A 56,851-nucleotide genomic window follows, 5' to 3' on the forward strand; every position below is an offset into this window, starting at 1 on the left:
GCAGCGCTTTGCCGGTTTCCGGTTCTCGCTGAAGGGTACGCCGGACGGTTTTGCCGACAAGATCCGCTTCTCGTGGAATCTCGGACCTGAGGGGACGCCTTCGGTGATCGAAGGTACCGACATCGGAATCATCGAGAACGGCCGCCTCAAGAGCGTCACCGGTTTTCTCGACAAGGTGCCGGCGCAGTGAGCCGGACAGCCGCGGCGTGGGCGAAAGACCGTTCACGCCGTGGCGACCCTGATTGCCGGGTACAGCGCCCGGTAGCGCTGATAGGCATCGGCATAGGCGCCGCCGAGCGCCGCATCCGGTTCGATAGTTGCGTCCGTCCTCGGGGCCGTACAGATTTCGAGCGGATCGGCACCCGTCGCCGCGATCAGGCCGAGCCGCGCGGCACCAAAGGCGGCGCCGAAGTCGCCGTCGGCAGGAATGTCGACAGGCAGTTGAAGCGCGGTGGCAATCGCCTTCAACCAGTAGCGTGAGCGCGAACCGCCGCCGATCGCCGTCACCCGCGTCAAGGCTGTGCCGGCCGTGGCCAGCGCTTCGAGGCTGTCGCGGAAGGCAAAGGCTACACCCTCCAGCACGGCCTGGGTCAGCACGGCACGGCTCGATTGATGCGCCAGCCCGGTGAACGCGCCGCGAATGGCGGAATCATTGTAGGGCGTGCGCTCACCCGAGAGGTATGGCAGGAAGGACACGCCGCTCGGCGCCTTCAATGTGTCGCCGAGCTCAGTGGTCAACTCGCCGGCGCTCTTCCCGGTGATTTCCGACAGCCAGTTGAGCGAATCGGTTGCCGACAGGATGACCCCCATCTGGTGCCACGTGTTCGGAAGCGCGTGGCAGAAGGTGTGAACCGCGCTAGCCGGGTTGGGCAGGTAGGAAGCGTTGGCGGCAAACAGCACACCCGACGTGCCGAGCGAAACAAAAGCGTGGCCGGCGCCAACCGTGCCCATGCCGCAGGCCGAGGCCGCGTTGTCGCCGGCGCCACCGGCGATCGGAATGCCGGCCTGGACGCCCCACTTCGATGCCAATTCGCTGCGCAATGCTCCTGCCTTCTGCGTACCCTCGACCAGCGACGGCATCTGCTTTTCATCGAGCGATGTCGCCGCGAGCAAATCCGCACTCCAGCGCCGCTTGCCGACATCGAGCCAGGACGTGCCGGCAGAATCCGACATTTCCGAAATGTGCTCGCCCGAAAGCCAGAGCCGCAGGAAATCCTTGGGCAGCAGCACTTTTGCGACCTTGGCGAAGACAGCGGGCTCGTTGTTCTTCACCCAGGCCAGTTTCGGCGCGGTGAACCCGGGAAAGACGATGTTGCCGGTCAGGGCGCGGAAACGCGGATCGGCATCGAGGACGGCGGCCTCGGCATGGCTGCGCGTGTCGTTCCACAGGATGCAGGGGCGCAGCACCTTGTCGGCGGCGTCAAGCAGCGTGGCGCCATGCATCTGGCCGGACAGGCCAATGCCCTTGACTGCCGCGAGTTCATGCGGATGGGAGGATTTGAGCTCGGCGATTGCGTCTTCGCAGGCCCGGATCCAGTGCTCGGGATTCTGTTCCGACCAGCCGGGGTGCGGCCGTGAAACATCAAGCGAACCATGGCCGGAACCGATGACGGTTTGCCCGGCATCGATCAGCAGCGCCTTGACGCCCGACGTCCCGAGATCGAGGCCCAGATACATGTCTTCCTCCCACGCCAGTTAATTTTTTCGGGTCTCGAAAAAATCTGGCTTGGCCAGTTTTTAAAACAAGATCCGCTTCGGGTCAATTCTCCGACAAATCGGCGGCGCGTCGCACAAACAGCGCTGACAGCGGACTGTCGGGCCGCGCCATCGAACGCTCCGCCGTGAGCGCCTTGGCCAGCGCACCCTCACCGGCGCGCAAGGCCGCCTCGATCAGCGTCAGGTCGATGACGTCGCGCTGGGCGTGGCTGCCACCGAAACGATGTGCGATCGCCCGGATCGGCCGGATCAGGCGCGCGGTCTCGGCGTAGCTGCCCTCACCGAATGCCTTGATGGCGAGCGTCAGCGGATGGCCGACATCCCGCGTGAAAGCCGCATTGTCGTCGCTGCCACGCATGGCCTCGCGCTGAGCCTCGAGCAAGGCGAGGGCCGGCGCATCTAACCCGGCACCCACGAAGGCCATCATCGCGTGGGCGTCGTTGAAGGCATAAAGACCCGCTCCCGCCTTGCCCCAGTTGGCGGCGAGCGCCGCCCAGCGGTCGCCGACATCGACGCCGCCGAGGTGGAGCCGCCACAGGATTGCCGAGGCATCGACCATGTTGAGCGCCATCGTCGATTGCACGCTGTAGATAGGGCCGTCATAGAGGGCCAGCACCGCGTCGGTCTCGCCGAGATCATAGTGGAACAGCGCCAGGTGCCACCAATTGTGGACCTGCAGGAAGCTCTCCCGTGTCCACGCTTCCGGATTGGCGCGCATCCAGGCAATGCCATCCCTTTGCCGGCTTTGCATCTCCATGACATGGGCGACGGCGTGCTGCGCCCAGCCGTCGCGCGGCTCGATGTCGACTGCCTCGCGGCCAAGCTGCTCGGCCCTGACATAGTCACCCATTTCCTCCAGCCCGAAAGCCTGCATGCCGAGCATGGCGTGGTAGCCGGGCATGCCGCTTTGCCACGAAGGCAGGGCACGAGCGATGCGGTCGCGCAGCATGCGGGCATTGCCGGTGAAGAAATCGATCTGGTGGCCGACCTGCAGCGCCAGCCCGTCGCGCGGGGTCTCGATGGTGATGTCCTCGAGAACGCGGCTGGCCTCATGCCAGCGCCCGCTGGCGAGATGGCCAAGGGCCGAGACATGCGCCCGCTCGCGCGTGGTCGCGGCAAGCGGCAGTGCGGTCTCATGGCAAGCCTTGGCCACGGCCGTCGCCTCCCGCTCGGTGGCGAGGCCGAACAGATATCCCTTGAAGACATGGGCCATGACGAAGCCGGGATCTTCCGCGATGGCGCGGTCGACGGAGGCTACGGGATCGCCGATGAAGCACTGCAGTTCACGCACTGCCTGGCTGTAAGGCGTGAATCCCGCCTCCGTCGCGCCCGAAAGTGCCAGGCCGAATGCGTCCCTGATTGCCATGCGATGTCCTTTATCGACCCGTGACAGGCCCTTGATCCTTCGGCCCAAAGCGATCCTAAAGCATAGGCCACGGACACGCCAACCGTGCGCTACGCCAGACCTTTCAGTAGTCTTTGCAGTTTAGCAACCATGCGGGGCAGATTAGGCTTTGTAAAATTGAATGAATTGTGTCTTCATTGCGGCGGCTGGCGGGGGCTGGAAATCGCGAATCGAGAGGGGACGCGATGCGGCATGTGAAGAACTCGCTTCCGAACAGTCGTTCGGCAGATGCGCAGGTGACAATTGCTTCGCAACGGCGAAAGCCGCATCCGTTACATCCGTGGCTTATTAGCATCCTCTCAACTACAGCTTTTGCGTTGCTGCCCAACTCCGCCGCGTTTGCCGCATGCGTGCTGGCTCCATCCGCCGGAAACACCGTCTACACCTGTGACAGCGGCGACTCAGGCGGCAGCCTCACCGATCTCGACGGCGACAACACGCTGAATTTTCCCGCCGGCGGCACCGGGCAGATATCAGGCAATGTGACCTTTGGCGTCGGCACGGACCGCATCGACATGCAGTCCGGCACCATCACCGGCGCCGTCGATCAGGGTGGCGGCACGGATTTCTTCACCATTGGCGCGGGCACCGTCGCCGGCAATGTCCAGCAGGGCGCCGGCATCGACGACTTCAACATGAGCGGCGGCCAGATCGGCTCGCTCAACCAGGGCGACGGCCTCGACACCTTCACCATGACCGGCGGACGCATCGTCGATTTCTTCGACGATGGCGACCACGCGGTGATGACCGGTGGCCGCATCGGCCGGGTCAACATGAAGCTCGATCAGAACTATTTCAACATGTCAGGCGGCACCATCGACCGCAACCTCGTCACCGGCTTCGACAAGGACACGATCATCCTGTCGGGCGGCACCATCGGCGGCAACATCAGCGTCAGCGGCGGCAATGACAGCGTCACGGTCACCGGCGGCACGGTCGGTGGCGATATACTGATGAGCTTTGGCGCCGACAATTTCGTCTGGAACGGTGGCGGCATCGTTTATGGTTCCGTCGATCTCGGCGGCGATAACGACACCGCCAGGCTCAGCAACCTCACCAACGCCAATCTCGGTGCCACGGATGCCATATCAGGTGGTGCCGGCACCGATGCGCTGACCCTGGACAACGTCAAACTGGATGGCGTCAGCCGGCTCCAGAACTGGGAAAGCATCGACGCCACCAATGACACCCAGCTGACGATGGACAGCAATCTGGTGCTCGGCGACAGCGGCACCGGCACGGGTTCGCTCAGTGTCGATGCCGCAAGCACGCTCTATGGCGGCGGCTTCAATGCGGCGATCCAGGCGTTTACGGCAGGCCAGCTGGCTCAGGTCACCAATGCCGGCCGCATCGACCTGACCAATGGCAGCACCGGCGCCACCGACAGCCTGACGATTTCGGGCAATTATGTCGGCCTGGGTGGCCTGCTGCTTATCCAGACCGAGCTCGGTGACGATTCCTCCGCATCCGACAAGTTGGTCCTGTCGAGCGGAACGGCTTCCGGTTCGACCGGCATCTCCGTGGTCAATCTCGGCGGCGCGGGGGCTGCGACCACGCAGGACGGCATCATGGTCATCCAGGCAATCAACGGCGCCACCTCGGGCGCCACGACATTCGCGCTCGACGCCCCGGTCGCCGCCGGGGCCTTTGAATATTATCTGTTCAAGGGCGGCGTCAGCGCCGGCAGCGAGGAGAACTGGTACCTGCGCTCGACGCTGAACACGCCGGCCCCGCCGGCCGCAGCCCCGCCGGCGCTGGAGCCTGCTCCGCCGCCGGCACCTGAGCCGCCGGCGGCCGAACCGCCGCCGCCGCCGCCCATCGACCCTGCGCCGCCGCCTCCGCCGGAATCCACCCCCGGCGATCCCGATCCGGTTGATCCGGCGCCGCCGGTCGTGCCGACCGATCCGCCGCCCGCGACACCACCGGCACCACCACCGGCACCAGTGGCGGATCCGCCCCCGCCGCCGCCGGTGGTGCCAACTGAGGTGCCCGACCTGCCGACACCGGCGGCGGGCGAGGAAATCCTGCTCTATCGCATCGAGGTTCCGGTCTATTCGGCCTTGCCGCCGGTCGCCGAACATCTGGCGATGACGACGCTCGGCACATTCCACGAACGGCGCGGCGAGCAGAGCCTGTTGTCGAACACCGAGCTGTCGCCGGTCTGGGGCCGCATCTTCGGTCAGGACAGCAAAATGGCCTATTCAGGAACGGTATCGCCGTCCTTTGACGGCACCCTGTTCGGCCTCCAGGCGGGCTTCGATCTGTTCGGCCGCGAAACCGCGTCGGGCCAGACCGATCGCGCCGGCCTGTTCGTCGCCTATGCCAGCATGAATGGCGACGTGCGCGGCCAGGCGCTGGGCAGGGACAATCTGTCCGTCGGCAGCATGGATATCAACGGCACCAGTGTCGGCGGCTACTGGACCCGGATCGGTCAGGGTGGCTGGTACCTGGACGGCGTCCTCATGGCCACCTTCTTCGGCGGCAACGCAACATCGTCGCGCGACATTGGCATCGACGTCGGCGGGACCGGCGTCACCGCTTCGCTGGAAGGCGGCTATCCCATCGCGCTGGCGCAAGGCTGGACGCTTGAACCGCAGGCGCAACTGGTCTGGCAGCAATTGTCGCTCGACGATGCGTCGGACCGCTTTGCTTCGGTTTCCTTCGATACGGACGGCAGCGTGACCGGCCGGCTCGGCGCACGGCTGCAAGGCGAAACAACGATCAATGGCATGGCGCTGCAGCCGTATCTCAAGGCCAACATCTGGCACGATTTCGGCGGCACCAGCCATGTCAATTTCGACACCACCGACATCTCGACCGAGGGCAGATCGACCTCGTTCGAGTTCGGCGGCGGCGTGATTGCCAAGGTGACGGACAAGGTCAGCATCTTCGCCACCGGCGACTACACCACCAATCTCGGTGGCGACAAGCGTCGGATCCTCGAAGGCAATCTGGGCTTCAGCGTCAAATGGTAAGGCCGGTCATGATCCCGAAAACCAGTTTCGGGATCATGATCAAAAAAACAGCTTAATTGCTGGAACGCATCGCCACCGTGGCGATGCCGGCGCCGACCAGCAGCGTGCCGCCGGTGCGGTTGAAGATGCGGATCGCCTTGGGATTGCGCACCACGTTGCGTGCGCGTGCCGCGATCAGCGCATAGCCGAAGGCATTGGCGAAGGCGAGCGCCAGGAAGGTCGTCTCGAAGATCAGTATCTGCGTCCAGAAATCGGCGTGCCGGTCGAGGAACTGCGGCAGGAAGGCAACGAAGAACGTGATGCTTTTCGGGTTGAGCGCGGTGACGAGCCAGGCGTGCGCCATCATCTTGGCCGAGGAGACCGCGTCGGTGCGCGGTTCGGCCTTCAACGCGCCGCCGGCGCGAAACAGTTTCACGCCAAGATAGATCAGATAACCGGCGCCGATCAGCTTCAGGATGGTGAAGACGGTCGCCGAAGCCGCCAGCAGCGCGCCGATACCCAGCATCGACAACGTCATCGCAGTGAAATCCCCCAACGCCACGCCGACGGCCATCGGCAGAGCGGTACGCCAGCCCTGGCCCAGCGCATAGGACACGACGAGAAGGATGGTCGGTCCCGGAATGATGAGAAGGATCGTCGATGCGGCAGCGAAGGCGGCCCAGTTTTCGAAGGACATGCTCGTCTCCTTTGAGCTTAAAGAAGAGGATAAATCCTTAGGCCCGGAAGAATGTAAAGAGGCGATTTCCCTAACTGCGCCAGCGGCAGATCGGTGTCAGTTCGCGCCGCTCAGCGTGCTCACTATATCGGCCAGGCTGACATTGGCACCGAGAACGGTTGCCGCCGCGACAATGGCAGCGGCAAAAAGCTTGATGTCGGTTTTTAAGGTCTTGCACATGGAGGCCCCTCGCTGATGGTTCGAGGAGTAGGAGACGCCGGCGCCGGGAATATGACTCGACCGAGGTCTTTTTGTGCAGCAGCCTGCGCTCAAGTTCAGGCAAGAAGGTCGAACATCGCCAAGGCCATGCGCAAATGCAGGCTGTGCAAGGTCTTCACGCTTTATCAACCATGAATGAGGAAAATGCCTGCTATCCGGCCGGACCGTGCTTCCCGCCGACAGCGTAGGGTCTGGGTATATGCGTGAGTTGCCGCAAGGTCTGACGCCGCCGCGAAATGGCGACGCAATCGAAACCGATCATCATCTTTCCCGCCGCGCCATCCTGTCCGGGGCAGGGGCGCTTGCGCTGCTGAGCGCCGCCGGTTGCTCGACCTCGGGCGGGGGCCTGCCGGCGCTCGGGCTCGACGACGTCACCACGGGTTCCGTGCGGCCGATCCGGCCAAGCATCAGCGTCGACAAGAACATCACCAGTCCCGGCGTCATGTATGCCGGGCTGACCGACGGCGGCTTCAACGTGCCGGAAGTGCCATATCTGAAGGTCAAGCCGGAATTCCGCCGCCAGATCGTCGTCGACACGACAGGCGAGGCGCCCGGCACCATCGTCGTCCATCTCAAGGAGCGCATGCTCTATCTGGTCCAGCCGGGTGGCGACGCCATTCGCTACGGCGTCGGCATCGGCAAGGACGGTTTCCGCTGGTCCGGCCGCGCCAATATCCAGTACGGCCGGGAATGGCCGACCTGGACGCCGCCGCCGGAGATGATCGCCCGCAAGCCTGAACTGGTGAAATGGCAGGCCGGACAGCCCGGCGGCCTCACCAATCCGCTCGGCGCGCGTGCCCTCTACATCTACCAGGACGGCAAGGACACCGGCTATCGCATCCACGGCTCGCCCGAATGGTGGAGCATCGGGCAAGCGATGTCGTCGGGCTGCGTGCGCCTGATCAACCAGGACATCATCGACCTCTACAGCCGCGTCTCCAAGAAAAATCCGGTCGTCGTCGTCTGACGCTTATGCGGCGTGTTGGCGCCGCTCGAAACTCCCGTTGCGCGATGCGGCAAGACAGGCCAAGGTGCCTTGAAAACCATCGCGCCGGGAGAAATCAAGCATGGCTGGAACGTTTGTCATCGCGCAGGGCGGCGGCCCAACCGCCGTCATCAACCAGACGGTTGTCGGGGCGACGCTGGAGATCCGCAAGCGGCATCCCGGTGCCAAGGTGCTGGGCTCGATCCATGGCGTGCGCGGCATCCGTGACGGCAATTATGTCGACCTTTCCGCCATTCCGGAAGACCGCCTGCGGCTGATTGCCGGCACGCCGAGCGCCGCCCTCGGCTCGACGCGCGACAAGCCCGACGCCGCCTATTGCGATGTCATCCTCGACGGCCTGAAGAAGGCCGGCGGCGACGCCTTCATCTATATCGGCGGCAACGACACGTCGGGTACCCAGCAGATCCTGACCGACGCCGCCGGCGGCTCAATTGCCTTTGTTCATGCGCCAAAAACCATCGACAATGATCTCGAGGAAAACGACCACACGCCGGGCTTTATTTCGGCGGCCGAGTTCGTCGCCGGCGCCTTCCTGTCCGTCGATCTCGATTTTCGCGCGCTGCCCGGCATCTATGTCGGCATCGTCATGGGCCGGCATGCGGGCTTCCTGACCGCGGCTGCCGCTGCCTGGCAGCTCGACCCCGACAGCGGCCCTCATCTCGTCTACGTGCCCGAGCGGCCGTTCTCGGCCGCTGGCTTCATCGACGACGTGCGTGCCACGCTCGATCGCCACAAGCGCTGCATCGTCGCCGTTTCGGAAGGCGTCAGCACCGCCGACGGCAAGGCATTGGTCGAAAGCCTGGTGCCGCCGGACAAGCTTGAGCGCGACGCGCATGGCAACGTCAAGCTGTCGGGCAGCGATCTGCCGGCCGCACTCGAGCGCGCGTTGGCGGAAGGCCTGCCGGGCAAACGTGCCCGCGTCGACGCGCTCGGCTACATGCCGCGCGGCTATATCGGCGCTATCAGCGCGGTCGACGCGCAGGAGGCTTTCGATGCCGGCGCTTTCGCCGTCACCGTCGCCGAACAGGGCGGCGGCTCGGTGGCGCTGCAATATGACGGCACCAGAACGGTGCTGAAGAAAGTGCCGCTCAAGAACGTCGCCGGCAAGACCCGCCACATGCCGGACGATTTCATGAAGCCCGACGTCAATCAGCTGTCGGATGCCGGCATGGCCTATCTCAAGCGGCTGGTGCCGGAAAAGTACAGGGTCGGGAAGCCCTTCGTCTGATGCCGGGCTCACACCTGATGCCCGGCTCACTTCGTATGCCGGACTCACACTTGATGCCGGGCTGGTTCAGCAGGAGCGTGGTCGACGACAAGACGACGATGCTGACCGAGCCCTTCGTGCATGCCTATGTTCGGGCCAATATCTGGCATCTGCACGGTCGCGATGCCGACCTGCTCGTCGACACCGGCATGGGCATCTGTCCGCTGGCGCCGCAGATCGAGACGCCGCAGGGCAAGCCGTTGCTGGTCGTTGCTACCCACGTCCATCTCGACCACGTCGGCTCGCTGCATGAATTCCCGTTGCGGGCCGGGCCAAGAATGAGCGCGGCTCGGTTCGAGACCATGGATGAGGCCGCGACCTACGCCTACATGTTCCACGACCTCGAGGGTGCCGTCTCGAAACTGCCGGCGCCCGGATGGAAGTCGGCCGACTACAGGATCCCGCCCGCGCCGTTGACGCGAACCCTGGACGAGGGCGATGTCGTCGATCTTGGTGACCGGCAATTTCGCGTGCTGCATTTGCCGGGCCATTCACCGGATTCGATCGCGCTGTTCGACGAGGCCGACGGACTGTTCTTCAGCGGCGATGCCATCTACGACGCCATGCTGATAGACGACCTGCCGGATTCCGACCGGGCCGCCTATATCAGTACGATGCGGCGCCTGCTCGACCTGCCGATCCGTATCGGTCATGGAGGACACGGACCGAGCTTCGACGGCAAGCGCATGCGCGAGATTGCTACGGCCTATCTCGGACGAACCGCCGGTGGCTAAGGCTCCAGCGAGGTGACCCGACGACTTTGTGACCCTGCCGCCGTGCGGATATTAAATCTTCGTAAGGTCGCCCGAAAACCCTAAATCGGGCCAATCCGCGCCCTAGATGCAAGGCCGTCGATCCGGTTGGCTGCCATGTAGGCGAGACGGGCAATTGCAACCTCGACACGCCGATGACCGATTTCCCGCATGGGAGGCCACGGCGCTGGATCAACTCTCGCCCGGACAAACGACCATGTCAGATATCCTTCGTAGGCATCGCGTCGCGGCCTTGCTGGGCGCTGCGCTGATCATATCCCCCTTCGTCATGTCTTTCGCCCAAAGCGCGGGCAACACCGTTCCGACCACCCAGACACCTGTTGCCGGCATCACTGCGCCCAATGGCTCGTTCGCACCCATCGTTGCCGCCGACAAGCCGGCGGTGGTGACGGTCACCACCGTCATGAAGGCACAGCCTGAAACGATGAGCGATGCCTCTCCTTTCGACGGCGGCTCGCCTTTCGACGACTATTTCCGCCAGTTCTTCGGTGACCAGGGCATGCCGACGCCCAAGACGCCGCCGCAACAGCAACCGCAGCGCGCCGAGGCGCTGGGTTCCGGCTTCATCGTCGCCTCCGACGGCACCATCGTCACCAACAATCACGTCATCGATGGGGCCTCTTCGATCAAGGTGACGCTCGACGACGGCACCGAACTTCCGGCCAAGCTCATCGGCCGCGATGCCAAGAACGATCTCGCCGTGCTGAAGATCAAGTCGGACAAACCCCTGCCGACCGTCAAATGGGGCGATTCCGACAAGCTTATGCCAGGCGACCAGGTGCTGGCCTTCGGCAACCCGTTCGGCATCGGCACCACCGTCACGGCAGGTATCGTCTCGGCGCGCGGCCGTGACCTGCATAGCGGCCCGTTCGACGATTTCATCCAGATCGACGCGCCGATCAACCACGGCAATTCCGGCGGTCCGCTGGTGGATGTCGCGGGCAATGTCGTCGGCATCAACACGGCGATCTATTCGCCCAATGGCGGCAGCGTCGGCGTCGGCTTTGCCATTCCGTCGGACCAGGCCCAGAAGGTGGTGGCCAAGCTGATGAAGGGCGGCTCCATCCAGTACGGCTATCTCGGCGTTCAGATCCAGGAGGTGACACCGGATGTCGCGAGCGCCATCGGGCTCGACCATCCCGGCGGCGCGCTGGTTTCAGAGGTCAATGACGGCTCGCCGGCGGCCAAGGCCGGCATCGAGACGGGTGACGTCATCACCAGCTTTGCCGGGCAGGAGGTAAAGGACCCCAAGGACCTGTCGCGGGCGGTCGCCGATGTCGCGCCGGGCGCCACGGAAACGGTCGATGTCTGGCGCAAAGGCAAGCCGATGCGGATTTCCGTCGATGTCGGCCAGAACAGCGCCGATGCGAAGACCGCGTCGCTGGATGACGGGTCCGACACGCCCAGTGCCGGGCGCGCTCCGGCGATAGGGCTCGGCTTGATGGATATAACGCCCGACATTCGCCAGCAGATGAACCTAGCCGGCAAGCAGCACGGCGCGGTGGTTGCCAGCGTCAATCCCGACAAAGCCGCCGCCGCTTCCGGAATACAGGCCGGCGACATCATCGTTGCCGTCAATCAGGTGCCGGTTAAGAACGCCAGGCAGGTAACCCAGGCAATCGCGCAAGCCGGCAAGTCTGGCCGCAAGTCGGTGCTGTTGCTGGTCGAGCGTGGCGACGCTCAGATCTACATCGCGGTGCCTTTTGCCAATGGCTGAGTAATGGCCTTGACGTGAACGGGACCGGCAGGGTTCGTCGGCGACGATCCCCTCCGGCCTCCGCCCGTCAAGATTTTGGTTGCCCGCCACGACATCTTCGAGAACATTGCATCAGGCTGATGTCGGCCCGATGCAGGAGATTGCCGCGATGGTCACCCGAGGTTTCTCTTCAGGACGGCGCCCGCCAACCGATGACGATGCCCGCATCCCGCCCGGCCAACATCTTGAACAGGGTTTTCCGGTGCTGTCGGCCGGTCCGACGCCGCGCGTGCGCACCGAGGATTGGTCTTTCACGCTGAAACATGGGCCACGCCCGATCAAGAAATGGAATTGGGCCGAGTTCAACGCGCTGCCGTTGACCAAGATGACGCGCGATATCCATTGCGTGACCGCATGGACCAAGTTCGACACGCCGTGGCAGGGCGTGTTGGTCGACGATATCCTTGCCGACGCGGGTGTGGAGCCGCCGACCGGCTTCACGCTGGCGCACGCGTTCGACGGTTACACCACCAATGTGCCGGTCAAGGATCTCACCGCCGGCAAGGCCATGGTCGCGCTGCTCTACGAAGGCAAGCCGATCACACCGGATCATGGCGGCCCGGCAAGGCTGCTGGTGCCGCATCTCTATTTCTGGAAGTCGGCCAAATGGCTGAACGGCCTGCAATTCACCTCGCGCGACGAGCCCGGTTTCTGGGAATTGCGCGGCTACCATATCTATGGCGACCCATGGCGCGAGCAACGCTACACGAACGATCCATGAGCGATACGGCGGCAGTGCAGTCGCCCTGGCAAACAGCCGGCATCGTCCGCATAGAAAAGCGCACGCCGCGTGTCACCAGCTTCTTTTTTCAGCCGTCTCGGCCCTTCGCCTATCGCGCCGGGCAGCATGTCGACGTCAGGCTGACGGCGCCGGACGGCTATCAGGCGCGCCGCTCCTATTCCATCGCCTCCGCGCCCGAAACGAATGGCGCAATCGAACTGGCGATCGAAAAACTCGACGATGGCGAGGTTTCGCCCTTCTTCCACGAAGTCGCGGCAATTGGCGACGAAATCGAACTGCGCGGGCCGCTTGGCGGGCATTTCGTCTGGCCGAAGGATGAGAGTGGGCCGCTTGTGATGGTCGGCGGCGGTTCGGGCGTCGTGCCCTTGATGTCGATGATCCGCCACCGCGCCGCACGGAATTCAGCGGTGCCCGTCGTCCTGGTCTTTTCGGTCCGGGTTTGGGACGAAGTGATCTTTCGTGACGAGCTGATCGCCCTCGACGAGCGTCAGGACGGCTTCGAGCTGGTGCTGACACTGACCCGCGAAGCCGCACGCCGCCCGGCCGACTATGCGCGGCGGGTGGACGTCGCGATGATGGCGCAAGCCATGGCGCGGCTGCCCGAGCCGCCCGGTCTCGCCTTCGTCTGCGGCTCCAATGCCTTCGTTTCCGCGGCAGCCCAGGCGCTGATCGATGCCGGCGTTGCAGCCGAAATTATCCGCACCGAACGCTACGGAGTTTGAGCGGACGCCGCCTTGCGAGAAAGGTTCGTCGGATTCGCCTTCAGCCGATCGGCAAGAAACCCGCCGACAGCAACTGGAAAGGCAAGGCGCCATAGGCGGCCACCGTGGCCGCGTCGTTCCACTCGCGAAACTGTCGCGATGGTCGCGCCTCGAGCGTCAAGGCAACTCGCGCGCCGTCGAGCGTCACCTTGCCGCGAAAATGCAGCACGCGTTCCCTGCCGGATCGGCTGATAGCCACGGCACGCAGGCGAGCGATATGCTCGCCACCGTCATTGATCTCCATTTCGATGCGGCGCCGGACCGGCGGAACGCCGATCCTGACGGTGATGTCGAGCATCATGTCGCCGGTCGTTTGCGGACAGGCGATGGCCTGCGAAAACACCAGAGGCGCCGATGCGGCTTGCGGCTTGCCCGCGGCCGGTCTCCCGCGCCAGGGTTTGGCGGGCGGCTCCTGCTGCAACCGGCCCTTCTTCCGCTTCAGGCGCAACTGCTTGGCAAGGCCGCGCGACAGCCAGACCAGGCCGCCGAAATCCGTGCGCGGCTTGGCTTGCAGAACCGACGACCAACGCGACAGGCCAGCCCGGTCGGCCATCTCGAAGATTCTGGCCATTGTCCGTTCCGGCACCGGAATGCCGATCTCGAACGCCAGATAGGATAACGCCACCGCCGCTGGAACCGCCAGGCCGCGTCTTCCGACGATGTCGAGGAACATCCCCCAATCGACGTCTTCGGCATGGATGGCGACCGCGCAGTCGACAAGCCAGTCGCTGTGGGTGTGGGCGTCGAGGCCGCCATGGGCGATGGCCAGTGCCATGCGATCGGCCGGCGATGGCACGAAGACCGCGACGCCGCTGAATTGTGCCGGGACCGCCCGTTGCCAGATCGCCAGGTCGTCTTCCGCGCTCGTCTGCGACCCATCATAGCCGAGCTGGTGCAGGTCGATGTCGCCGAAACGGCCCTTGAAGAAGTTCATCGACCGCAGCGACGCCAACCGGGTTCGCAGATATTGCGCGCTGACGCCCGAGGCGATCTGCCAGTCGCGGTCGCGCAAGATGTCGAAGACGGCAGCCATGTCGCGCGGGCGCACCAGTATGTCGATGTCATGCGCCACCCGACCACGCTGCGCCGACGCGTTCAACGCAATGCGGCTGGCGCCCTTGATCAGCATGATGTCGGCGCCGCCGTCGGCCATCGCCTTCAGCGCCGGCTCGGCCTCGCGCATCGCCATGCGCGACTTCGTCCACAGCATCTTCTGCAGGCCGACGAGGCGCGGGTGCGCGGTATGCCCGGCCAGTTTTCTGCCGAACCTGTCGGAGATGGCGGCGAGCAGACGATGTTCTCGAAACGAGACGAGGTCGATGTCGTTCTCGTCGAGCCAGCGCGCGGCGCAGGCAGCGGCTGCGTCCTCATCGGAGAGCAGCGCCGCCTTCAGCAACAGGTCCAACTGACCGGTGGGCCACGACCAGCCATAGTCCGGGAAGCGGCGGCTGATGCGGCGAACAGGCCTGGCGTTCAACTGGAGCCCGCCTTGTTCTGGGCCCGCCGCTGCATGGCGAGCCTTGCGACCTGGATATAGCCCCGGTCGCGTGCCGGATCGCGGCCGTAGGAAAGGCTGCCCGGACGGATGCGGCGCAATGCAAGCACGTCGTCGAGCATGGCAAGTACAAAGCCTGCCTCACGAACCCGGGCGATCCAGTCGATCATCTCGCCGCGACCGCCTGGTGGGTCGATGATGGGACCGACGCTCTGCACCACCTCCTGGCGGATCATCATCGTCGTGCGCGACCAGCCCGCTCCACTGGCCGCATCGGGCAAATCGGGGCTGTCGCCGCGAAACGTCCGCCAGTGCGTAAAGACGCCCGCTGTCCCGGGATGACGGCCGAGATAGGCCAGTTGCTGTTCGATCTTGTCCGGCAGCCACAAATCGTCGGCATCGAGCGTCGCGATGAGCGGCGTCGAGAGTGCCGCAATGCCACGGGTCGTTGCGCTGCCGGGTCCGGCATTGTCCTGTCGCAGCACCGTCACCGGCAGGTTCATCGCATCGATCACCGCGGCCGTATCGTCGGTCGAACCGTCATCGACCACGACGATGGCCTCCGTTTTTGCCGTCTGGGCCAGAACGGAGTTCAGGGCAGCGCCTATGGTGGCGGCCGCGTTGAAAGCCGGAATGACGACGCCGTAGCCTGCCATCAAAGGAACCGCCACTGCGCGAGATCCTTGAAGTCGAAGATCCCCTCCACCCGGCGCAAGCTGGGATCGGCCTTGCGACGCTTCATCGACTTGTGAATGGCGCGCATGAACTCGCGAAAGGGCACATCGGCTTCCTTGGTCATGTTGCCGGGATGACGCCTGTAATAGAGAGCCACCGTATCGGGCATAACGTATTTTGCCTGGCTCTCAAAGATACGCAACAGATAGTCGGTGTCCTCGGCCTGTTTGAAATCCTCGTCGAAACCACCGGTGCGCTCGATGAGGTCTCGCGCGAAGATCCCGGCGGACAGGTGGATTCCTCGCACGGTGATGGAGTGGCTGTCGGCGGCCGGTTCCAGTGTCTCGCCATCTATCTTGTCGACCAGCGTCATGCGCGAATAGGTCAGCTCGAGGCCAGGATCCTCTTCGAAGCAGGCGAGATCCGCCTTGAAGCGGCCTATCGGGGAGATGTCGTCCGAATCGAGAAACGACACCAGACGCGTCTGCGGCAGCAACTGCTTCAGCCCGGCATTGCGCGCCTTGGTGACCCCGCCATTGATCTGCTGGAAAAGACGAATGCATGGGGCCTCGTCGATCAACGACCGTACGACGGCTGCCGAGCCATCGGTCGACCCGTCGTCGATGACGATGATGTCGAGATCGATGTCTTCGCGCTGCCTGAGCAACGAGCGCAGCGCTAGGCCAACGAATTGTTCGCGATTGTAGACCGGCATGATGACGCTCAGCCTCATCGGCGTCTCCAGCAGCGTTGCGGGCTTGGCTGATCCGAGCCGATTGTGTCGAGCATCACGGCATCCGCCAATCGGCGGGACTCTTCAATTCGAAGATGCCCTGGACCTCTCGCCGTGACGGATCGGCCTTGCGCCGCCGCATCGACTTGTGGATTGCACGCAAGTGGTTGCGGACCCTGCCGCTATGTTCCTTGGTGACATTTCCGGCGTGGCGTCGGTAGTAGATCGCGACGGTGTTCGGCAATTCGTAGCGCGGACCGGTTTCGAAGACTCGCAACAGATAATCCGTGTCCTCGGACTGCTCAAAGTCCTCGTCGAAATGGCCGATGCGATCGACAAGCGTTCGACTGAAGAGAGCGGTGCTCAGCGAAATTCCGCGAAGCGTCATGGTACAGCAGTCCGCCTCCGGCTCGAGCTTCTCGTCGTCGATCCGGTCGACCAGCGTCATCAGCGAATAGGTTAGCTCAAGCCCGGAGGTAGCCTCGAAGCGGGCGAGATCGGCCTTGAACCGTCCGGCCAGCGAGATGTCGTCAGAATCCAGGAATGACACGAACTCCGCATCCGGCGGCAGGTGCCGCAGCCCGGCGTTGCGCGCCCTGGCCACGCCCATGTTCGATTGCTGGACCAGTCGGATGCAGGGGTTTTCGCGCATCATCGAGCGTACGGCCTCAGCAGAGCCGTCGGTCGAACCGTCGTCGATGACGATGATGTCGAGATCGGCGGCGTCCCGCTGCCGCACCAGCGAGCGCAATGCCGAAACGACATAGCGTTCACGGTTGTAGACGGGCATTATCACGCTCAGTTTCACGAAGCGCCCCGCACAAGAAAGTCCGCAATCGTGCCGGCTATCTCCTGTGGCTGCGTCCCCAGCGACAGACGATAGCACGGCAGCAGGCGGGTCAGGTCGCTGAAGAAGCGAAAGCCGCTTTCCCGCTCGCCTGGCATCTGCGCTATGCCGGACGGCGCCAAGGCAATCATGGCATCCCTGCGCGACACCGGCACGATCGAACTTGCCCCGCCTCCGCCGATATGTGGCACCACCAGCGCAACGATGTCCAGGGTTTCGGGCACCGGCCGAGGCGCGATGTCGTCAATGTGAAAAGCATGCTTGCCTTGCCAGTTGAGCGGACCGTGCGCCTTCAGCCGGTGCTTCAGCCCAAGTCGCGCGAATCCCTGGGGATCCTGCTTGAGTGTTGAAAACAGCGGGCGGGCAGTCACGCCGTTGGAGAGGTCGACCAGCACATAATCGTCGCCGACGCTGTCCAGCCCGTGGAGGAGGCCGGCGGCGACGGTCCCGGATTTCCCGGCGCCGCCCGCGCCGGCGAGCAGTACGCCCCTGCCTTTGGTGCCGAGCGTCCCCGCATGGGCCAGCCGCATGCCACGTGCCGCATATTCCCAATGGAGGAAGGGGCGCAGCGGCGCTCCCGGCTCCCAGGGTGGAAAGGCATCGGCCGAGGCCATCAATTGCACGCCAACGCGACGTTGCGGATCATAGAACTGCCAGAAATCCAGGTCGTGGAAATGGTTGCCGCGCAATCCGGCTTCCGCCAGCCTGGTGGCGAAGCCATGCTGCGTGAAGGGTCCTTGGCCCCATCTGGCCGGTGCCGCGATGCCGTCAATGCCGGGATGTGCGACGAAGATGCGGCAGATGTCGGCAGGCGCTCGGTTGTCCGGAGCCGTGACAAAGCCATGAGCGAAGGCATCCGCCAACGCGCCGGCACTCACATGAGCGGTCAACTCCAGATGCGGCAAGCCCACCTTGCAGGTCAGTGGATAATGCGCGGCGCTGCTCTGCGCTTGCGCCAGAACATGACGTGCGTAGTCAGTCAGGTTTTCGAGAGTGACGTTCGGCATGGTCTGCCTGTTCCGGAGCTGTCCGGCAACGAGAGCCTGGCGGGCGCCTCAGTTGGCCTGCTTCACTGCGGGCCAGCCGAGGGGCTCCTCGACCTCGTGGATGGGATCGACGACAATGAGGTCGGCAAGGTCGTCATGGATGTCGACCTTGAGGGGCTCGCCGGCAGCGGCGAGCTGAGCCAGCAATTCGCTGGGAACCGGTCTTGCCACGCCATCGGTTGCGGCCGCCAGCAAACCGAATTCGAGCAATTGTGAAACAAAGCCGTCAATCGCGGCGGCATCGAGGGCGCCAATTCCGGTCGCGGCGCCGACCAGTTCGGAGGCAGGCACGCCGGACGACAGTGCATCCCAAAGCCTGCTGCCTGAATCAGAGAAGCCGAAATATCTACCGGTGGTCAGGTCGAGAACGACGGCTTCGCCATCGAAGGATTCAAAGACGATATCCTTGCTGGCAATGGCATATACGCCGGATTGTCGCATGTTTGCTCCCCGCCGAAGCAGGCCGCGGAGATGATCTTCGGGCCCTACGGTCAACCCCACCGTTGCAGGCGTCTAACCATTTGCAGGGTTTTTGGCAAGATGGCGTAGGCCCGGGCGAGCGCAGCTGCAGGCCGCGCGGGCATGGACAGTCTCTGACCGTGCCTGCCGGTCACGCCTCGATTTCAAGCGCCGAAAGCGGCTTCGAGCAACAGGCGAGGATAAAGCCGTCCTCGATTTCGTGATCGAGGATGCCGCCATTGTGGCTCATCTCCACGTCGCCCGCGACCTTCCTCACCTTGCAGGTGCCGCACAGGCCGAACTCGCAGGCGGCGGGAATCCGCACCCCCGAGGCGCGTGCCGTCTGCAGCACGGTCTGGCCGGCGACGCATTCGGCATCGACATCGGAATGCGAGAACCGGATCGGTGTCACGGCCTCCACGGTGGCAGCGGCGCCGTCTTCCGCCGGCGGCGAGAACGGCGCCGGGATCTCCTCCACGGCAGGCGCGGCAAAGCTTTCCTGATGGTATTTCGCCATGTCGAAGCCGGCGGCGTCCAGCATGCCGCGCACGGCGCGCATGAAAGGATCGGGGCCGCAGCAGAAAATCTCGCGCTCACGGAAATCGGGCGCCAGCAATGGCAGCCGGATCGCGTCGATGCGGCCCATATGGCCGAACCAGCCCTCGCGGCTCGACCGCTCCTCGATCATGAAGCCGAGCGACAGCCCAGGCATGCGGCTGCCGAGCAGTTCGAGCTCCTTGCGGAAAATGATCTCTTCCGGGCGGCGCGCGCAGTTGACGAAGCCGACATCGGTCCATGGCGCGCAGTCGTTCAGCCAGCGCAGCATCGACATCATCGGCGTCACGCCGGAACCGGCCGAAATGAACAGGTATTTGGCGGCCGGGTGGCTGTGCAGCGAGAAGTCGCCGGTCGGCCCATAGGCCTTGACGTGCGAACCGGGCGTCAGATGGTCGAACATCCAGCGCGTACCGGTGCTGCCCGCCTGCGCCTTGACCGTCACCGCGATCGAGAACGGCCGCGACGGCGAGGACGACAGCGTGTAGGTGCGCATCAGCGGCCCGTCCGATGTCGGCAGTTCCAGAGTCACGAACTGCCCCGGTTTGTAGCGGAACCAGGTCTGGTTGTCGGAGCGGAAGGTGAAGGTCTTCACGTCAGGCGCTTCGTCGCTGACGCCGATCACTTCCAGCACCTGCAGCCTGTCGTTCCAGGGCGTCATCTGGTCGAGATGGCGATAGAGGCCAAGGTCCGTCATCGCATTCATCCTCTTGTCCCTGGGCTAGGCGACGCTGCGCAGGGCCGGCCGGCCGCCTTCGGCAAGGCGCGGCCCGATGAACGACGCGTACCACTCGACGAACTGGATCACGCCGCCCTCATGCAGCTCCGAATAGGGGCCTGGTTCATAGGCCGGCGACAGGATGCCGAAGGCGTTTTCCTCGACGATGCGGCGGTCCTGGTCGTTGGTCTCGGTCCAGACATGGGTGAGCTCAGCGAGGTCGTAGTCGACGCCTTCGACCGCATCCTTGTGGACGAGCCATTTCGTGGTCACCGCGGTTTCCGTGGCACTGATCGGCAGCACGCGGAAGGTAACGGCGTGGTCGCCGAGGATATGGTTCCAGGTCGTCGGATAGTGATAGAGCAGCAAGGAGCCGATGCGGTCGGTTGAAACGCTGTCGGACAGGTTCTTCTGGACCGCCCGTTTTCCCGTCATGGTGTAGCTGACGGCATCGCGCAGCAGCGGCGCGCGGGTGGCGCGGTACTGCCCTGCCGGATCGATGCGGAATTTGCTCGGCAAGCCTGATGCCTCGCATCTGGCCCAGTGTGCGACCATTTCAGGGTCGCTGTCGGCGCCATGGACGCCGGTTATGGTTGGAGCCTCGGGGAAGGTCTTGCACAACTCGGGATGATTGGCGGCGCAGTGGTAGCACTCGCGGTTGTTTTCCCAGACCAGCTTCCAGTTGCCCTTCTCGACGATCGTGCTCTCGAAGGCGATCTTTGCTTCACGCAGCCGGTGCGGCAAAAGATAGGGTTCGATCATCGCCCGCATCGGCGCGAAATCTGCCGGTTCCTTGGCCAGGCAGATGAAGATGTAGCCGCCGACGCTCTCGCAAGCGACCGGCTTCAGGCCGAAATCACTCTTGTCGAAACCGTCGGCCATCTGGCGGGCAAACAGCAGGCGGCCGTCCAGCTCGTAGGTCCACTGATGATACGGGCAGACGAGCTTTGCCGCGGTACCCTTCTCCGTGTTGCACACGCGGCTGCCGCGATGGCGGCAGGAATTGTGGAAGGCGTTGATCTTGCCGTGCTGGTCGCGGACAAGGACGACCGGATAATCGCCGACCTGCACGGTGATGTAGCTGCCCGGCTTCGGCAGTTCGCAATCATGGCCGATGAACAGCCAGTCGCGATACCAGATCAGCTCCATGTCGAGCTTGAAGTAGTCCGGATCGGTGTAGAAGGGCTGCTCCAGCGAAAAGCCTTGCCGGCGCCCCTTCAGGAGCCTCAGCATGTCGTTGCGGATATCCATGTCCTGTCCTCGTTCCTAAGGACTGAACTGGTGGTGACGGAGGAAGGATTGAAACACAGGCCGGCTGTGTGCCGGACATGCGCTATCCACCTCTTGACCGCCCACCGCGATCAGTCGAGTCTAAAAATCTCGGGCTGGTTTCCGGGCTCTGGAGTTGTCCTTGCGGACCATCGCGACACCTTCCCAGGCGGTTGCCCAGTGGTCTCCCGTTGCGACTTGAACTCCACCACCGTTGCGGGGGCAGCGCCGGATTCTGACCGGCTTCCCAATTCTCCGCCTCGTCGTCACGAAGCGGCACCTGAGATGGTATGATCTAACCACGATCGCGGGCGCGGCGGCGGCATGAAAACGACATCGTATCCATGCGGCGCGACACGGCATGCGAAACGCTACTGCAGATCGTCGCGGGCCAAGATCCCACCTCCCGGGCGGCCATTTGCCGGCTGCGATCTTCCCGAATCCGACCCTTCGCGGGGGTCAAAAAAGGTTAACGGTTTCGAAAAGTGACTATTAGCTTGCCCTAAAATCGAACCGAACGGTTCGTTTCTGTTGACGGTGCGTGCAGGACGGTGTGAACGCTGGGCCTCTGAAACAGTCAGTGATCCATCAAGTGTCTATACCTAACACACTGATATGAAGAAGAAAAATGCATCCCTAGATTCCGTTGGCACAATTTCAAGGTGTGGATTCATGGTCCACACGGAACAACTTCGTGATTGGAAAAGACGACCTTGCCCTCCCACATCGGGGCTGTCCGAACGACGCGATTTCATTTCCAAGACACGCCGCTAGACGGACGGAAAAAAGACGATACTGGAGTACCAAAAATGAAAAAGATCATTCTCACTGCCGCAGCCCTTCTGGCCATTTCCGGCAGCGCCTTCGCTGGTAGCGACCACTACGGTTCCAACGCCGCGGCAGCCACTGCTGTCGACAGCTCGTACACCGCTTCGACCAAGAAGTCGGAACCGGCTGCTCAGGCGCCTGCCCAGGGTGCTGACCGCAACCTCTTCGGCAACAACTAACAGCCGATTCCCAGTTTCCCGGTCGACGGCGGGCTCGCTCGCCGCCCTGGCGAAATTCAGACATTCAGGAGTATTCAAGATGAACAAGATCCTCATTGCTGCCGCCGCCGTTCTGGCCATCACCGGCAGCGCTTTCGCGGGCAGCGACAACTACGGTTCGAACGGCTCCAACCAACCTGCCGCCGCTGTGGACCAGTCGTACACGGCTTCCACCAAGACCTCGGAACCGGCTGCCCAGACGCCCGCTCAGGGCAGCGACCGTAACCTCTTCGGTCGCTAACAACCAATTTCGCAACCGACGGCAGCTGTGTCTGCCGTCCTGGCGAAATCCAGAATTCAGGAGACTAAAATGAACAAGATCCTTATTGCTGCCGCCGCCGTTCTGGCCATCACCGGCAGTGCCTTCGCCGGCAGCGACAACTTTGGCTCCAATGGTGCCAATCAGCCTGCCGCCACGACTTCGGTCGACAGCACGCGCACCTCTTCGGTACGCAACACCGGTTCGCCGGTTTACAAGCTGCTGAACTCGTCGGGTGACACCACCCAGAAGTCTGCTCCGCAAGGTGCCGACCGCAACCTCTTCGGCAACAACTAACAACCGAAGTCGATCTCCAAGTCAAAGAGCGGCGGGCCCGGCCCGCCGCTCTTTTTGTGCCTGACACGGTAATTGCGGTTAAGCCGCCTTTGCTTCCACTTCATGCAACGCGAAAGAACGTCCATCCGCGTCGAAGATATGCAGGTCCTCGCCATTGGCGCTCAGCCGCAATGTCGAGCCGCGCTTGACCTCGACATTGCCGGGCAGCTTGGTCACCAGCGGCAGATCGGCGCGGCCGATGTCGACATAGACAAGCTGCACCTCGCCGAGTTGCTCGACATAGTCGACCGTCCCCTCGAACAGATAGTCCGCGCCGCTGGCGATGATCAGGTCCTCCGGCCGCACGCCAAAGCTCACCGCAGCGCCCTTTGCCGAAGCCGGCGTCGCAATCGGCACGGTCGCCTTGCGTCCGCCGACATGGCTGACGACGGTCGGGTTTCCGGTCTTTTCGATGGTCGCCGGCAGGATGTTCATGGCCGGCGAGCCGATGAACTGGGCAACGAACAGATTGCCGGGCTTCTTGTAGAGGTCCATCGGCGTGCCGACCTGCTCGATATGGCCGTCCTTGAGCACCACGATGCGGTCGGCCAGCGTCATCGCCTCGACCTGGTCGTGGGTAACGTAGATCATGGTCGTGTTGGGCATCGATTCCTTGAGCTTGGCGATCTCAATGCGGGTGGCGACGCGCAGCGCGGCGTCGAGGTTCGAAAGCGGCTCGTCGAACAGGAACACCTTCGGATTGCGCACGATGGCGCGGCCGATGGCGACGCGCTGGCGCTGGCCACCCGACATCGCCTTGGGCAGCCGGTCGAGATATTTGGTCAGCTGCAGGATCTCGGCGGCCTGGCGCACGCGGCGGTCGATCTCGGCCTTGTCCTCTTTGCCGATCTTCATCGAGAACGCCATGTTGTCGTAGACGGTCATGTGCGGGTACAGCGCGTAGGACTGGAACACCATGGCGATGCCCCGCTTCGACGGCGGCACGTCGTTCACCACTTCGCCGGCTATTCTGAGTTCGCCGGAGGTGATTTCCTCGAGCCCGGCGATCGACCTCAGCAATGTCGACTTGCCGCAGCCCGACGGGCCGACGAAGACGATGAACTCGCCCGACTTAATATCGAGGTCGATGCCGTGGAGAATGTTCAGATTGCCGTAGGACTTCTTCACTTGTCTTAGCGTGACATCGGCCATTGGTTTCCTCCAGTGATTGGAAATTCAGTCGAGACGCCCGAACCAGGCGCCGTAGCCACCAAGCTCGATGGAACTGCTGCTCGCCTGCCCCGAAAATCCGTGCCCGGGCAGAGGTTGCAGCGATCGGCCGCCAAGGTCAACCTTGGCCCGCCCGGCTCCCAGATTGAAGACGCAGACGATCTGCTCGTTGCCTGCGCGGCGCGTGAAGGCGACGGTATCTCCCTCACTTTCGATGAAGGTGATGTCGCCCTTGGCCAGCGCCGGATGGGCACGCCGGAAGCTGAGAAAGCGCCGGTAGTGCTCGAGCAGCGAAGCCTCGTCGCCCTGCTGGACATTGACCGCTTGCGCCAAATGCTTGGCCGGCACCGGCAGCCAGGGTTTTGCCTGGGAGAAGCCGCCATTCTTGGCGCCGCCGTCCCACACCATCGGTGTGCGGCAGCCGTCGCGGCCCTTGAATTCAGGCCAGAAGCGGATGCCGTAGGGATCCTGCAAATCCTCGAACCGAAGGTCGGCCTCGCCGAGCCCAAGTTCCTCACCCTGATAGATGCAGACCGAACCGCGCAAGGACATCAGCAGCGCCGAGATGACCTTCAGGTAGGCGGTCGGGTCGGGCTCATTGGCGGCCCAGCGCGAGGCCGGGCGCATTACATCGTGGTTGGAGAAGGCCCAGCACGACCAGCCATCGCTGGCGACCTTGCCGAAGGATTCCAGCACCGAGCGGACCTTGCCCGCGCTGATCTTTTCCGGCGCCAGGAAATCGAAGGAGTAGCACATGTGCACGCGCTTGCCGCCGGCGGTGTAGGCGGCCACCACTTCAAGCCCACGCTGCGAATCGCCGACCTCGCCGACCGCTGCCGTTGCCGGATATTCATCGAGCAGGGCACGGAACCGTTCGAGGAAGCCGAGATTCTCGGGCCGGCTCTTGTCGTAGAGATGGTCCTGGTAGTTGTAGGGGTTGACCGCCGGCGCGGTCTGGTCGTTGCGCTCTTCCGGCGGCAGCGGCGGGTTGTTTTCCAAGCCCTGGCTGTGGAAGTAGAAATTGATGGTGTCGAGCCGGAAACCATCGACGCCGCGCTCCAGCCAGAAGCGGGTGACGTCGAGCAACGCGTCCTGGACTTCGTGGTTGTGGAAGTTGAGGTCGGGCTGCTCGGCCAAGAAATTGTGCATGTAATATTGCTGGCGGCTGGTGTCCCATTGCCAGGCCGAGCCGCCGAAGATCGACAGCCAGTTGTTGGGCGGCGTGCCGTCCGGCCTGGCGTCTGCCCAGACGTACCAGTCGGCTTTCGGGTTGCTGCGGCTCGACCGGCTTTCCTTGAACCAGGGATGATTGTCGGCGGTGTGCGACAGCACCTCGTCGATCATCACCTTCAAGCCCAGCCTGTGTGCCTCGGCGGTCAGCGCGTCGAAGTCGGCCAACGTGCCGAACATCGGATCGACATCGCAGTAATCCGACACGTCATAGCCGAAATCCTTCATCGGCGACTTGAAGAACGGCGAAATCCAGATGGCGTCCGCACCGAGTGCCGCGATGTAGGGTAGCCGCCCGATGATGCCCTTAAGGTCACCGATGCCGTCGCCGTTCGAGTCCTGGTAGCTGCGCGGATAAATCTGGTAGATCACCGCGCCCCGCCACCAGTCGCGATCGATAGCGAGGTCAGGCTTCGAGCTGGCCTTCAAAGCGGATTGCATCGTCTCAGCCTCCTTTCACCGAGCCGGCAAGCAGCCCGCGGACAAAATAGCGCTGCAGCGAGAAGAACACGATCAGCGGCACGATGATGGTCACGAAAGCCGATGTCGTCAGAATCTCCCAGTCGCCGCCGCGTGAGCCCAACAGCGCGTTGAGCTTGGCGGTCAGCACGATCTGGTCTGCCTCCGTACCGAGGAAAACCATCGCCACCAGCAGATCGTTCCATACCCACAGGAATTGGAAGATGGCAAACGAAGCCAGCACCGGAAACGACAGCGGCAAGACGATCTTGACGAAGATCTCGAAATCGCTGGCGCCGTCGATGCGCGCCGATTCCATGATTTCGCGCGGCAGGCCGGCAATGTAGCTGCGCAGCAGGTAGATGGCGAAGGGCAGGCCGAAGCCGGTATGCGCCAGCCAGATGCCGAGATAGGTCTTCGACGGCATGCCGAAGAAAGCGCCGACGCCGTTGTAGAGTTTCAACAGCGGGATCAGCGACATCTGCAACGGCACCACCAGCAAGCCGATGATGACCGCGATCAGCAGCGCCCGGCCGGGAAACCGCATCCAGGCCAGCGCATAAGCGGCAAAGGCGGCGATCAGGATCGGGATGACGGTCGCCGGAATGGTGACGGTCAGGGAATTCATGAAAGACCGTCCGATGCCTTCGGAGAACAGCACGGTTTTGTAATTATCGGTGGTGAATTTCGGCGGCGCCGACGAAGCATAATAGACGCGCTGGCCGCGATCGCCTTCGAACGCTTTCGGGGACTGCATGACGAAGCTGCCGTCGGCATTGAGCTGCAAGGTCACGCCGTCGCCGAGATCGGCTGTGGTGCCGGCGGGATACTGCGTCGGTGCCGCCGATTTGACCCCGAAGGCGCTGATGTCGCGCTTGGCGCCGTCGCCGAAGATATTGCCCTCGAGCACGAACTTGCCGTCCTTCTCGACTTGCGCCGAGGCGGGCGGCAGCCGGCCGGCTTCCGTCTGTGTGGAACTGGCGAACGAGTTCCACCATCCCGAGGCGATGATCTGGTTCTTGTCGCGCAGCGATGAAACCAGGATGCCAAGGGTCGGTATGGTCCAGATCGCGACGAAGATGAGCACGGCGATGTGGACGCCGAAGCGGCTGGCGAAGGAATTTCCGGTCGCGACGGCCATCTCAATGTCCTCCCGTCTCTTTGTTCGCCTGGCGGATGTTCCAGACCATGATCGGAATGACCGCAATCATGATGATGATGGCGATGGTGGCGCCGCGGCCGAAATCGCCGCCGCCGCGGAACATCCAGTCGAACATCAGATTGGCCAGCACCTGGCTGTTCCACTGGCCGTTGGTCATGGTCAGCACGATGTCGAATACTTTGAGCACCAGAATGGTGATCGTGGTCCAGACCACGGCGATGGTGCCCCAGATCTGCGGCACCATGATCTTCCAGAAGATCTGGAACGGATTGGCGCCGTCAATGACGGCGGCTTCCAGCGTTTCCTCGGGGATGCCGCGCAGGGCGGAAGACAGGATGACCATGGCAAAGCCGGTCTGGATCCAGATCAGGATGATCATCAGGAAGAAATTGTTCCAGAACGGCAGCGATATCCAGACCTGCGGCTGGCCGCCGAAATGCTGGATGATGGCGTTGAGGATGCCGATCTGCGTCTGGCCCTCGCCCCGATACTCGTAGATGAATTTCCAGATCACGCTGGCGCCGACGAAGGAGATCGCCAATGGCAGGAAGATCAGGCTCTTGGCGATCGTGCCCCACCAGATCTTGTCCGTAAGCACGGCGATGATCAGCCCGAGGAAGGTGCAGGCGGCCGGCACCACCGCCAGCCAGATGATGTTGTTGAGGATCGAGTTGCGGAACTCGCGGTCGCCGAACGCCCATTCATAGTTCGCCAGGCCGACGAAACTGATGCCGCCGCGATCGAGGAACGACAGCCGCAGCGTCTCGACCACCGGATAGATCAGATAGATGGTCAGGATGACCATCGCCGGACCGACGAACAGCCATGGGCGGACCAGCCCTTGCCGGCGCAGATTGTCGATGGCCGCGGCACCTGCGACGCCGCGTGACGGGAATATCAGGTCGACCAGTTTGTTGGCGCCCCAGAAATAGGCGACGCAACCGCCGACCCCGACGATGATGACGAAAATGGCCGAGAAAATCTGAGCCGCCATGGGTCCCTCTCCCCCTGCGCATGACCCGACAAGGAATGACCTTGGTGACGGGGACCAGGCGCCGATTCAGTTGTTTGGAGCGCGTCATCGGCGGCTTGCGCACATTGCCGATCGCGCTTCATGTCAATGCGCTCATGACGAAAGGCTGCGGCACGGACCGCCGTCGGATCCGGGCCGGTACGGTCCGGATCCAGTGCGAGAATGGTTGGTCGTCTACGTGCCAGCCGTCTACTTGATGGCGTCCCAGCTCTTCTGGATGTCGGTGGCGACGTCCTGTGCCGACTTGCCGCCGACCAGGTCGATCATGCCGGTCCAGAAGGCGCCGGCGCCGATCTTGCCCGGCATCAGGTCGGAACCGTCGAAGCGGAAAGTCGAGGCATTGGCTAGGATTTCGCCCTGTTTCTTCAGCGCGTCGCTGGCATAGGCATCCTTGTTGACCGACTTGAGCGGCGTCACGAAGCCGCCCTCGGCCATCCAGATCTCGTGGGCGAGCGGCATCTTCAGGAATTCGATGAACGCGCGCGCACTCTTGCTGTCCTTGGTGATCATCGCCAGCGTACCGGCGCCGAGCACGGGCGTGCCCAGTTCAGGCTTGGCGGCATAGGGCGGGAAGTAGAAGAAGTCCGCGTCCTGGCCGACCTTGGTGCCTTCCGGGAAGAAGGTCGGGATGAACGATGCCTGGTGGTGCAGGTAGCATTTCGGCGGCACCGAAAAGAGGCCCTTCGGGCTGTCGCGGAAGTCGGTCGCCGCAACCGCCTTGGCGCCGCCGTCGACCATCTTGTCGTCGGTCGCGATCTTGCCGAAAATGTCGATGGCATTGACCACCGCCGGATCGTTGAACGGGATCTCGTTCTTCACCCATTTGTCGTAGACCTCCGGAGGCTGGGTGCGCAGCATCAGGTCTTCGACCCAGTCGGTTGCCGGCCAGCCGGTGGCACCGCCGGAGCCGAGGCCGATGCACCACGGCTTGCCGCCATCGGCGATGATCTTCTTTTCGAGATCGGCGAGTTCTTCCTGGGTCTTCGGCACCTTGTAGCCGGCTTCCTCGAAATTATCCGGCGAGTACCAGACCAGCGACTTCACGTCGGCCTTGTAAGGGAAGGCGAAGAAGCCCGGCTTGCCGTCCTTGTCCTTGAAGGTGCCGAGATCGACCCATGACTGGCCGGCGCCGTAATTGTCCTTGACCCATTTGGCGGTGTCGTCACCGAGCGGCGTCAAAAGGCCCTTCGACGCCAGGTCCTGGATGAGGCCCGGCTGCGGCAGCACGGCGATGTTGGGCGGGCTGCCGGCCTGCGTGTCGATGACGATCTGCTGCTCGTAATTCTCCGAGGAGGAGTATTTGATCTCGACGCCGGTGGCTTCCGAGAAATAGTCGAGAACGCCGCGCACCAGGCCTTCGTCCTCGCCGCGCCACGGTCCGAAGATCGACAGCGTCTCACCCTTGAGGTCGACTTTCTTGAGCTCTTCGTAGTTCGCCCAGTTGAAGCGCTTGTCTTCGCCGGGCTTGAACTTCAGTTCGGCCTGCGCGGGCGCGTTCAGGGCGAACGTGGCAAACGCAGCACCCAGCAAAAGCATTTTCTTCATCGGTATTCCTCCCAGTGGGTCTCACACACCGGACGGAACCTCCATTCCGCCCGCCGACGCCGCAGGACTGTGACTCAGTCGGAAAGGAACCGCAACCTTTCGAAGAGTCTTCCAAAGCGCTTTGGCTTTTTCGATCACGCCATTGAATCGCGGGGAAGTCAAGAGGCTGGCGAATCAATCGATTTAGGTTCGCGCATTTGCGCCCTAAAAGTGCGTCGCAGCACGCTATTATGGCAGTGCAGCAGCAATTTTTGTTTCAAACATGCCCAAACCGCGTCTATGGTTGGGCTTCGTATGGCTCGGCCCCGATGGCACTTGGGTCGATTCAATTTAAAAGCGCTTTGAGGGAATGGAGACTTTCGTGAACCTCAAGCAGCTCGCCCACATGCTGGCACTTTCGCAAACCACGGTAAGCCGCGCGCTGAACGGCTATCCCGAGGTCAACGAGGAGACGCGCAGGCGTGTCATGGATGCCGCCAAGCGCCATGGCTATCGGCCCAACCCGAGCGCGCGCCGGCTGGCGACCGGCAAGACCGGCATGATCGGCTATGTCCTGCCGACCGGTGCGTCCGTCGACATCGATCCGCATTTCGTCGAGTTCCTGTCCGGCCTTGGCGACTATGCCCGCTCGCACGAGCTCGACCTTGTGCTGTCGCCGGCCGACGCCGACGACCAGGAGACGACCTACCGGCGCATCGTCGCCAACCGGCAGGTCGACGCTGTTTATATCTCCTCTCCAAGGCCCGCTGACCGGCGCGTGGCGCTGGTCAACACGCTCGGCATTCCCTTCATCGTCCATGGCCGCAGTGAGGGCTTCGATTTCGACTACGCCTTCACCGATATCGACAATGAGGGCGCCTTCCACGAAGCGGCCAGGCTGCTGATCCAGCTCGGTCATCGGCGGCTGGCGCTGATCAACGGTGACGACCGCGAGACCTTCGCCATCCATCGCGAACGCGGCGTGCGCCGGGCGCTCGCCGCGAGCGGACTGACATTGATCGAACGCCATGTCTGCTCGGTCGATATGACCGAGGAGAACGGCTATCGCGCCACCAGGCGTTTGCTGGAAGGGGACGATGCGCCGACGGCGATCGCCTGCTCCAGCCTGATCATGGCGCTGGGCGTCGTGCGTGCGGTGCGCGACCTCGGCTTGAGCATTCCGGGCGACGTCTCGCTGATCGCCCATGACGATGTCTTCCCCTGGCTGAGGCCGGAGAATTTCTCGGTGCCGCTGTCGACGACGCGTTCATCGATCCGTCTCGCCGGCGCCCGTGTCGCCGAGCGGCTGGCGGCACGGATTTCAGGACTGGAGGAGGGCGCGCGAGGCGAGGTCTGGCCGGTCGACCTGGTGGTGAGAGGGTCAGTCGCCGGTGCGCCGGCGTAGCTGGAGATCAAATCCATGTGCTCTGCGGGATCGAGTTGAGACGCGACACTCACGCCGCATCAATCTCGCCCGACGCCGGCAGTAGGGAGACCACCGCAAGGGGGCCGGATTCCGATATCTCACGCCGCGGATTTGAGGTGGTCGATGAAGGCGCGCAGCTTCGGCAGGACTTGGCGCTTGCCGGGATGATACAGGAAGACGCCCGGCGTCGTGGCGGCGATGCCGTCCAGCACCGGTTCCAGTTTACCTTCGGCTATCGGAGCTTCAGCGATTGGTCGAGGCGTCTGCGCCAGCCCGACGCTCCGCATCGCGGCCCCGAGCAATGTCGGATAATCGTGCGCTATCAGCGGGCCTGAGAGCATCGCCTCGATCGCCTCGTTGCCGTCGACGAAAGCCCAGGGCGCTATGGCGCCATTCGAACGGCGCAAGCGCAGGCAGGCGTGGTTGCGCAGATCATCGACGCGTTCGGGGCGGCCGTGGCGTTTGAGATAGTCAGGGCTGCCGACGACCACGAACGAAAACGATGGGGTTAGCCGCACCGCGACCATGTCGACCGCAATGAACTGGCCGAGACGGATGCCGGCATCGAACCCGCCGGCCGCGAGATCGACCATCTCGTCGCTCGCGGCGATCTCCAGTTCGATCTCGGGATAGGCCCGGCAGAACGACGCGATCATCGGCTCCAGGATCAACGGCACGACGGCGCGGGGCACGGACAGGCGCAGCAGACCGGTCGGCCGTTGGCCGATGTCACGCACGGCCTCGCCGGCCGCGACGAGTTCTTCGAAAGCAGGGCCGGCACGATCGAGGAACCGCTGGCCAGGCTCGGTCAAGCCGACGCTCCGTGTCGTGCGGACGAACAGCGCCGCACCCATGCGTGCCTCCAGCGCGCGCACCGCCTGGCTCACGGCGGACGGTGTCACGCCGAGTTGCGCTGCGGCGCGGCGGAAGTTGCGGTGCCTGGCGACAGCCAGGAACGCCTCGATGCCCTCCAGCGCACCATGTCGGACTGTGTAGTTCTGCTTCATAGGTTGTTGTTATTACGCCGGGTAGTCGAATTATGGAAGTGGGCCTAGGTATGAGCTGAACCTAGGAGACATCATGCGATGACCGATGAACTTGAAGGGGTACGCGACCATTATCGCGCGACGGGCCTGACCGAGCGGCTGAAGACGGTGTTGGCTGCCCTCGGCCCGGAGGACCAGCTCCTCACGCCCCAACAATTGGGCGTTCTCGACCAGTTTCACACCCGTGGGCTAGCTGCCACCGCCGAGCTTGCCCAATTGGCGGGGATCGCTGCCGGCATGTCGATACTGGACGTCGGCTCGGGCGTCGGTGGGCCGGCGCGCTTTCTGGCTGCGACCTATGGCTGCCGGGTTACTGGCGTGGATCTCAGCGAGCCTTTCGTGGATGCCGCGCGCTATCTGACCGAGCGCACGGGACAGAGCGGGCAGCTGTCGTTCCAGACCGCCAGCGCATTGGAGCTCCCATTCGACGATGGCCGTTTCGACGCGGTGCTGTTGCAGCACGTGGCGATGAACATCTCTGACCGGACGCTGCTCTACAGCGAGATTCGGCGCGTGCTGAAGCCAGGCGGCAGGTTTGCCACATACGACGTCGTGTTGTCTGGAGGCGAGCCGCACTATCCGCTTCCCTGGGCGAGAACGCCGGCGACGAGCTTTCTCCTAACAGCCGGTGCGACGCGCGAGGCGATCGAACCGGCCAGCTTCCGCATGCTGGCATGGCAAGACGACACCGACGCCGCCAAGGCGTGGTTCGCACCGTTGCGCGCGTCGGGGCCACCGCCTTCGCCCAATCTCGGCGTGGTGATGGGACCGGACTTCGCTGAGCTTGCGGCCAACCTCGGACGAAATCTTATGCAAGGTCGGCTCGGTATCCTGACCGCAGTGTTCGAGGCCGCATGAACCAGTTGCCGAGGGAGGCCAGATGTCAACCGAGATCGTGTTCCAAATCCATCTTGTTCTGGGCTATGTCGCGTGGCTGCTTTGCTTCGGTTTATACGGTTTGCCGTGGCTCAGGTCGATGGACCGGGTCGCGGCGCAGCGCGCTGTTGCCACTCTGCACAGCTTCCGCTTCTTCGGGCTGGTCTTCCTCGTTCCGGGTGTCGTCAGCCCCGATTTGCCTGCCGGCTTTGCCGTGTTTGCTGCCTACGGCGACCTTGCAACAGGAGTGCTGGCCATGCTGGCGCTGCTCACGGTGAGGATACCTCAGCTCTTCTGGGCGCTCGTCGTCGCCTTCAATCTGGTCGGGACGGTCGACCTCATCGTGGACTATTACCACGCCATCCAGGTCGGCCTCCCCCAGCGTGCGGGCGAACTGGGCGCCACCTACGCGATCCCGATCATCTACGTGCCGCTGCTGATGATCACGCACATCGTCGCGTTCTATTTTCTGGTGCGTCCTCCGCAAGCCGCGGCTTGGACTGTCGCAGACTAGTCCTTTGCCGCCGCCGCCTTGATGTCCAGCAGGCCGTAGCCGAAATCATTGTCGCGTCCCTTGGGGCCGAGATCCCTGGCCGTTGCCGCGAGCGCCTTTTCGATGTCGTCGGCCGAGCGATCGGGCGCGGCATGGATGAGATTGGCGATGGCGCCGCTCACGATCGCCGCGGCAAACGAGGTGCCTGTGACCAGATCCGAGCCGGCGCCGCTCGGCGCCACCATCTCGACGCCGGGTGCCGAGATGAAGACATAGGCGCCGCGATTGGCCTGCGGCATCAGCCCGTCCTTGGCATCGGTGGCGGTCACCGCGACGACACCATCGAAGGCGGCCGGATAGCCATAGGGCGCCTTCGGCCCGTTGTTACCGGCTGCGGCGACCAGCACCATGCCGAGCGCGCGGGCATTGCGGCAGGCGACGCCGAGCAAATCGTTCTTCGGCCCGACAAAGCTCATATTGATGATGCGCACGTCCTGCTCCGCCGCCCAGTCGAGCGCCGACAGGATGACGTCCATGGTCGACTTGCCGCCCTCGAAGGCGCGGGCGTGATAGATTTTTGCGCCCGGTGCCATGCCTTCCAGCGCGCCGACGCCGGCGATCAGGCCGTCGATCGACGTGCCGTGATCGCGCTTTTCGATCGGCACGTCGGGCATGGCGTCGAACTGCCCGGCAATGACGCCCGAGAGCGCCGGGTTGGTGTCGTCGATGCCGGTGTCGATCACCGCGATGCGGACGTTTTCTCCGCTGGCTTGCTTGGAATCGAGCGCAATGCGGTCGAACGCATAGTTGACGATGCCGGCGGCCTGCTGCAGCGAATAGACGTGATTGGGCTCGCGCCGCTGAGTGCGGCCGTCGGCGGCCAGTTGCGCCAGCACGACGCCGACGGGCCGGCCGTCCGGAATGCCGAAGCGCACCAGCGTGGTGCCAAGCAGCCGCGACTGGCGCTGCGAGCGCACCTGCAGGCCGAAGGAGGCGGCGATCTGCTGGACAGCGCCGGCATCGCCATCGACGGTCACCAGCACCTCGTCGGGCACGAAATCGCCAACCATCGCGCGCCGCGGCTGAACGGCAATGAGATCGGTCGGCGAGACGATCGGGCCACCGGGCGGGGGGCCGGCTTGAGTATCGGCCGGCGGCATCGCCGGTTCGGGCCGTGGCGTCGGCACAGGGGTCGGGGGCGCCGCCGGGTTGGGAAACAGGTCGACGATCAGGGCCGGCAGGAACACCGCGCCGGATTGCGCCGCATCCGATCCGCCCTCTGTGTCGCTGCCATCCTTGGCGCAGTCGGCGCCTGCCGCATTGGTCCCGTCGCGGCAGTCGATTTTCGTCTGGTCGGGATTGGGATCTTTGGTCTGCGCCGACGCGGGCACGCCGACGATTGTCATCGCCGCCGCAAGCATTGCCGCAAATCGAATGACCGCCTCAGCCGCCATCAAGCGGTTTCCTTCCCTCGACCACAGTCTCCGTGAAAGCCTGGGCGGCAACAAGGCCGATTTGCCTGGTGTAGTCGGCTGCGTTGGCAGCCGGGATGCCAAGCCGGAACACGCCGTCGGCGGTCGGTCCGCCGACGATCTTCAGCCCGTTGCTGCCGAGGAAGGCGGAAATGTCCGACATCTTCGCATCCGGCTTGAACCTGACCAGGGCGTACGGCATTTTCGCCAGATCGTCTTGCGCGCCGGCAATCTCGAAATCATTGCCCTTGCCGCCGGGTTCGACAAACGACTGCACCATGACCAGCGCCAGCAGAACCGCGGCTGCCGCCCAGGCGACGCCGACCGGCACCGCCATGAAGCGGCCCCAGGCCTGCGCCAGCCAGGACGATCCTGCCGGCTTGCGCGCAGGCCCGGCCTCGGCGTCGAGTGCCTTGGCAAAGCGGCTGAGTGCATCGGCCGGCGGCCGGATTGCTTCGTTGGCGGCCGTGGCGCCGGAGAATTCGGCTTCAGCCTCGCCAAGGGCGGCAAGTGCGGCCGGATCGCTGGCCAGCCATTCCTCGACCGCTTCCAGGTCGGAACCTTCCAGCGAGCCGTTCAGGTAGAACGGCAGCAGCGTTTCCATTTCGTCGCGGCGCGACATCTTTTCAGCGGCGCTCATGGCCACCCCCTGTCGTAACCGGCGGCCTTGAGAGCCTCGCCGAGTTTCTTGCGGGCGTAGAACATCCGGGTCTTGACGGTGGCGACCGGAATGTCGAGCACCTCGCTGATCTCGCTCACCGACTGCCCGTGATAATAGGCAAGATCGATGACGACGCGATGCTCTTCCGGCAAGGCGTCGACGAAGCGCCGCAGGGCGGCCGCCTTGTCTTCCTTCATGGTGACGACTTCCGGCGTGTCGGCGCCGTCGGGCACTGCGGCGGCGGCCTCGTCGTCGATCCAGTCTTCCTTTTTCTTGCGCAGAAAGGACAGCGCCTTGAAACGGGCAATGCCGAGCAGCCATGTCGAGACTTCGGAACGCCCTTCGAAGCCGGGCGCCTGACGCCACAGCTCGAGGAAGACTTCGTTGGCGATATCGTCGGCCATCATTTCCGATCCCGTCTGGCGCGCCACGAAGCGGTAGACCCGCGCGTGGTGACGCATGAACAGGAGCCGCACGGCGGCACGGTCGCCCTTCGCGACCCGGTCGACGAGAGCGCGATCGGTCTCCGTCGCTGCCGTCATGGCCGGTCGAGCCGCCTGGCTCCTGTCTGCTCTGTCGCTGATCGGTCCAAAAAGGTTCATCCTCCGCCAAGGAATTTTGCGGAGGCTAACCGAAGAGCGCGGAGGTTGCCAGAGGTGCGCCTCTTCCTTCTCCCACAAGGGCAGAAGGGAAGAGCTTCGCGGACCGCTTCTCACTCCAAGAAAGACTTCGCCTTCATCGTCGCGGGCACGGGAACACCCAGTCGGCTCAGCACCGTCGGCGCGAGCTGCAGCTGGTCGAGTAGTGTGTCCGCATCCGGCCCTTTGCCTTGTCCAAAATAATACAGCGCGAAATCCTGCATCTCGTCGTCATGGCCGCCGTGATGGCCACGATCGGTCTGGCCGTGATCGGCGGTCACGATCACCTCATAGCCGGCTTCGATCCAGCGCGGCAGGAAGGCGGCCAGCATGCCGTCCATCGCATAGACGGCATGGTCCATCTCGTGGCAGTCGTGGCCGAAGCGGTGTCCCATCGAATCCAGCGTGCAGGTGTGCAGGATGCCATAGTCGATGCCATGGCGTTTCGTCAGCATGGTCAGCGTCGCGAACAGGTCGACATCGCTCGGCGTCATCTGGTTGCGGAGATTGTAACCGGTCATGGTGTGGAAGCGGCCATGCGTGATCGGCCCGCCTGGCTCGTCGAATTCCATGCCCTCCACCAGGTCGAACGGGTAGGCGCGGAAGAATTCCGACCAGTAGGAATGGGTCACCGCCCCCGTCTTGCCGCCTGCCTTGCTGACCTCGGAGAAGATATCGGGCTGCTCGACGCGGAAACGGTTCTCATTGGAGAGAATCCCGTGCACCTGCGGCGAAACCCCGGTGTGGATCGAGGCATAGCAGCAGGCCGAGGTCGACGGCAGCACCGAGCGCATCTTCCAGACGCGCGCCTCGCCCGATTGCACCCAGCCTTCGAGATTGCCCATCAGCCGGCGCCAGTTCCGGTAAGGCACGCCATCGAGGATGATCAGCAGAAGCTTGGATTTGAGCGCCACGGGCTGCTCCATGCGGTTGGCGGTTGAAACGGGAACGCCGTGTGCCGTCCCGGGCACACGGCGTTCTGATAGATGAAATCGGCCGATCAGGGTCCGCTCAAGCGTTGAGCCAGCACTCGGCAAGCGCGTAGCCGTCCATCATTTCGCCGATAGGGCTCTTGGCATAGCCGCCGATCTTGTTGGTGGCGGCCGCGTCGATGAACTGGTTGAAGAAGGGCACGATCAGCCCGCCTTCGTCACGCATCATCACTGCCATATCGTGGTAGATCGCCTGGCGCTTGGCCTGGTCGAGCTCGCCGCGCGCGGTAAACAGCATCTTGTCGAATTCCGGCCGCTTGAAGCGCGTGTCGTTCCAGTCGGCGGTCGAGACATAGCCGGTGGAATACATCTGATCCTGCGTGGCGCGTCCGCCCCAGTAGGAGAGCGAGAAGGGCTGCTTGTTCCAGACTTCCGACCAGTAGCCGTCGCCGGGTTCGCGCTTGATCTCGATCTTGATGCCGGCTTTGGCGCAGGACTGCTGATAGAGCTGTGCGGCATCGACGGCGCCCGGGAAGGCGACGTCCGAGGTGCGCAGCACGATCGAGCCGCTGTGGCCTGATTTCTTGTAGGCTGCCGCCGCCTTGTCCGGATCGAACTTGCGCTGTTCGATATCGGCGGAAAACAGCGGATAGGCCTCGTTGATCGGGAAGTCGTTACCCACCGAGCCATAGCCGCGCAGGATCTTTTCCAGCATCTCGTCGCGGTCCATGGCTAGCTTCAGCGCCATGCGCAGATCATTGCTGTCGAAAGGTGCGGTGTCGCAGAACATGTTGAACGGATAGTAGCCCTTGCCCGAGACATTCTCGATGGAAACGCCCGCGATGCGCTTGACCAGATCGACGACCTTGGGTTCGACGCGGTTGATCATGTGCACCTGGCCGCCTTGCAAGGCTGCAAGCCGTGCGGTCGCATCATTGATGACGATGATCTCGACCTGGTCGGCATGGCCGGCTTTGTCGCCAAGCCAGTAATTGGCGAAACGCTCGCCGCCATGGCGCACGCCTGGCTGGTTGACGCTAACCTTGTAGGGTCCGGCGCTGATGCCGGCATTCGGATCGTCCTTGCCGCCATTCGGCTGGATGACGAGATGGTAGTCGGCCATCAGATAGGGGAAGTCGGCATCGGCGTCGCCGAGCGTGACGATGACTTCCTTGCCGCTCGCCTTGACGCCCTTGATGTTCTTGAGGATGCCGAGTGCTCCGGACTTGGACTTCTCGTCCGCATGGCGCTCGATGGTGGCGGCAACGTCCTCCGCGCCGACCGTCTTGCCATTGTGGAACTCGATGCCATCGCGGATCTTGATCGTCCATGTCTTGGCGTCGGCTGAGGCGCCAATCTCTTCGGCAATCAGGTTGACCAGCTTGTTGTCCGGTGTGAGGCGCACAAGATACTCGCCCCAAAGCTTCCCGAAGCTGAAGGTAACCTGGCTGAGATTCAGCGCCGGATCGAGGCTGTTGGTGGATTCCCCGCCCTGCAGGCCAGCCTTGATGATACCGCCCTTCACCGCCGTCTGGGCAAATGCCTTGCCGGCCAGCGCCGGCATCATGGCCGCCGATACGCCGAGCGCGGCGGCGCGCCCAAGAAAGGCACGGCGCGATATCCGGCCGTGACCGGCGAGTTCGGCGAGATAATCGAGTTCAGTTTTCATGTCCTACCCCTGTTTAAAAGTCGTGCGAGCGGCGCTCGTCCCGAAGGACGTGTGGCGCTCTAGTGTTGCATCCGGATGACGGTCGCTGACGCCCCTATGTGGCAGCTTGGTCTGACACAATTTCCAGGGGAAGCGCCTGCCTTTTTCTTCCGGCAGTATTGGTTCCCAGTTTTCCCGGAATTGCTTTAGTTCCCCGCGCTGGCCATGCGCCGTCCCTTGATTGCCTTTTCCAGCCAGCCGATTTCCATCTCTGGAACCGAGGAGAGCAGCAGGTCGGTGTAGGCGTCGAAGGGCGGGCTCAGCACCTTGCCCTTGGGGCCGTAACGCACCACCTCGCCGCGATACATAACCGCGATTGAATCGGCGATCGACTTCACCGTGGCAAGGTCATGCGTGATGAACAGATAGGCGACGTTCTCTTCCTTCTGCAGCTCCAGCAGCAGCTCGAGGATGCCGTGTGCCACCAGCGGATCGAGCGCCGAGGTCACCTCGTCGCAGATGATCAGCTTCGGCTTGGCGGCAAGCGACCGGGCGATGCAGACACGCTGTTTCTGGCCGCCGGAAAGCTCGGCCGGGTAGCGGTCGGAAAATCCCTTGCCCATCTCGATCTTGTCGAGCAGTTCGGCAACGCGTCTGTCGCGCTCACGGCCGCGCATGCCGAAATAAAACTCCAGCGGCCGGCCGATGATGGTGCCGACGGTCTGACGCGGGTTCATCGCCACATCGGCCATCTGGTAGATCATCTGCAACTGGCGCAGATCCTCCTTCGGCCGGTCGGCCAGCCTGTTGGCCAGCGGGCGTCCGTCGAAGGTGACGGTGCCCTGTTCGGGTGGCAAAAGTCCCGTGATGGCGCGCGCCAGCGTCGACTTGCCGGAGCCGGACTCGCCGACCACGGCCAGCGTCTGGCCCGGATAGATGTCGACGGATACGTCCTTCAGCACCTTGATATGGCTGCGGCCATAGGCGGCGGTGACGTTCTTCACCGACAGGAACGGCGACGTGCCGGGCTTCTGCTCCTGGTGTTCGATCTCATGCACCGAGACCAGCGCGTTGGTGTATTCCTGGCGCGGCTCCTTGATGATCTGCCTTGTGCCGCCCCATTCGACCAGCCTTCCATGGCGCAGCACCATGATCTCGTCGGAGACCTGGGCGACGACGGCAAGGTCGTGCGTGATGTAGAGCGCAGCGACATGGGTGTCGCGGATGGCGTCCTTGATCGCCGCCAGCACGTCGATCTGCGTCGTCACGTCGAGCGCCGTTGTCGGCTCGTCAAAGACGATCAGGTCCGGCTCGGAGCACAGGGCCATCGCCGTCATCACACGCTGCAACTGGCCGCCCGAAACCTGGTGCGGAAAACGCTCGCCGATGGTTTCAGGGTTCGGCAGGCTGAGCTTCTTGAACAGCGCAACCGCGCGCTTCTCGGCCTCGGCGCGTGTCGCGGTGCCGTGCAGCAGGGTGGCTTCCACCACCTGGTCCATCAGTCTGTGCGCCGGGTTGAAGGCCGCTGCCGCCGACTGCGCGACATAGCAGACCTCGCGGCCGCGTAATTTGCGGAAGCCGTCCTTGCCGCCCTTGAGGATGTCGCGGCCGTTCAGGATCACCTCGCCGCCTGTGATGCGCACGCCGCCGCGGCCGTAGCCCATAGACGACAGGCCGATAGTCGACTTGCCGGCGCCGGATTCGCCGATCAGGCCGAGCACCTTGCCCTTCTCGAGCGTCAGTGAGACATCGTGCACCAGCACGATGTCCTTCGGCGGTTCGCCGGGCGGGAAGACGGTAGCCTCGATGCGCAGATTGCGGATGTCGAGCAGCAGGCCTGACTTCGGTTGCCCGAGCTTCGCTTTGGTGTCGGCCATCACCCGCGTCCTCCCTTGAGGCTTGTCGTCCGGTTGAGCACCCAGTCGGCAACCAGGTTGACGGAAATCGCCAGCAGCGCGATCGCCCCCGCTGGGATGAGTGCGGCCGCGATGCCGAACACGATGCCGTCTTTGTTTTCCTTGACCATGCCGCCCCAGTCGGCGTCCGGTGGCTGCACGCCAAGGCCGAGGAACGACAGCGTCGACAGGAACAGCACCGCGTAGATGAAGCGCAGACCGAGTTCGGAAACCAGCGGCGACAATGCGTTGGGGAGAATCTCGCGGAAGATGATCCAGCCGCTGCCCTCACCGCGCAGTTTCGCCGCTTCGACATAGTCCATGACGTTGATGTCGACGGCGACCGCGCGCGACAGGCGATAGACGCGGGTCGAATCCAGAATGCCCATCACCAGGATCAGCGTCACCAGATTGGTCGGCAGCACCGACAGCACGACGAGACCCATGATCAGTGTCGGGATCGACATCAAGAGATCGACGAGGCGCGACAGCAGCGTGTCGAACCAGCCGCCGAAGACGGCCGCCGAGAAGCCGAGAATGGCGCCGAGCGAGAACGACAGCGCGGTGGCCAGCACCGCGATGAACAAAGTGATGCGGGCGCCGTAGATCATGCGCGACAGCAGGTCTCGGCCGAGATTGTCGGTGCCCAGCAAATGGGCAGCCGACATCGGTTCCCAGACATCGCCGACGATTTCGCCATTGCCGTGCGGCGCGATCCAGGGGGCGAAGACCGCCGCAAGCACGAACAGTGCCGTCAGCACGATGCCGATCAGCGCGGGGATGGGGATGCGTTTGATATCGAGCATATCCGCCCCTTATTTCGGATGTCTGAGACGCGGATTGGCGACGATCGCCGCTATGTCCGCAATGATGTTCAGGCTGATATAGACGGCGGCGAAGATCAGGCCGACCGCCTGCACCACCGGCACGTCTCGCTTGGTGACGTGGTCGACCAAGTACTGTCCCATGCCCGGATAGACGAAGATCACCTCGACCACGACGACGCCAACGATCAAGTAGGCGAGGTTGAGCATGACGACATTGATGATCGGCGCGATGGCATTGGGGAAGGCGTGCTTGCGGATGACGTTGAAGGCCGACAGGCCCTTCAATTCCGCCGTCTCGACATAGGCCGACTGCATGACATTGAGGATCGCCGCGCGTGTCATGCGCATCATGTGGGCGAGCACGACCAGCGTCAGCGCCGTCGCCGGCAAGGCGATCGCCTGCATCCGTTCGCCAAAAGGCATGCCGTCATAGACGGTCGAAATGCCGGGGAATATCTGCCATTTCACGGCGAAGAAATAGACCAGCACATAGCCGATGAAGAATTCGGGAAACGAGGTCGAGGCCAGCGCCAGCCCGGAGATCAGCTTGTCGACCCAGCCATTGCGGTAGCGCACCGCGATCAGGCCGAGGATGATCGCCAGCGGCACGGCGACGATCGCCGCCCAGAAGGCGAGGAACAGCGTGTTCCACAGCCGTCCCTTGATCGACGTGGCGATGTCCTGCCCGCTCGACATGGCCGTGCCGAGATCGCCGGTCAGCACCCCGCCCAGCCAATGAAAATACCTGAGATAGGCTGGCTGGTTGAGTCCGAGCTGCTCGCGCAGATTGGCAAGCGACTCCGGCGTCGCCGACTGTCCGAGAATGGCTTGCGCGACGTCGCCGGGCAGGATCTGGGTGCCGGCGAAGATCAGGACCGAAACGGCCAACAAGAGCAGAATGCCCAGCGCAACGCGCTGGGCCACCAGTTTCAAGATGGGTGAGGACATATCCGCAAGGCCAAGCTCAGGCTTCGAGCCAGCACTTCGCCAGCGCGTACCCGTTCATCAGCTCCTGATGCGGATCGTCGACCCAGCCGCCGACCTTGGCGCCGGTAGCGTCGATGAACTGGTTGAACATCGGCAGGATCAGGCCGCCCTCGTCTCGTACCAGGACAGCCATGTCATGATACATCTGCTTGCGCTTGGTCTCGTCGAGCTCGGCGCGCGCCGCCAGCACCATTTTGTCGAAGTCCGGGCGCTTGAAACGCGTGTCGTTCCAGTCGGCGGTCGACAGATAAGCGGTGGAGTACATCTGGTCCTGGGTCGAGCGGCCGCCCCAGTAGGAAGCGCAGAAGGGCTGCTTGTTCCAGACCTCGTTCCAATAGCCGTCGCCGGGCTCACGCTTGAGCTCGATCTGGATGCCGGCCTTGGCCGCGCTCTGCTGGAACAACTGCGATGCATCGACGGCGCCCGGGAAAGCGACGTCCGAGGTCCGCAGCAGGACCGCGCCGTCGTGGCCGGACTTCTTGAAGTGGAACTTGGCCTTGTCGGGATCGTACTTGCGCTGCTCGATCTCGGTAAACAGCGGATAGGACGCATTGATCGGGAAGTCGTTGCCGAGCGAACCGTAGCCGCGCAGGATCTTGTCCAGCATTTCCTCGCGGTCGATGGCCAGCTTCAGTGCCATGCGCAAATCGGCGTTGTCGAACGGCGCCGTGTTGCAATGCATGATGAACACGTAGTGGCCAGGACCCGCGTGGTTGCGGATGGTGACGCCCGGCAGGCGCTTGATCAGGTCGACGATCTTCGGCTCGACGCGGTTGATCACGTTGACCTGGCCGCCCTGCAGGGCGGCCGTGCGCGCTGTCGCATCGTTGATGACGATGATCTCGATCTGGTCGGCATGGCCCATCTTGTCGCCCTGCCAGTAATTGGCGAAACGCTCGCCGCCATGGCGCACACCGGGCTCATTGGTCGTGACCTTGTAAGGACCGGCCGAGATGCCTGCGTCAGCCTTGTCCTTGCCGCCATTTGGTTGGACGATCAGGTGATAGTCGCTGAGCAAATAGGGCAGATCGGCATTGGCCTCCTTCAGCGTCAGCACGACTTCCTTGCCGCTGGCCTTGATGGTCTCGATACCTTTCATGTAGCCGAGCGCGCCGGATTTCGACTTCTCGTCGGAATGGCGCTCAAGTGTGGCGGCCACGTCCTCGGCGGTCACCGTCTTGCCGTTGTGGAATTCGACGCCGTCGCGGATCTTCAGCGTCCACACCTTGGCGTCGTCCGACGAGCCGATCTCCTCGGCGATGCGGTTCTCGAGCTTGCCTTCCGGCGAAAGCTCGACAATCAATTCGCCCCACATCTTGCCGAAGGCGAACGGCACCTGAGTCATGAACAGTGCCGGATCAAGGCTGTTGGTGGATTCGCCGCCGACAAGTCCGGCCTTCAGTGTGCCGCCCTTGACCGGGCCTGCCGCGCGTGCAGCGCTTGAAAGCAGCGAGTTGGCGAAGGGCGCGGAGATACCGAGCGCCGCCGCCCGGCCGAGAAAATCACGACGGCTCAGTTTGCCCGACGCGACACGCCGGCTAAGAAATTCCAGTTCGTTCGACATTTTGAGTTCCTCACTCTGTTGGTTCGACTCTGCGGTCGTTTTTCTTGTTTCTTGTGAGGAGAATAATGACCGCAAGGGAAAGCGGTAAGCAAGACCGAATGCGACATGCCGTGGCGTAAATCGTACGTCGCAATTGGACCAATGAAATCGGCATTCAAAGAAACGCGCGCGGCACCTTCTCCTCGAAATTGCGCTCGAAGACGAGGGTTTCGTCCTCATAGGCCTCGATTCTGGCGCTGACGCTGAAGTTTTGCCCGTCCGATCGCATTTCGGCTGTCGTTTCGGTGCGTACTGACCATCCGTTTCGCGACAGGGTCTGCGTCCAGTGCGTCTTCCCCGAGGCCGACAGCGGATCGTCGGGATGGATCGTCCAGGTCTCGCGGGCGATGCTGCCATTGGCGAGGCCATGGGCGAGATCGCGCACCTCGCCGAAATCGTCAACAATGGAAAGCGTCACCATTCCGGTCTTCTCATCACGATCGACATGACGCTCTGAATTGGCGGCGCGGATCGTCTCTGTTGCCCAGGGGGTGGCACCTTCCGGCTCGGCGAACGTTACTTCGTCGCCTGTCGCCAGCGGCCGCAGCGGCAAATTGAGCGTCGCCGTCGACAAGGTGAGCTGGACCGGCTCCGGCGACGGCCAGATGGCAGGCCAATAGGCGTTCGAAACGGCAACACGCAGCCGGTGGCCGGCCGGCACACGATAGGCGCATTGATCGAGCACGACGCGCACCGAGACGGTTTCGCCCGGCACCAGCGCCTCGGGGAATTCATGCGAATTGCGGTGCGTCAGATTGAGCACGCCATAGGAGATCAACTCCGAGGCGCCGTCGGGATGCACATCGCAAAGCCGGACCGCGATGTTGGCCTGCGGACGATCAGAGGACAGCCGCAGCTCGACCTCCGGCGCTCCGACGATGTCGATAGGCTCGCTGAGTTCCGGCTGGTCGAAACACACCGACAGCGCATCGTCGGGGCGCTGGTCGCCGGGCAGTTCGGGACCGAAGGTGAAGGGAAAATACTCGCCGCCGGCCAGGCCGCAGCTTTGCGGAGAGGCGATGATGGCGGGTTTTTCCGTTGAGGAGATCAGATCGACCGTTTGCATCTTGATGGTTGGCGAGGGCCATTCCTGCTCCGCCACCCAACGGCCGGGACGCTCGGGGTGCCAGCGCGCCGGACGCACGCTGTCCATGACATAGGCGCGGTAGGCCGGGTCGGCCTCGACGCCGGTGTCGACACCCTTCAGCCAGCGGTCCCACCAGCGCAAGGCCTCCTGCAGGAAGCCGATGGCAGGCTTGGGCCCGGCGTAGTGCGGGTATTTGTGGATCCATGGCCCGACGATGCCCTTGACCGGGGCTTGGATGTTGGTCGCCAGATGCGAGACGGTGTTGCGGTAGCCGTCATGCCAGCCGCCGATCGACAGCACGGCGGCTTTGACGGCGGAAAAATCCTCGCAGATCGAGCCGCGCTTCCAGTAGGCATCACGGTGCTGGTGTTTCAGCCACAGCGGCGCCAGGAAGGATTGGTTCTCCAGCCGGGTCAGCCACAGATCGCGCCACCGGTTGTCGCCGGCCAAAAGCGGATCCGGCGGCCGCGACGAGTAGGACAGCATGGTCGAGGCCCAGCCGAAATTCTCGATCAGCAGGCAGCCGCCCTTGTAGTGGATGTCGTCGGCATAGCGGTCGACGGTCGAGCACAGGCTGATCACCGCTTTCAGCGCCGGCGGCCGCTTGGCCGCCACCTGCAGGCAGTTGAAGCCGCCCCAGGAAATGCCCATCATGCCGACATTGCCGTTGCACCAGGGCTGGCTTGCCGCCCAGGCGATGACGTCGCAGGCGTCCTGCAATTCCTGCTCGGAATATTCGTCGTCCATCAGCCCTTCGGAATCGCCATTGCCGCGCATGTCGACGCGGATCGAGGCATAGCCGTGGCCGGCGAAATAAGGATGCGTCAGCTGATCGCGAAAGATGGTGCCGTCGCGCTTGCGGTAGGGCAGATGCTCTAGGATGACAGGCACCGGATCGTCGCCCGCATCCTCCGGCATCCACACCCGCGCCGACAGGCGGCAGCCATCCGGCATGACGATGCCCATGTCCGGGAATTCGACGATTTTGCGGGCAAATTCGGTGACGGTTTTCATGGCATGCTCCAGGATTGCCAGATGATGGAGCCTGCCGTGCCGCGTCGTGGGCCAGCCAACGAATTCGGCTGGTCAATCCGCGTCAGTTCAGCGGGATATCGTTATCGTCCTTGTTCGCCTGATAGATGTTGGACAATTCATCGTAGCGCGCCGAAATCGCGCCGATACGGGTCTCCAGCCGTCGCCGCTCTGCCTCGGGCAACGCTCGCACCAGCCTGCGGATAGAAAAGCTCTTCCAATAGGCATTCTCGGCATTGTAGCCGCCGGGATCGAGGGTGAAGACCTCTTTCAGGATCTTCAGGTCGTGCGGGATGGCGAAGCTGTCGCGCGAATCCTCGTGGCTGAACAGATAGTAGAAATTGTCGAAGCCGGTCCAGGTGATCGCCGACAGGCACAGCGAGCAGGGTTCGTGCGTGGCGATGAAGATGGCGTCTTTCGTATCGACGCGCTCAGCCCTGGGCATTTCGTAGAAACGCTTCAGGCAGTGTACCTCGCCATGCCAGAGCGGGTTTTCCATCTCGTTGTTGGTTTCAGCCAGCACCAGCGAACGGTCGTCCTTGCGCAGGATCGCCGCGCCGAACAGCTTGTTGCCATAGGTAACGCCCTCGGCCGTCTTCGGCACGATGTCGTGCTCGATCACATCGAGCAGGCGGTCGATCAGTGAAATATCGGTCACAGGAGGCTCTCGTTGGGCAAGTGGATCTCGTAGGCGTGCGAGAAATGGAACTCTTCGAGATTGGAGCCATCGCCGCCACGGTCGACGATCAGGAAGTCCTGAGCCTCGCCGAGCGGCGTCAGCACGCCATGCCAGAGATTGCGCCGGTAATTGATGCCTTGTCCGGGTGCGGTGATGAAGGCATGCGGCTCGCCCGGCCCCTGCTCCCCGTCATGGCAGACGACGACCAGGAAGGGGCGCGGCGAGAGCGGGATGAAGGCCTGGCTGCCGAAGGGATGGCGCTCGACCATGCTCAATTTCAGGGGCAATTCGTAGGGCGTGCCGCGCACCATCGAGATCAGCACGCGGGCGTTCGGACCGGTTGCTTCGGCGGTAGCCAGATCATGATAGCGCTCGGCCCTGCCGCCATTGATCGGGTAGTGGTTGTCGCCGCCCATGTCGATGACATCGCCGAAGGGGGCAAAGCCCTCGCGGGTCAGCGGCCGCGCGACGATACGGGTCACAGCGCGCGCCTTGCGATGCCGGCGCCGCCGAGCTTGGCGTGCCGGTTGACGTCCTTATAGAGCAGATAGCGGAATTTACCCGGGCCACCGGCATAGCAGGCCTGCGGGCAGAAGGCGCGCAGCCACATATAGTCGCCGGCCTCGACCTCGACCCAGTCCTGGTTGAGGCGGTAGACGGCCTTACCCTCCAGCACATAGAGACCGTGCTCCATGACATGGGTCTCGGCGAAGGGAATGACCGCGCCGGGTTCCAGCGTGACAATGGTCATGTGCATGTCGTGGCGCAAATCTGCCGGATCGACGAACCGCGTCGTCGCCCAGCGGCCTTCGGTGCCGGGCATCGGCGTTGGCGCGATCTCCTGCTCATTGGTGAAGAAGGCTTCCGGCACATCGAGACCGTCGACCACCTCGTAAGCCTTGCGAATCCAGTGGAAGCGCACGGCGGCCCTGCTTTCGTTGCGAACCGTCCAGCCGCTGGCCGGCGGCAGGAAGGCAAAGCCGCCGGGCCGCAACACATGCGTCTTGCCGGCAAGCAGAACCGTCAGTTCGCCTTCGACCACGAACAGAGCGCCTTCGGCGCCGGCATCGGGTTCCGGCCGATCGCTGCCGCCGCCGGGCGCGACCTCGACAATGTATTGCGAGAACGTCTCGGCAAAACCCGATAGCGGTCGCGACAAGATCCAGACGCGGGTTTCGTCCCAGAACGGCAACGCACTGGTGACGATGTCCTGCATCACACCCCGGGGAATGACGGCATAGGCCTCGGTGAAGACGGCGCGGCCGGTCAGAAGCTCGTTCTGGCCGGAATGGCCGCCATGTGGCGCGTAATAGGTTCGCTCGGGCATCCTGATCGTATCCATGGTTTCAAACCTATTGCGGAAGCATGTCCTTGAGGCGGAGCAGCGCGATGCGCTCGACCTGTTTGCAGGCGGTCTCGAATTCGACGCCGCGGCTGTTGCCGATGCGCGCCTCGAACTCCGCCAGGATTTCCTCCTTCGTCTTGCCCTTCACCGCGATGATGAAAGGGAAGCCGAAGGTGGTGACGTAGGCGGCGTTGAGCTTGGAAAACAGTTCGCGCTCCTTGTTGGTCAGCGCGTCGAGGCCGGCCGAGGCCTGTTCCCTGGTCGATTCCGCCGTCAGCCGTTTGGCCTTGGCCAGCTTGCCGGCAAGGTCGGGATGGGCGTTGAGCACCGAAAGCCGCTCGGTTTCGCTGGCGGAGCGGAAGATACGGCAAAGCGCATTGTGCAGGCCGCCCGAAGTGTCATGCGCCGGGCCTAGTTCCAGTTCGTAGGCGCGTTCGACGATCCAGGGCGAATGCTCGAACACGCCGCCGAAAGTGTGGACGAAGGTCTCGAATTCCATCTTCGATGGGCGGAGTGCCGCCGGTTGATAAGGATTGACCTCTTGCCAGTGCTTGGCGATGTCTATGCGCCTCGCCAGCCAGACCTTGTCGTGCGACTTCACATAGTCGACGAAGCGCTTCAGCGCCGCCACCCGGCCCGGCCGCCCGACGAGGCGGCAGTGCAGGCCGATGTTCATCATGCGTGGCCGGCCGGCCTTGCCCTCGGCATAGAGCGTATCGAAGCTGTCCTTCAAATAGGCAAAGAACTGGTCGCCCGAGTTGAAACCTTGCGGCGTGGCGAACCGCATGTCGTTGGCGTCGAGCGTATAGGGGATGATGAGCTGCGCGCCGCCCTCATGCTCGAACCAGTACGGCAGCTCGTCGTCATAGGTGTCCGACACATAGTCGAAGCCGCCTTCTTCCGCCACAATCCGCACCGTGTTGATCGATGTGCGACCCGTATACCAGCCGGTCGGGCGCGCGCCGGTCACTTCGTAGTGCAGCTTGATCGCCGCCTTGAGGTCGCGGCGCTCATCCTCGGCGCTGTGGTCGCGGTAGTCGATCCATCTCAAGCCGTGCGAAGCGATCTCCCAGCCGGCGTCCTGCATGGCCGCTACCTGATCCGGCGAACGGGCGAGCGCTGTGGCGACGCCGTAGCAGGTGATCGGCACTTGCGACTCGGTGAACAGCCGGAGCAGCCGCCAGAAGCCGGCGCGGGCTCCGTATTCGTAGATGGATTCCATGTTCCAGTGGCGTTGACCCACCCAGGGTGCCGCGCCGACGATTTCCGACAGGAAGGCTTCGGACGCCTTGTCGCCATGCAACACGCAGTTTTCGCCACCTTCCTCGTAATTGACGACGAACTGCACGGCGACATGTGCACCGCCAGGCCATTTCGGGTCCGGCGGATTGGCTCCGTAGCCACGCATGTCTCTGCTGTAACGCATCGTCCCTCCCGCCGGGCACGGCCCGAAGTATGATCAGAATATCGAAAGGGTGCTTCTCGCATTCCCCCGAAAATTTTTGAAAGTGTTTTTGTCGCACTCCGCTCGACCGGGACTTATGCATCGCCTTTAATTGGCGCACAATTCACTGTTGATACTTGACCGTACCGGGCCAATTCGCTCGTACCGGAAATGGGAGGCGGCCAATGGCAGAAACGTCGAAAGCCGACGGCGGGCGTCTGACGACCCATGTCCTCGACACGGCGACCGGCAAGCCGGCGGCGGGACTGTCGATCGCGCTCTATCATCTCGAGGGCAAGGCGCGGACACATCTGAAGACCGTTCTCACCAATGCCGACGGCCGTTGCGACAAGCCGCTGCTCGCCGGCGCGGAATTCCGCACCGGCGAATACGAACTGGTCTTCGCCGCCGGCGACTATTTGCGCCAGCAGGGGTTGAGCCTGCCGAAACCGGCCTTTCTCGATGTGATACCGATCCGCTTCGGCATGGCCGAGCCTGTGCATTATCATGTGCCACTGCTGGTCTCGCCCTACGGTTACTCGACCTACAGGGGGAGCTGAGGCATGACCAAAATTAGCATCCGCAACGAAATCCGCTTCATTCTCAATGGCAGGGATGTGGCGCTTTCGTCGGTGGCACCCGACGCGACCTTGCTCGACTGGCTGCGGCTCGACCGTTCGCTGCGCGGCACCAAGGAAGGGTGTGCCGAGGGAGACTGCGGTGCCTGCACCGTGCTGGTCGGCAAGCTGTCGGAGGGCGGCTTGGTCTATGAAAGCGTCAATGCCTGCATCCGCTTCCTCGGCTCGCTCGACGGCACACACGTCGTGACGGTCGAGCATCTGCGTGGCGGGCCAGGCCAGTTGCATCCGGTGCAGCAGGCGATGGTCGATTTCCACGGCTCGCAATGCGGCTTCTGCACGCCCGGCTTCGTCATGTCGCTCTATGGCTTGTGGATGAAGTCGCCTGATTCCTCGAACGCGGATGTCGAAAAGGCTTTGCAAGGCAATCTCTGCCGCTGCACCGGCTACGAGGCGATCATGCGCGCCGCGCATGCCATCTCCAGCTACGGCAAGGCGGCAAAGGACCCGCTGGCCACGGAACGCAAGGCGATCACCGCAAGGCTCGAGGCCATGCGTGACGGCGCCCGGGTCGAGATCGGAACCGGCAAGGCGCGGCTGGTCGTGCCGGCCGATGTCGACGATTTCGCCGCCGTGCTGGACAAGGAACCCGGCGCTACCATCGTGGCCGGCTCGACCGATGTCGGCCTGTGGGTGACCAAGCACATGCGCGATATTTCACCGGCCATTTTCATCGGCGATCTCGACGGGCTTTGCACCATCTCGGAAGACAAGGGCGTCATTTCGATCGGCGCCGGCGTCACCTACACTGACGCCTTCGCGACATTGGCGAAGCGCATCCCGGCGTTGGGGCCATTGTTCGATCGCATCGGCGGCGAACAGGTGCGCAACATGGGCACCATCGGCGGCAACATCGCCAACGGCTCGCCGATCGGAGATACGCCACCGCCATTGATCGCGCTTGGCGCAAGTCTCACCTTGCGCAAGGGCAAGAAGCAGCGGACGATCCCGTTGGAAACCTTCTTCATCGCCTACGGCAAACAGGATCGGCAGCCGGGTGAATTCGTCGAGGCCGTGCATGTGCCGGTGCCGGCCAAGGAAACGAAGTTTGCCGTCTACAAGATCACCAAGCGTCGCGACGAGGACATTACCGCGGCCCTTGGCGCGTTTTTCCTGGAACTGGCCAAGGACGGCACGGTGGCCGACATTTGCATCGCCTATGGCGGCATGGCAGCGACACCTAAACGGGCCCTCGGTGTCGAGCACGCCCTGCTCGGCAAATCCTGGACGGAGGCCACGGTCGAGGCGGCCATGGCCGAATACGCCAATGATTTCACGCCGCTGACCGATATGCGGGCAAGCGCCGAATATCGGGCGCTGGCGGCAAAGAACCTGCTGTTGCGTTTTTTTGCTGAGACCAGCGGCACCAAGGCGCCATTCCAGGTCTCACGGCACGAGGCGGCGTGATGCATATCAGCGCCAGCAAACCAATAGGGTCCTTCTCCCCGTTCGCGGAGAGAAGATGCCGGCAGGCAGATGAGGGGCGGCGCCGTCGTCGATCGGTATCTGCAAACCAGTCAGGGTCAGCGTCGCCCCTCATCCGACCCTTCGGGCCACCTTCTCCCCGTGAGCGGGGAGAAGGGAAAAGAGGCATTCGATGAACAAGCACGCTGCCCCCAACCTCAAGGCTGAAAAGATCGCTGGCGGCGTCGCCACCGATCAGCGCCACGATTCCGCGCACAAACATGTCAGCGGCACCGCCGTCTACATCGACGACATGCCGGAACCATCAGGCACGCTGCATGGCTGCCTCGGGCTTTCCAGTGCCACGCATGCCACGATTACCAGCATGGATCTCTCGGCGGTACGCACGGCGCCCGGCGTTGTCGACGTGCTGACGGCCAGTGACGTGCCGGGCGAAAACGACATTTCGCCGACCGGCCGCCACGACGAGCCGGTGCTTGCCGACGGCAAGGTGCAATTCTACGGCCAGCCTATCTTCTGCGTTATTGCGCAAACTCGCGAGCAGGCGCGCCGCGCCACAAGATTGGCAAAGGTCGAATACAAGGAATTGCCTTTCGTCACCGACATCGGCGCGCTCGATCCGAAGAAGGACAAGCTCGTCACGCCGCCTCTCACCCTGAAGCGCGGCGATGCCGCTACAGCGATCCGTCAGGCGCCGCGCCGGCTAAAGGGAAAAATGCGCATCGGCGGCCAGGAACACTTCTACCTCGAAGGCCATATCGCCATGGCCGTTCCTGGCGAGGATCAGGACGTCACCATCTATTCCTCGACCCAGCATCCAAGCGAAGTCCAGCACATGGTCAGCCATGTGCTCGGCGTGCCGAGCAATGCCGTCACGGTGGAAATCCGCCGCATGGGAGGCGGCTTCGGCGGCAAGGAAACGCAGGGAAATCAGTTTGCCGCATTGGCCGCGATCGCCGCGAAGAAGCACCACCGCGCCGTGAAGATCCGGCCCGACCGCGACGACGACATGATCGCCACCGGAAAGCGTCATGATTTCCTCGTCGATTACGAGGTCGGCTTCGATGATGAGGGCAACATCCTCGGCGTCGATTTCATGTTCGCGGCGCGCTGCGGTTTTTCGTCGGATCTGTCCGGCCCGGTAACCGATCGCGCGCTGTTCCACTGCGACAACACTTATTTCTGGCCGGCGGTGCATGCGCAGTCGGCGCCGCTCTACACCAACACCGTGTCGAACACCGCCTTTCGGGGGTTCGGCGGCCCGCAAGGCATGGTCGGCGCCGAGCGCGTCATCGACGAGGTGGCCTTTGCCGTTGGCAAGGATCCGCTCGAAATCCGCAAGAAGAATTTCTACGGCACCAGTAGCGAGGGGGGCCGCAACATCACGCCCTACCACCAGACGGTCGAGGATAACATCATCCAGCGCATCGTCGCCGAGCTGGAGCAAAGCGCGAGCTATGCGCGGCGGCGGCGTGAAATATCGGCCTTCAATGCCAACAGCCGTTTCATCAAGCGGGGCCTCGCTCTGACGCCGGTCAAGTTTGGCATCTCGTTCACCGCCACGCATTACAATCAGGCCGGCGCGCTGGTGCATGTCTACACCGACGGTTCGGTGCATCTGAACCATGGCGGAACCGAGATGGGGCAGGGCCTCTACGTCAAGGTGGCACAGGTGGTGGCGGAAGAGTTCCAGATCGATCTCGACCAGGTGAAGATCACCGCGACTACGACCGGCAAGGTGCCGAACACTTCGGCTACGGCAGCGTCGTCCGGCTCCGACCTCAACGGCATGGCGGCGCAGAATGGCGCGCGCCAGATCAAGGATCGGCTGACCGATTTCGCCGCCGAAAAATATCAGGTGCCGCGTGATCAGGTGCTGTTCCTGCCCAACCGGGTGCGTATCGGCAACCAGGAAATCGCCTTCGCCGACCTCGTCAAGCAGGCCTATATGGCCCGCATCCAGCTGTCGGCGGCTGGTTTCTACAAGACGCCGAAAATCCACTGGAACCGCGACAAGGGCGAGGGCCGCCCCTTCTATTATTTCGCCTATGGCGCCTCGTGCTCGGAAGTCTCGGTCGACACGCTGACCGGCGAATACATGGTCGAGCGTACCGATATTCTCCATGACTGTGGCCGCTCGCTGAACCGGGCGATCGATATCGGCCAGATCGAGGGCGGCTTCATCCAGGGCATGGGCTGGCTGACGACGGAAGAACTGTGGTGGGACGCCAAGGGCCGGCTGCGCACGCATGCGCCGTCGACCTACAAGATCCCGCTCGCCTCCGACCGGCCGAAGATCTTCAACGTCACCTTGGCCGACTGGCCGGAAGCCGGCGAGCCGACCATCCACCGCTCCAAGGCGGTCGGCGAGCCGCCGTTCCCGCTCGGCATGTCGGTGCTGCATGCGCTATCGGACGCGGTGGCCAGTGTCGCCGACAACAGGATCTGCCCGCGCCTCGATGCTCCGGCGACCCCGGAGCGGGTTCTGATGGCGATCGAGCGGCTGAAGAAGGAGGCCGGCGCCTGAATCCGGCCCCAGGGTCGGCAATGCGTGCAATCCGGGTCGAAAAAACCTATATTTCCCATTCGGGAACGTGAACCATGAACTCGAAAGTGCAAAGCCTGAAAGCCTTTCTCGCCAGCGCCGGTCGGGTTGCCCTGGTCGAAGTGACCGGAACAAAAGGCTCGACGCCACGCGAGAAGGGCGCCTTCATGCTCGTCTCGCCGACGGCGATCTTTGGCACCATCGGCGGCGGTCAGCTCGAATATATGGCGATCGACAAGGCCAGGCAGATGTTGGGCAAAGAAGCCCGCATCGAGGTTGACGAAGTCTGCGCTACCCTAGACGTCCCGCTGGGTCCCGAGATCGGCCAATGCTGCGGCGGGCGCGTTGAAGTCTTGATCCGGCTCGTCGATGCTGCGCTTGCCGGCGACCTGGTTGCGGCCGCGGAAGCCGAGGAGGCGCACCTGCCGTACGTCTACATCTTCGGTGGCGGCCATGTCGGCCAGGCGCTGGCATCGGCGATCGCACTTCTTCCCGTGCACGGCATCGTCATCGAGACGCGGGCCGAAGCACTGGAAGGCATGCCCGAAACCATCGAGACACGGCTGACAGCTATGCCGGAAGCGATGGTGCGGAATGCCCCCGCCGGCGCAGCCTTCGCCATCCTGACCCACGATCATGCGCTGGATTTCCTGATCGTCGCGGAAGCGCTGAAACGCGGTGACACCGCCTATGTCGGCATGATCGGCTCGAAGACCAAGAAAGCGACGTTCAGGACTTGGTTCCTGAAATCGGCGGACGGCAGCCAGGCCGAGTTTGCCCGCCTCGTCTCGCCAATTGGCGGCGACACCGTCAAGGACAAGCGCCCTCAGGTCATCGCGGCGCTGGCTGCGGCCGAGATCATGACGGCGCTGGTCAATCACAACGCAGCCTTAAATGCCGACCATCAAATTCCGCATGGCAAGGTGATGGCAGGCTAAGCTGCGCCGCAGCTAAACCGGCCGTTTCAAACCCAGATGGTCGCGCAGCGTGCGGCCCTGGTATTCCGTCCGGAACAGGCCGCGCCGCTGCAACTCCGGCACGACGAGCGTGGCAAAGGCATCGAGTTCCCCAGGGAAATATGAGGGCATGACGTTGAAACCGTCGGCCGCGCCACCCTCGAACCGCGCCTGCAGTTCGTCGGCGACTTGGGCCGCTGTGCCGACGATGCGCCAATGGCCCCGCGCGCCGGCAAAATGCCGGGCGAGCTGGCGGATGGAGAGGCCGTCGCGGCGCGATTGCTCGATGACCAGCGCTTGCCTGCTCTTCATCCCCTCGCTCTCCGGCAGTTCCGGCAGTGGCCCATCGATCGGATAGCGCCACAGATCGGAGATGCTGAGATAGCTGGACAGCAGCGCCACGCCGACATCGTCGGGGATCAGCTCCTGCAATTCCTCGTATTTTTCACGGGCCTCCGCTTCGGTCTCCGCCACCACCGGTGCGACGCCCGGCATGATCTTGATGTCGTCCGGCTCGCGCCCGTAGGCCGGCAGACGTCTTTTGAGATCGTCATAGAAGGCCTTGGCTTCCTCGAAGGTCTGCGCCGCCGTGAACACCACATCGGCGGTGCGGGCGGCAAGGTCGCGGCCGACATCCGAGGCGCCGGCCTGAACCATCACCGGCGCGCCCTGCGGCGAGCGCGGCAGGTCGAGCGGATCGCGAACCGAAAAGCTCTGGCCGTTATGGCCGGAAGCCTTGCCGTGCCACAAGCCGGTCACCACCTCGGCAAACTCGCGCGCCCGTTCGTAGCGGTCGGCATGGGGCTTGAGGCCCGTCGCGCCGAAATTGGCTGCTTCGATGGGGCTGGCCGAGGTGACCAGATTCCAGCCGGCCCGGCCGCCGCTCAGATGGTCGAGCGACAGGAAGGTTCGTGCCAGCCCATAAGGCTCGTTGTAGCTTGTCGACGCTGTCGAGACGAGGCCGATGCGGCTGGTCTGGACGGCGAGCGCCGAGAGCAGGCTGATCGGCTCGAAACCGATCGAGCGCGACGTCTGGCTGGCAATGCCGATATTGGCTTCACGCAGGCCGGCGGCGTCCTCGCAGAACACCATGTCGAACTTCGCCGCCTCCGCCGTGCGCGCCAGCTGGATGTAATGATCGATGTCTATGCCGGCGGTGACGTGCGCCTTGGGGTGGCGCCAGGCGGCGATGTGATGACCTGTCGCCCACAGAAAGGCGCCGAGCTTCATCTGGCGAGCGGTCATCGGTCACCTCCGCCGGCAAGCCCGAGATGCGAGCGCAACGTTTTTCCGCGATAGCTTTCTCGAACCAGGCCACGCCGCCGCAGTTCCGGCAGAACCAAGCCGACGAAATCGTCGAGCGCTGAAAGCTGTGCCGGCATCAGGATGTTGAACCCGTCGCAGCTTTTCGCCAGGAATTCCTTTTCCAGCCTCTCGGCGACGGCAGCCGGCTTACTATCGGCGATAAGCGCGACGTTCGTCAGCACTTTCACAGCATCGGGAGTGCGTCCGCACGCCGTGACACGGCGCCTGATATCGTCATAGCGTTCGGTCGCGCCCTCCACCAGTCCGCCGTCCAGCAGGATGACATCGGCGGTGCGAGTGGCAATATCGAAGTCGGATTCCTGCAGGCCCGACAAGACGAGCACTGGCGTATCCTGCGGCGACCGGGCGACGTTCAGCGGTCCGCGCACGGAAAAGAATTCGCCCTTGTGCTCCAGCAGGTGCATCTTTTCGGGGTCGTGGAAGCGGCCGCCGCTCTGGTCGAACAGCAGCGCGTCCGCATCCCAGCCCTGCCACAGACCTTGCACGATGCCGATATATTCCTCACTGCGACGGCGGAAA

The 56,851-nt window shown here is 63.4% G+C and carries 52 protein-coding genes and 1 riboswitch (2 of these 53 only partly in view); of the genes, 18 read left to right on the forward strand and 34 right to left on the reverse strand.

The window, feature by feature from the left end; translation table 11 throughout:
* On the forward strand, nt 1–190 hold the 3' portion of the coding sequence (locus LB519_RS00565) for a nuclear transport factor 2 family protein (RefSeq protein WP_013528288.1). It extends 173 nt beyond the left edge of the window; 190 of the gene's 363 nt are visible here — the last part of the coding sequence; the start codon falls outside the window, past its left edge; it ends in the stop codon at nt 188–190.
* A 32-nt stretch (nt 191–222) separates the two neighbouring features.
* On the opposite strand, the gene xylB is transcribed toward LB519_RS00565, so the two are convergent.
* Nucleotides 223–1,677 (reverse strand): xylulokinase, encoded by a 1,455-nt coding sequence (gene xylB / locus LB519_RS00570; RefSeq protein ID WP_027161005.1) that lies wholly within the window; start codon nt 1,675–1,677, stop codon nt 223–225.
* A gap of 82 nt (nt 1,678–1,759) precedes the next feature.
* Nucleotides 1,760–3,082, reverse strand: coding sequence for a tetratricopeptide repeat protein (locus tag LB519_RS00575; RefSeq protein ID WP_224618302.1), 1,323 nt, complete (start codon nt 3,080–3,082; stop codon nt 1,760–1,762).
* Between the two features lie 224 nt (nt 3,083–3,306).
* On the opposite strand from LB519_RS00575, the gene LB519_RS00580 reads away from it, so the two are divergent.
* Entirely contained in the window at nt 3,307–6,096 is a 2,790-nt protein-coding gene (locus LB519_RS00580) for an autotransporter outer membrane beta-barrel domain-containing protein (RefSeq protein ID WP_224618303.1), read from the forward strand.
* 52 nt (nt 6,097–6,148) lie between these two features.
* Here the strand turns inward: LB519_RS00580 and LB519_RS00585 are convergent, their stop codons facing one another.
* Together LB519_RS00585 and LB519_RS31210 are read right to left on the reverse strand one after the other, a co-directional pair.
* Nucleotides 6,149–6,772, reverse strand: a complete 624-nt coding sequence (locus LB519_RS00585; RefSeq protein WP_224618304.1) for a LysE family translocator — start codon at nt 6,770–6,772, stop codon at nt 6,149–6,151.
* Nucleotides 6,773–6,868: 96 nt separating this feature from the next.
* A complete protein-coding gene (locus LB519_RS31210) occupies nt 6,869–6,991 on the reverse strand; it encodes a hypothetical protein (protein ID WP_013528283.1) in 123 nt (40 codons plus the stop codon).
* A 238-nt stretch (nt 6,992–7,229) separates the two neighbouring features.
* Here LB519_RS31210 and LB519_RS00590 point away from each other — a divergent pair, with 238 nt between their 5' ends.
* From LB519_RS00590 to LB519_RS00615, 6 genes are all read left to right on the forward strand, one after another.
* On the forward strand, nt 7,230–7,997 hold the full coding sequence (locus LB519_RS00590; protein WP_224618305.1) for a L,D-transpeptidase: 768 nt from the start codon (nt 7,230–7,232) through the stop codon (nt 7,995–7,997).
* A gap of 100 nt (nt 7,998–8,097) precedes the next feature.
* Nucleotides 8,098–9,264: a diphosphate--fructose-6-phosphate 1-phosphotransferase gene (locus tag LB519_RS00595; protein ID WP_224618306.1), complete on the forward strand. Its 1,167-nt coding sequence runs from the start codon at nt 8,098–8,100 to the stop codon at nt 9,262–9,264.
* A 53-nt stretch (nt 9,265–9,317) separates the two neighbouring features.
* Nucleotides 9,318–10,037 (forward strand): MBL fold metallo-hydrolase, encoded by a 720-nt coding sequence (locus LB519_RS00600; protein ID WP_224618308.1) that lies wholly within the window; start codon nt 9,318–9,320, stop codon nt 10,035–10,037.
* Nucleotides 10,038–10,272: 235 nt separating this feature from the next.
* Nucleotides 10,273–11,793 (forward strand): DegQ family serine endoprotease, encoded by a 1,521-nt coding sequence (locus LB519_RS00605; RefSeq protein WP_064992876.1) that lies wholly within the window; start codon nt 10,273–10,275, stop codon nt 11,791–11,793.
* Between the two features lie 148 nt (nt 11,794–11,941).
* Nucleotides 11,942–12,553, forward strand: a complete 612-nt coding sequence (locus LB519_RS00610) for a sulfite oxidase-like oxidoreductase (RefSeq protein ID WP_224618310.1) — start codon at nt 11,942–11,944, stop codon at nt 12,551–12,553.
* Nucleotides 12,550–13,296 carry an FAD-binding oxidoreductase gene (locus tag LB519_RS00615; protein WP_013528277.1) on the forward strand — a complete coding sequence of 249 codons (747 nt, stop codon included), beginning with the start codon at nt 12,550–12,552 and terminating at the stop codon, nt 13,294–13,296. Before LB519_RS00610 ends, LB519_RS00615 begins: the two co-directional genes overlap by 4 nt.
* 40 nt (nt 13,297–13,336) lie before the next feature.
* On the opposite strand, the gene LB519_RS00620 is transcribed toward LB519_RS00615, so the two are convergent.
* From LB519_RS00620 to LB519_RS00655, 8 genes are all read right to left on the reverse strand, one after another.
* Complete coding sequence (locus LB519_RS00620; protein WP_027160997.1) at nt 13,337–14,812, reverse strand: nucleotidyltransferase family protein; 1,476 nt, start codon at nt 14,810–14,812, stop codon at nt 13,337–13,339.
* A complete protein-coding gene (locus LB519_RS00625) occupies nt 14,809–15,486 on the reverse strand; it encodes a glycosyltransferase family 2 protein (protein ID WP_224618312.1) in 678 nt (225 codons plus the stop codon). The genes LB519_RS00620 and LB519_RS00625 overlap by 4 nt, the downstream gene beginning before the upstream one ends.
* Nucleotides 15,486–16,238 (reverse strand): glycosyltransferase family 2 protein, encoded by a 753-nt coding sequence (locus tag LB519_RS00630; protein ID WP_063169807.1) that lies wholly within the window; start codon nt 16,236–16,238, stop codon nt 15,486–15,488. The genes LB519_RS00625 and LB519_RS00630 overlap by 1 nt, the downstream gene beginning before the upstream one ends.
* A gap of 55 nt (nt 16,239–16,293) precedes the next feature.
* Nucleotides 16,294–17,046: a glycosyltransferase family 2 protein gene (locus tag LB519_RS00635; RefSeq protein WP_224618314.1), complete on the reverse strand. Its 753-nt coding sequence runs from the start codon at nt 17,044–17,046 to the stop codon at nt 16,294–16,296.
* The gene (locus LB519_RS00640; protein WP_024501956.1) at nt 17,043–18,092 is read right to left on the reverse strand and encodes a hypothetical protein; all 1,050 of its coding nucleotides are present in this window, start codon (nt 18,090–18,092) and stop codon (nt 17,043–17,045) included. The genes LB519_RS00635 and LB519_RS00640 overlap by 4 nt, the downstream gene beginning before the upstream one ends.
* Before the next feature lie 48 nt (nt 18,093–18,140).
* The gene (locus LB519_RS00645) at nt 18,141–18,572 is read right to left on the reverse strand and encodes a PqqD family protein (RefSeq protein ID WP_224618322.1); all 432 of its coding nucleotides are present in this window, start codon (nt 18,570–18,572) and stop codon (nt 18,141–18,143) included.
* 169 nt (nt 18,573–18,741) lie between these two features.
* A complete protein-coding gene (locus tag LB519_RS00650; protein WP_013528270.1) occupies nt 18,742–19,842 on the reverse strand; it encodes a hybrid-cluster NAD(P)-dependent oxidoreductase in 1,101 nt (366 codons plus the stop codon).
* Nucleotides 19,843–19,866: 24 nt separating this feature from the next.
* Nucleotides 19,867–21,114 carry an aromatic ring-hydroxylating oxygenase subunit alpha gene (locus LB519_RS00655; RefSeq protein WP_063169810.1) on the reverse strand — a complete coding sequence of 416 codons (1,248 nt, stop codon included), beginning with the start codon at nt 21,112–21,114 and terminating at the stop codon, nt 19,867–19,869.
* A gap of 114 nt (nt 21,115–21,228) precedes the next feature.
* A riboswitch (cobalamin riboswitch) is annotated at nt 21,229–21,431 on the reverse strand.
* 510 nt (nt 21,432–21,941) lie between these two features.
* Here LB519_RS00655 and LB519_RS00660 point away from each other — a divergent pair.
* The 3 genes from LB519_RS00660 (at nt 21,942) to LB519_RS00670 (ending at nt 22,734) form a co-directional block, all read left to right on the forward strand.
* A complete protein-coding gene (locus tag LB519_RS00660) occupies nt 21,942–22,139 on the forward strand; it encodes a DUF680 domain-containing protein (RefSeq protein ID WP_013528268.1) in 198 nt (65 codons plus the stop codon).
* Nucleotides 22,140–22,218: 79 nt separating this feature from the next.
* Complete coding sequence (locus LB519_RS00665; protein ID WP_027039901.1) at nt 22,219–22,419, forward strand: DUF680 domain-containing protein; 201 nt, start codon at nt 22,219–22,221, stop codon at nt 22,417–22,419.
* Nucleotides 22,420–22,488: 69 nt separating this feature from the next.
* Nucleotides 22,489–22,734: a DUF680 domain-containing protein gene (locus LB519_RS00670; RefSeq protein WP_013528266.1), complete on the forward strand. Its 246-nt coding sequence runs from the start codon at nt 22,489–22,491 to the stop codon at nt 22,732–22,734.
* A gap of 78 nt (nt 22,735–22,812) precedes the next feature.
* On the opposite strand, the gene LB519_RS00675 is transcribed toward LB519_RS00670, so the two are convergent.
* The 5 genes from LB519_RS00675 to LB519_RS00695 all read right to left on the reverse strand — a co-directional run bounded on the left by LB519_RS00675 (nt 22,813) and on the right by LB519_RS00695 (nt 29,372).
* A complete protein-coding gene (locus tag LB519_RS00675) occupies nt 22,813–23,925 on the reverse strand; it encodes an ABC transporter ATP-binding protein (protein ID WP_224618324.1) in 1,113 nt (370 codons plus the stop codon).
* A gap of 24 nt (nt 23,926–23,949) precedes the next feature.
* Nucleotides 23,950–25,614 carry an alpha-glucosidase gene (locus LB519_RS00680; protein ID WP_224618325.1) on the reverse strand — a complete coding sequence of 555 codons (1,665 nt, stop codon included), beginning with the start codon at nt 25,612–25,614 and terminating at the stop codon, nt 23,950–23,952.
* 4 nt (nt 25,615–25,618) lie between these two features.
* Entirely contained in the window at nt 25,619–26,773 is a 1,155-nt protein-coding gene (locus LB519_RS00685; RefSeq protein WP_063171027.1) for a carbohydrate ABC transporter permease, read from the reverse strand.
* 1 nt (nt 26,774) lies between these two features.
* On the reverse strand, nt 26,775–27,788 hold the full coding sequence (locus tag LB519_RS00690; protein ID WP_224618326.1) for a carbohydrate ABC transporter permease: 1,014 nt from the start codon (nt 27,786–27,788) through the stop codon (nt 26,775–26,777).
* A 228-nt stretch (nt 27,789–28,016) separates the two neighbouring features.
* Nucleotides 28,017–29,372, reverse strand: coding sequence for an ABC transporter substrate-binding protein (locus LB519_RS00695; protein WP_013528261.1), 1,356 nt, complete (start codon nt 29,370–29,372; stop codon nt 28,017–28,019).
* 361 nt (nt 29,373–29,733) lie between these two features.
* On the opposite strand from LB519_RS00695, the gene LB519_RS00700 reads away from it, so the two are divergent.
* Nucleotides 29,734–30,756 carry a LacI family DNA-binding transcriptional regulator gene (locus LB519_RS00700; RefSeq protein WP_224618329.1) on the forward strand — a complete coding sequence of 341 codons (1,023 nt, stop codon included), beginning with the start codon at nt 29,734–29,736 and terminating at the stop codon, nt 30,754–30,756.
* A 119-nt stretch (nt 30,757–30,875) separates the two neighbouring features.
* Here the strand turns inward: LB519_RS00700 and LB519_RS00705 are convergent, their stop codons facing one another.
* The gene (locus LB519_RS00705; RefSeq protein WP_224618331.1) at nt 30,876–31,784 is read right to left on the reverse strand and encodes a LysR family transcriptional regulator; all 909 of its coding nucleotides are present in this window, start codon (nt 31,782–31,784) and stop codon (nt 30,876–30,878) included.
* Nucleotides 31,785–31,862: 78 nt separating this feature from the next.
* Between LB519_RS00705 and LB519_RS00710 the strand changes: the two genes are divergently transcribed.
* Both LB519_RS00710 and LB519_RS00715 read left to right on the forward strand, forming a co-directional pair.
* Nucleotides 31,863–32,681, forward strand: coding sequence for a class I SAM-dependent methyltransferase (locus tag LB519_RS00710; RefSeq protein WP_224618333.1), 819 nt, complete (start codon nt 31,863–31,865; stop codon nt 32,679–32,681).
* A 22-nt stretch (nt 32,682–32,703) separates the two neighbouring features.
* Complete coding sequence (locus LB519_RS00715) at nt 32,704–33,213, forward strand: hypothetical protein (protein ID WP_224618335.1); 510 nt, start codon at nt 32,704–32,706, stop codon at nt 33,211–33,213.
* On the opposite strand, the gene LB519_RS00720 is transcribed toward LB519_RS00715, so the two are convergent.
* The 14 genes from LB519_RS00720 to puuE all read right to left on the reverse strand — a co-directional run bounded on the left by LB519_RS00720 (nt 33,210) and on the right by puuE (nt 49,424).
* Entirely contained in the window at nt 33,210–34,646 is a 1,437-nt protein-coding gene (locus tag LB519_RS00720) for a S8 family serine peptidase (RefSeq protein ID WP_224618336.1), read from the reverse strand. The genes LB519_RS00715 and LB519_RS00720 overlap by 4 nt on opposite strands.
* The gene (locus tag LB519_RS00725; protein WP_224618338.1) at nt 34,636–35,304 is read right to left on the reverse strand and encodes an anti-sigma factor; all 669 of its coding nucleotides are present in this window, start codon (nt 35,302–35,304) and stop codon (nt 34,636–34,638) included. Before LB519_RS00725 ends, LB519_RS00720 begins: the two co-directional genes overlap by 11 nt.
* Nucleotides 35,301–35,867: a sigma-70 family RNA polymerase sigma factor gene (locus tag LB519_RS00730; RefSeq protein ID WP_027163789.1), complete on the reverse strand. Its 567-nt coding sequence runs from the start codon at nt 35,865–35,867 to the stop codon at nt 35,301–35,303. Before LB519_RS00730 ends, LB519_RS00725 begins: the two co-directional genes overlap by 4 nt.
* A gap of 170 nt (nt 35,868–36,037) precedes the next feature.
* On the reverse strand, nt 36,038–36,877 hold the full coding sequence (locus tag LB519_RS00735) for an alkaline phosphatase family protein (RefSeq protein WP_084015589.1): 840 nt from the start codon (nt 36,875–36,877) through the stop codon (nt 36,038–36,040).
* A 97-nt stretch (nt 36,878–36,974) separates the two neighbouring features.
* The gene (locus LB519_RS00740; RefSeq protein WP_024501943.1) at nt 36,975–38,564 is read right to left on the reverse strand and encodes an ABC transporter substrate-binding protein; all 1,590 of its coding nucleotides are present in this window, start codon (nt 38,562–38,564) and stop codon (nt 36,975–36,977) included.
* A 185-nt stretch (nt 38,565–38,749) separates the two neighbouring features.
* Nucleotides 38,750–40,420, reverse strand: a complete 1,671-nt coding sequence (locus LB519_RS00745; protein ID WP_027163791.1) for an ABC transporter ATP-binding protein — start codon at nt 40,418–40,420, stop codon at nt 38,750–38,752.
* On the reverse strand, nt 40,420–41,244 hold the full coding sequence (locus tag LB519_RS00750; RefSeq protein WP_013528250.1) for an ABC transporter permease: 825 nt from the start codon (nt 41,242–41,244) through the stop codon (nt 40,420–40,422). The genes LB519_RS00745 and LB519_RS00750 overlap by 1 nt, the downstream gene beginning before the upstream one ends.
* Nucleotides 41,245–41,253: 9 nt before the next feature.
* Nucleotides 41,254–42,213, reverse strand: coding sequence for an ABC transporter permease (locus LB519_RS00755; RefSeq protein WP_013528249.1), 960 nt, complete (start codon nt 42,211–42,213; stop codon nt 41,254–41,256).
* 16 nt (nt 42,214–42,229) lie between these two features.
* Nucleotides 42,230–43,816, reverse strand: coding sequence for an ABC transporter substrate-binding protein (locus LB519_RS00760; RefSeq protein ID WP_013528248.1), 1,587 nt, complete (start codon nt 43,814–43,816; stop codon nt 42,230–42,232).
* Nucleotides 43,817–43,970: 154 nt separating this feature from the next.
* Nucleotides 43,971–45,956, reverse strand: a complete 1,986-nt coding sequence (locus tag LB519_RS00765; RefSeq protein WP_224618340.1) for a CocE/NonD family hydrolase — start codon at nt 45,954–45,956, stop codon at nt 43,971–43,973.
* Between the two features lie 82 nt (nt 45,957–46,038).
* Nucleotides 46,039–46,632 (reverse strand): nucleoside deaminase, encoded by a 594-nt coding sequence (locus LB519_RS00770; protein WP_024501941.1) that lies wholly within the window; start codon nt 46,630–46,632, stop codon nt 46,039–46,041.
* Nucleotides 46,629–47,135: an ureidoglycolate lyase gene (locus LB519_RS00775; RefSeq protein WP_013528245.1), complete on the reverse strand. Its 507-nt coding sequence runs from the start codon at nt 47,133–47,135 to the stop codon at nt 46,629–46,631. Before LB519_RS00775 ends, LB519_RS00770 begins: the two co-directional genes overlap by 4 nt.
* Nucleotides 47,132–47,995, reverse strand: coding sequence for a bifunctional allantoicase/(S)-ureidoglycine aminohydrolase (locus LB519_RS00780; protein ID WP_024501939.1), 864 nt, complete (start codon nt 47,993–47,995; stop codon nt 47,132–47,134). Before LB519_RS00780 ends, LB519_RS00775 begins: the two co-directional genes overlap by 4 nt.
* A 10-nt stretch (nt 47,996–48,005) precedes the next feature.
* Complete coding sequence (gene puuE, locus LB519_RS00785) at nt 48,006–49,424, reverse strand: allantoinase PuuE (RefSeq protein WP_224618342.1); 1,419 nt, start codon at nt 49,422–49,424, stop codon at nt 48,006–48,008.
* A 203-nt stretch (nt 49,425–49,627) separates the two neighbouring features.
* Between puuE and uraH the strand changes: the two genes are divergently transcribed.
* From uraH to xdhC, 4 genes are all read left to right on the forward strand, one after another.
* The gene (gene uraH, locus LB519_RS00790; protein ID WP_013528242.1) at nt 49,628–50,002 is read left to right on the forward strand and encodes a hydroxyisourate hydrolase; all 375 of its coding nucleotides are present in this window, start codon (nt 49,628–49,630) and stop codon (nt 50,000–50,002) included.
* A gap of 3 nt (nt 50,003–50,005) precedes the next feature.
* Entirely contained in the window at nt 50,006–51,487 is a 1,482-nt protein-coding gene (gene xdhA, locus LB519_RS00795) for a xanthine dehydrogenase small subunit (RefSeq protein WP_224618344.1), read from the forward strand.
* Nucleotides 51,488–51,677: 190 nt separating this feature from the next.
* The gene (xdhB, locus tag LB519_RS00800) at nt 51,678–54,032 is read left to right on the forward strand and encodes a xanthine dehydrogenase molybdopterin binding subunit (protein ID WP_224618346.1); all 2,355 of its coding nucleotides are present in this window, start codon (nt 51,678–51,680) and stop codon (nt 54,030–54,032) included.
* Between the two features lie 74 nt (nt 54,033–54,106).
* Entirely contained in the window at nt 54,107–54,988 is an 882-nt protein-coding gene (gene xdhC, locus LB519_RS00805; protein ID WP_224618348.1) for a xanthine dehydrogenase accessory protein XdhC, read from the forward strand.
* A gap of 12 nt (nt 54,989–55,000) precedes the next feature.
* Here xdhC and LB519_RS00810 read toward each other — a convergent pair whose 3' ends face one another.
* Together LB519_RS00810 and LB519_RS00815 are read right to left on the reverse strand one after the other, a co-directional pair.
* The gene (locus LB519_RS00810) at nt 55,001–56,251 is read right to left on the reverse strand and encodes an LLM class flavin-dependent oxidoreductase (protein ID WP_224618350.1); all 1,251 of its coding nucleotides are present in this window, start codon (nt 56,249–56,251) and stop codon (nt 55,001–55,003) included.
* Nucleotides 56,248–56,851, reverse strand: the 3' portion of a protein-coding gene (locus LB519_RS00815) for an LLM class flavin-dependent oxidoreductase (RefSeq protein ID WP_224618352.1). It continues 404 nt past the right edge of the window; the window shows 604 of its 1,008 coding nt (coding positions 405–1,008); its start codon lies beyond the right edge, outside the window; the stop codon is at nt 56,248–56,250. Before LB519_RS00815 ends, LB519_RS00810 begins: the two co-directional genes overlap by 4 nt.

The sequence above is a fragment of the Mesorhizobium sp. AD1-1 genome (assembly GCF_020164655.1).
In the GTDB taxonomy this organism is placed as follows: domain Bacteria; phylum Pseudomonadota; class Alphaproteobacteria; order Rhizobiales; family Rhizobiaceae; genus Mesorhizobium; species Mesorhizobium ciceri.

Bases quoted from the DNA above. Each gene is read 5' to 3' on its own strand.
- LB519_RS00740 (WP_024501943.1), bottom strand. From the start codon at position 38,564: ATGAAAACTGAACTCGATTATCTCGCCGAACTCGCCGGTCACGGCCGG.
- xdhB (WP_224618346.1), top strand. From the start codon at position 51,678: ATGAACAAGCACGCTGCCCCCAACCTCAAGGCTGAAAAGATCGCTGGC.
- puuE (WP_224618342.1), bottom strand. From the start codon at position 49,424: ATGCGTTACAGCAGAGACATGCGTGGCTACGGAGCCAATCCGCCGGAC.
- LB519_RS00655 (WP_063169810.1), bottom strand. From the start codon at position 21,114: ATGGATATCCGCAACGACATGCTGAGGCTCCTGAAGGGGCGCCGGCAA.
- LB519_RS00690 (WP_224618326.1), bottom strand. From the start codon at position 27,788: ATGGCGGCTCAGATTTTCTCGGCCATTTTCGTCATCATCGTCGGGGTC.
- LB519_RS00665 (WP_027039901.1), top strand. From the start codon at position 22,219: ATGAACAAGATCCTCATTGCTGCCGCCGCCGTTCTGGCCATCACCGGC.
- LB519_RS00715 (WP_224618335.1), top strand. From the start codon at position 32,704: ATGTCAACCGAGATCGTGTTCCAAATCCATCTTGTTCTGGGCTATGTC.
- uraH (WP_013528242.1), top strand. From the start codon at position 49,628: ATGGCAGAAACGTCGAAAGCCGACGGCGGGCGTCTGACGACCCATGTC.
- LB519_RS00650 (WP_013528270.1), bottom strand. From the start codon at position 19,842: ATGACGGACCTTGGCCTCTATCGCCATCTCGACCAGATGACGCCCTGG.
- LB519_RS00725 (WP_224618338.1), bottom strand. From the start codon at position 35,304: ATGAGCGCCGCTGAAAAGATGTCGCGCCGCGACGAAATGGAAACGCTG.
- LB519_RS00750 (WP_013528250.1), bottom strand. From the start codon at position 41,244: ATGCTCGATATCAAACGCATCCCCATCCCCGCGCTGATCGGCATCGTG.
- LB519_RS00625 (WP_224618312.1), bottom strand. From the start codon at position 15,486: ATGGCAGGCTACGGCGTCGTCATTCCGGCTTTCAACGCGGCCGCCACC.
- LB519_RS00640 (WP_024501956.1), bottom strand. From the start codon at position 18,092: ATGCCGAACGTCACTCTCGAAAACCTGACTGACTACGCACGTCATGTT.
- LB519_RS00605 (WP_064992876.1), top strand. From the start codon at position 10,273: ATGTCAGATATCCTTCGTAGGCATCGCGTCGCGGCCTTGCTGGGCGCT.
- LB519_RS00810 (WP_224618350.1), bottom strand. From the start codon at position 56,251: ATGACCGCTCGCCAGATGAAGCTCGGCGCCTTTCTGTGGGCGACAGGT.
- xdhC (WP_224618348.1), top strand. From the start codon at position 54,107: ATGAACTCGAAAGTGCAAAGCCTGAAAGCCTTTCTCGCCAGCGCCGGT.
- LB519_RS00630 (WP_063169807.1), bottom strand. From the start codon at position 16,238: ATGAGGCTGAGCGTCATCATGCCGGTCTACAATCGCGAACAATTCGTT.
- LB519_RS00680 (WP_224618325.1), bottom strand. From the start codon at position 25,614: ATGCAATCCGCTTTGAAGGCCAGCTCGAAGCCTGACCTCGCTATCGAT.
- LB519_RS00745 (WP_027163791.1), bottom strand. From the start codon at position 40,420: ATGGCCGACACCAAAGCGAAGCTCGGGCAACCGAAGTCAGGCCTGCTG.
- LB519_RS00610 (WP_224618310.1), top strand. From the start codon at position 11,942: ATGGTCACCCGAGGTTTCTCTTCAGGACGGCGCCCGCCAACCGATGAC.
- LB519_RS00720 (WP_224618336.1), bottom strand. From the start codon at position 34,646: ATGGCGGCTGAGGCGGTCATTCGATTTGCGGCAATGCTTGCGGCGGCG.
- LB519_RS00645 (WP_224618322.1), bottom strand. From the start codon at position 18,572: ATGCGACAATCCGGCGTATATGCCATTGCCAGCAAGGATATCGTCTTT.
- LB519_RS00595 (WP_224618306.1), top strand. From the start codon at position 8,098: ATGGCTGGAACGTTTGTCATCGCGCAGGGCGGCGGCCCAACCGCCGTC.
- LB519_RS00660 (WP_013528268.1), top strand. From the start codon at position 21,942: ATGAAAAAGATCATTCTCACTGCCGCAGCCCTTCTGGCCATTTCCGGC.
- LB519_RS00585 (WP_224618304.1), bottom strand. From the start codon at position 6,772: ATGTCCTTCGAAAACTGGGCCGCCTTCGCTGCCGCATCGACGATCCTT.
- LB519_RS00710 (WP_224618333.1), top strand. From the start codon at position 31,863: ATGACCGATGAACTTGAAGGGGTACGCGACCATTATCGCGCGACGGGC.
- LB519_RS00575 (WP_224618302.1), bottom strand. From the start codon at position 3,082: ATGGCAATCAGGGACGCATTCGGCCTGGCACTTTCGGGCGCGACGGAG.
- LB519_RS00730 (WP_027163789.1), bottom strand. From the start codon at position 35,867: ATGACGGCAGCGACGGAGACCGATCGCGCTCTCGTCGACCGGGTCGCG.
- LB519_RS00670 (WP_013528266.1), top strand. From the start codon at position 22,489: ATGAACAAGATCCTTATTGCTGCCGCCGCCGTTCTGGCCATCACCGGC.
- LB519_RS00590 (WP_224618305.1), top strand. From the start codon at position 7,230: ATGCGTGAGTTGCCGCAAGGTCTGACGCCGCCGCGAAATGGCGACGCA.
- LB519_RS00705 (WP_224618331.1), bottom strand. From the start codon at position 31,784: ATGAAGCAGAACTACACAGTCCGACATGGTGCGCTGGAGGGCATCGAG.
- LB519_RS00765 (WP_224618340.1), bottom strand. From the start codon at position 45,956: ATGAAAACCGTCACCGAATTTGCCCGCAAAATCGTCGAATTCCCGGAC.
- LB519_RS00615 (WP_013528277.1), top strand. From the start codon at position 12,550: ATGAGCGATACGGCGGCAGTGCAGTCGCCCTGGCAAACAGCCGGCATC.
- LB519_RS00780 (WP_024501939.1), bottom strand. From the start codon at position 47,995: ATGGATACGATCAGGATGCCCGAGCGAACCTATTACGCGCCACATGGC.
- LB519_RS00685 (WP_063171027.1), bottom strand. From the start codon at position 26,773: ATGGCCGTCGCGACCGGAAATTCCTTCGCCAGCCGCTTCGGCGTCCAC.
- LB519_RS31210 (WP_013528283.1), bottom strand. From the start codon at position 6,991: ATGTGCAAGACCTTAAAAACCGACATCAAGCTTTTTGCCGCTGCCATT.
- LB519_RS00580 (WP_224618303.1), top strand. From the start codon at position 3,307: ATGCGGCATGTGAAGAACTCGCTTCCGAACAGTCGTTCGGCAGATGCG.
- LB519_RS00760 (WP_013528248.1), bottom strand. From the start codon at position 43,816: ATGTCGAACGAACTGGAATTTCTTAGCCGGCGTGTCGCGTCGGGCAAA.
- xdhA (WP_224618344.1), top strand. From the start codon at position 50,006: ATGACCAAAATTAGCATCCGCAACGAAATCCGCTTCATTCTCAATGGC.
- LB519_RS00600 (WP_224618308.1), top strand. From the start codon at position 9,318: ATGCCGGGCTGGTTCAGCAGGAGCGTGGTCGACGACAAGACGACGATG.
- LB519_RS00755 (WP_013528249.1), bottom strand. From the start codon at position 42,213: ATGTCCTCACCCATCTTGAAACTGGTGGCCCAGCGCGTTGCGCTGGGC.
- xylB (WP_027161005.1), bottom strand. From the start codon at position 1,677: ATGTATCTGGGCCTCGATCTCGGGACGTCGGGCGTCAAGGCGCTGCTG.
- LB519_RS00675 (WP_224618324.1), bottom strand. From the start codon at position 23,925: ATGGCCGATGTCACGCTAAGACAAGTGAAGAAGTCCTACGGCAATCTG.
- LB519_RS00695 (WP_013528261.1), bottom strand. From the start codon at position 29,372: ATGAAGAAAATGCTTTTGCTGGGTGCTGCGTTTGCCACGTTCGCCCTG.